The sequence below is a fragment of the Flavobacterium sp. C3NV genome, from assembly GCF_046825355.2.
Taxonomy (GTDB): domain Bacteria; phylum Bacteroidota; class Bacteroidia; order Flavobacteriales; family Flavobacteriaceae; genus Flavobacterium.
In genome coordinates, this window is the sequence record NZ_JBKQBJ020000011.1 from 173,014 (window position 1) to 218,829 (window position 45,816).

At 33.9% G+C, this 45,816-nt stretch carries 48 protein-coding genes and 1 pseudogene (1 of these 49 only partly in view); 17 read left to right on the top strand and 32 right to left on the bottom strand.

Going from position 1 to position 45,816, the window contains the following annotated elements; all coding sequences use genetic code 11:
• The 9 genes from ACIDC4_RS16650 to ACIDC4_RS16690 all read left to right on the top strand — a co-directional run.
• Positions 1-1,121, top strand: the 3' portion of a protein-coding gene (locus ACIDC4_RS16650) for a TonB-dependent receptor (protein WP_412044584.1). Its footprint begins 1,045 nt before the window's first position; 1,121 of the gene's 2,166 nt are visible here — the last part of the coding sequence; the start codon falls outside the window, past its left edge; it ends in the stop codon at positions 1,119-1,121.
• A 380-nt stretch (positions 1,122-1,501) separates the two neighbouring features.
• Positions 1,502-1,909, top strand: coding sequence for a DUF2141 domain-containing protein (locus tag ACIDC4_RS16655; RefSeq protein WP_412044583.1), 408 nt, complete (start codon positions 1,502-1,504; stop codon positions 1,907-1,909).
• 50 nt (positions 1,910-1,959) lie between these two features.
• Positions 1,960-2,583, top strand: a complete 624-nt coding sequence (locus ACIDC4_RS16660; protein ID WP_412044582.1) for a hypothetical protein — start codon at positions 1,960-1,962, stop codon at positions 2,581-2,583.
• Positions 2,584-2,606: 23 nt separating this feature from the next.
• Positions 2,607-3,965, top strand: coding sequence for a histidine kinase (locus tag ACIDC4_RS16665; protein WP_230040581.1), 1,359 nt, complete (start codon positions 2,607-2,609; stop codon positions 3,963-3,965).
• 2 nt (positions 3,966-3,967) lie between these two features.
• Positions 3,968-4,270 (top strand): 2TM domain-containing protein, encoded by a 303-nt coding sequence (locus ACIDC4_RS16670; protein WP_412044581.1) that lies wholly within the window; start codon positions 3,968-3,970, stop codon positions 4,268-4,270.
• 2 nt (positions 4,271-4,272) lie between these two features.
• Positions 4,273-4,602: a 2TM domain-containing protein gene (locus ACIDC4_RS16675; protein ID WP_412044580.1), complete on the top strand. Its 330-nt coding sequence runs from the start codon at positions 4,273-4,275 to the stop codon at positions 4,600-4,602.
• Positions 4,603-4,604: 2 nt separating this feature from the next.
• On the top strand, positions 4,605-4,910 hold the full coding sequence (locus ACIDC4_RS16680) for a 2TM domain-containing protein (protein ID WP_412044579.1): 306 nt from the start codon (positions 4,605-4,607) through the stop codon (positions 4,908-4,910).
• Between the two features lie 16 nt (positions 4,911-4,926).
• A complete protein-coding gene (locus ACIDC4_RS16685) occupies positions 4,927-5,313 on the top strand; it encodes a 2TM domain-containing protein (protein WP_412044578.1) in 387 nt (128 codons plus the stop codon).
• Positions 5,314-5,349: 36 nt separating this feature from the next.
• Positions 5,350-6,117, top strand: a complete 768-nt coding sequence (locus tag ACIDC4_RS16690; protein WP_412044577.1) for a LytR/AlgR family response regulator transcription factor — start codon at positions 5,350-5,352, stop codon at positions 6,115-6,117.
• Between the two features lie 9 nt (positions 6,118-6,126).
• Here ACIDC4_RS16690 and ACIDC4_RS16695 read toward each other — a convergent pair whose 3' ends face one another.
• From ACIDC4_RS16695 to ACIDC4_RS16710, 4 genes are all read right to left on the bottom strand, one after another.
• The gene (locus ACIDC4_RS16695) at positions 6,127-6,849 is read right to left on the bottom strand and encodes a hypothetical protein (RefSeq protein WP_412044576.1); all 723 of its coding nucleotides are present in this window, start codon (positions 6,847-6,849) and stop codon (positions 6,127-6,129) included.
• 12 nt (positions 6,850-6,861) lie between these two features.
• A complete protein-coding gene (locus ACIDC4_RS16700; RefSeq protein ID WP_412044575.1) occupies positions 6,862-7,662 on the bottom strand; it encodes a hypothetical protein in 801 nt (266 codons plus the stop codon).
• A gap of 29 nt (positions 7,663-7,691) precedes the next feature.
• On the bottom strand, positions 7,692-8,717 hold the full coding sequence (locus ACIDC4_RS16705; RefSeq protein WP_412044574.1) for a COX15/CtaA family protein: 1,026 nt from the start codon (positions 8,715-8,717) through the stop codon (positions 7,692-7,694).
• A 358-nt stretch (positions 8,718-9,075) separates the two neighbouring features.
• On the bottom strand, positions 9,076-10,506 hold the full coding sequence (locus ACIDC4_RS16710; RefSeq protein WP_412044573.1) for a CCA tRNA nucleotidyltransferase: 1,431 nt from the start codon (positions 10,504-10,506) through the stop codon (positions 9,076-9,078).
• A gap of 327 nt (positions 10,507-10,833) precedes the next feature.
• Between ACIDC4_RS16710 and yaaA the strand changes: the two genes are divergently transcribed.
• Positions 10,834-11,592: a peroxide stress protein YaaA gene (gene yaaA, locus ACIDC4_RS16715; RefSeq protein ID WP_412044572.1), complete on the top strand. Its 759-nt coding sequence runs from the start codon at positions 10,834-10,836 to the stop codon at positions 11,590-11,592.
• Between the two features lie 198 nt (positions 11,593-11,790).
• On the opposite strand, the gene ACIDC4_RS16720 is transcribed toward yaaA, so the two are convergent.
• The 16 genes from ACIDC4_RS16720 to ACIDC4_RS16795 form a co-directional block, all read right to left on the bottom strand.
• Positions 11,791-13,377 carry an MDR family MFS transporter gene (locus ACIDC4_RS16720; protein WP_230040558.1) on the bottom strand — a complete coding sequence of 529 codons (1,587 nt, stop codon included), beginning with the start codon at positions 13,375-13,377 and terminating at the stop codon, positions 11,791-11,793.
• 4 nt (positions 13,378-13,381) lie between these two features.
• Complete coding sequence (locus ACIDC4_RS16725) at positions 13,382-14,461, bottom strand: HlyD family secretion protein (RefSeq protein ID WP_194618393.1); 1,080 nt, start codon at positions 14,459-14,461, stop codon at positions 13,382-13,384.
• A 12-nt stretch (positions 14,462-14,473) separates the two neighbouring features.
• Positions 14,474-15,793 carry a TolC family protein gene (locus tag ACIDC4_RS16730; RefSeq protein WP_412044571.1) on the bottom strand — a complete coding sequence of 440 codons (1,320 nt, stop codon included), beginning with the start codon at positions 15,791-15,793 and terminating at the stop codon, positions 14,474-14,476.
• Entirely contained in the window at positions 15,783-16,412 is a 630-nt protein-coding gene (locus tag ACIDC4_RS16735) for a TetR/AcrR family transcriptional regulator (protein WP_412044570.1), read from the bottom strand. Before ACIDC4_RS16735 ends, ACIDC4_RS16730 begins: the two co-directional genes overlap by 11 nt.
• 334 nt (positions 16,413-16,746) lie before the next feature.
• Positions 16,747-17,508 carry a tryptophan synthase subunit alpha gene (gene trpA / locus ACIDC4_RS16740; protein ID WP_412044569.1) on the bottom strand — a complete coding sequence of 254 codons (762 nt, stop codon included), beginning with the start codon at positions 17,506-17,508 and terminating at the stop codon, positions 16,747-16,749.
• A gap of 246 nt (positions 17,509-17,754) precedes the next feature.
• Positions 17,755-18,492, bottom strand: coding sequence for a carbon-nitrogen hydrolase family protein (locus ACIDC4_RS16745; protein WP_412044568.1), 738 nt, complete (start codon positions 18,490-18,492; stop codon positions 17,755-17,757).
• An 8-nt stretch (positions 18,493-18,500) separates the two neighbouring features.
• Positions 18,501-18,821: a gamma-glutamylcyclotransferase family protein gene (locus ACIDC4_RS16750; protein WP_065451408.1), complete on the bottom strand. Its 321-nt coding sequence runs from the start codon at positions 18,819-18,821 to the stop codon at positions 18,501-18,503.
• 151 nt (positions 18,822-18,972) lie between these two features.
• Positions 18,973-20,154, bottom strand: coding sequence for a tryptophan synthase subunit beta (trpB, locus tag ACIDC4_RS16755; RefSeq protein ID WP_412044567.1), 1,182 nt, complete (start codon positions 20,152-20,154; stop codon positions 18,973-18,975).
• Between the two features lie 12 nt (positions 20,155-20,166).
• On the bottom strand, positions 20,167-20,799 hold the full coding sequence (locus ACIDC4_RS16760; protein ID WP_412044566.1) for a phosphoribosylanthranilate isomerase: 633 nt from the start codon (positions 20,797-20,799) through the stop codon (positions 20,167-20,169).
• A 198-nt stretch (positions 20,800-20,997) separates the two neighbouring features.
• Complete coding sequence (trpC, locus tag ACIDC4_RS16765; protein WP_412044565.1) at positions 20,998-21,780, bottom strand: indole-3-glycerol phosphate synthase TrpC; 783 nt, start codon at positions 21,778-21,780, stop codon at positions 20,998-21,000.
• Between the two features lie 74 nt (positions 21,781-21,854).
• Positions 21,855-22,847: an anthranilate phosphoribosyltransferase gene (gene trpD / locus ACIDC4_RS16770; RefSeq protein ID WP_412044564.1), complete on the bottom strand. Its 993-nt coding sequence runs from the start codon at positions 22,845-22,847 to the stop codon at positions 21,855-21,857.
• Between the two features lie 81 nt (positions 22,848-22,928).
• Positions 22,929-23,336, bottom strand: a complete 408-nt coding sequence (locus ACIDC4_RS16775; RefSeq protein WP_412044563.1) for a GNAT family N-acetyltransferase — start codon at positions 23,334-23,336, stop codon at positions 22,929-22,931.
• A gap of 76 nt (positions 23,337-23,412) precedes the next feature.
• A complete protein-coding gene (locus tag ACIDC4_RS16780) occupies positions 23,413-23,979 on the bottom strand; it encodes an anthranilate synthase component II (protein WP_412044562.1) in 567 nt (188 codons plus the stop codon).
• 83 nt (positions 23,980-24,062) lie between these two features.
• A complete protein-coding gene (locus tag ACIDC4_RS16785) occupies positions 24,063-24,506 on the bottom strand; it encodes a hypothetical protein (protein ID WP_412044561.1) in 444 nt (147 codons plus the stop codon).
• A 210-nt stretch (positions 24,507-24,716) separates the two neighbouring features.
• Complete coding sequence (locus tag ACIDC4_RS16790) at positions 24,717-26,117, bottom strand: anthranilate synthase component I family protein (protein ID WP_412044560.1); 1,401 nt, start codon at positions 26,115-26,117, stop codon at positions 24,717-24,719.
• 298 nt (positions 26,118-26,415) lie between these two features.
• Positions 26,416-27,696, bottom strand: coding sequence for a hypothetical protein (locus tag ACIDC4_RS16795; protein ID WP_412044559.1), 1,281 nt, complete (start codon positions 27,694-27,696; stop codon positions 26,416-26,418).
• A 228-nt stretch (positions 27,697-27,924) separates the two neighbouring features.
• On the opposite strand from ACIDC4_RS16795, the gene ACIDC4_RS16800 reads away from it, so the two are divergent.
• On the top strand, positions 27,925-28,161 hold the full coding sequence (locus ACIDC4_RS16800) for a hypothetical protein (protein WP_412044558.1): 237 nt from the start codon (positions 27,925-27,927) through the stop codon (positions 28,159-28,161).
• A 19-nt stretch (positions 28,162-28,180) separates the two neighbouring features.
• Positions 28,181-28,468 (top strand): annotated as a pseudogene (locus tag ACIDC4_RS16805) (type II toxin-antitoxin system RelE/ParE family toxin); the annotation flags it as partial.
• A gap of 87 nt (positions 28,469-28,555) precedes the next feature.
• Here the strand turns inward: ACIDC4_RS16805 and ACIDC4_RS16810 are convergent.
• The 7 genes from ACIDC4_RS16810 to ACIDC4_RS16840 all read right to left on the bottom strand — a co-directional run bounded on the left by ACIDC4_RS16810 (position 28,556) and on the right by ACIDC4_RS16840 (position 35,398).
• Positions 28,556-29,122 (bottom strand): YceI family protein, encoded by a 567-nt coding sequence (locus tag ACIDC4_RS16810; protein ID WP_194618422.1) that lies wholly within the window; start codon positions 29,120-29,122, stop codon positions 28,556-28,558.
• Between the two features lie 32 nt (positions 29,123-29,154).
• Positions 29,155-29,787, bottom strand: a complete 633-nt coding sequence (locus ACIDC4_RS16815) for an NAD(P)H-dependent oxidoreductase (RefSeq protein WP_412044557.1) — start codon at positions 29,785-29,787, stop codon at positions 29,155-29,157.
• Between the two features lie 4 nt (positions 29,788-29,791).
• Complete coding sequence (locus ACIDC4_RS16820; RefSeq protein ID WP_230040957.1) at positions 29,792-30,253, bottom strand: MarR family winged helix-turn-helix transcriptional regulator; 462 nt, start codon at positions 30,251-30,253, stop codon at positions 29,792-29,794.
• Positions 30,254-30,731: 478 nt separating this feature from the next.
• Positions 30,732-31,499 carry a hypothetical protein gene (locus tag ACIDC4_RS16825; protein ID WP_412044556.1) on the bottom strand — a complete coding sequence of 256 codons (768 nt, stop codon included), beginning with the start codon at positions 31,497-31,499 and terminating at the stop codon, positions 30,732-30,734.
• A gap of 28 nt (positions 31,500-31,527) precedes the next feature.
• Positions 31,528-32,256, bottom strand: a complete 729-nt coding sequence (locus tag ACIDC4_RS16830; RefSeq protein WP_412044555.1) for an MIP/aquaporin family protein — start codon at positions 32,254-32,256, stop codon at positions 31,528-31,530.
• Between the two features lie 15 nt (positions 32,257-32,271).
• Positions 32,272-33,768, bottom strand: a complete 1,497-nt coding sequence (gene glpK, locus ACIDC4_RS16835; RefSeq protein WP_412044554.1) for a glycerol kinase GlpK — start codon at positions 33,766-33,768, stop codon at positions 32,272-32,274.
• Positions 33,769-33,820: 52 nt separating this feature from the next.
• Positions 33,821-35,398: a glycerol-3-phosphate dehydrogenase/oxidase gene (locus ACIDC4_RS16840; RefSeq protein ID WP_412044553.1), complete on the bottom strand. Its 1,578-nt coding sequence runs from the start codon at positions 35,396-35,398 to the stop codon at positions 33,821-33,823.
• Between the two features lie 156 nt (positions 35,399-35,554).
• Between ACIDC4_RS16840 and ACIDC4_RS16845 the strand changes: the two genes are divergently transcribed.
• A complete protein-coding gene (locus ACIDC4_RS16845) occupies positions 35,555-36,325 on the top strand; it encodes a DeoR/GlpR family DNA-binding transcription regulator (RefSeq protein ID WP_230040516.1) in 771 nt (256 codons plus the stop codon).
• Between the two features lie 135 nt (positions 36,326-36,460).
• Here the strand turns inward: ACIDC4_RS16845 and ACIDC4_RS16850 are convergent, their stop codons facing one another.
• The 5 genes from ACIDC4_RS16850 to ACIDC4_RS16870 all read right to left on the bottom strand — a co-directional run bounded on the left by ACIDC4_RS16850 (position 36,461) and on the right by ACIDC4_RS16870 (position 40,470).
• Complete coding sequence (locus ACIDC4_RS16850; protein ID WP_412044552.1) at positions 36,461-37,234, bottom strand: alpha/beta hydrolase family protein; 774 nt, start codon at positions 37,232-37,234, stop codon at positions 36,461-36,463.
• Positions 37,235-37,277: 43 nt separating this feature from the next.
• Positions 37,278-37,799 carry a GNAT family N-acetyltransferase gene (locus tag ACIDC4_RS16855; protein ID WP_412044551.1) on the bottom strand — a complete coding sequence of 174 codons (522 nt, stop codon included), beginning with the start codon at positions 37,797-37,799 and terminating at the stop codon, positions 37,278-37,280.
• Positions 37,800-37,816: 17 nt separating this feature from the next.
• The gene (locus tag ACIDC4_RS16860; RefSeq protein WP_412044550.1) at positions 37,817-38,296 is read right to left on the bottom strand and encodes a DUF6691 family protein; all 480 of its coding nucleotides are present in this window, start codon (positions 38,294-38,296) and stop codon (positions 37,817-37,819) included.
• Positions 38,297-38,306: 10 nt separating this feature from the next.
• Positions 38,307-38,876, bottom strand: a complete 570-nt coding sequence (locus ACIDC4_RS16865) for a YeeE/YedE family protein (RefSeq protein WP_412044549.1) — start codon at positions 38,874-38,876, stop codon at positions 38,307-38,309.
• A gap of 175 nt (positions 38,877-39,051) precedes the next feature.
• Positions 39,052-40,470: an MBL fold metallo-hydrolase gene (locus ACIDC4_RS16870; protein ID WP_412044548.1), complete on the bottom strand. Its 1,419-nt coding sequence runs from the start codon at positions 40,468-40,470 to the stop codon at positions 39,052-39,054.
• Between the two features lie 235 nt (positions 40,471-40,705).
• Here ACIDC4_RS16870 and ACIDC4_RS16875 point away from each other — a divergent pair, with 235 nt between their 5' ends.
• From ACIDC4_RS16875 to ACIDC4_RS16890, 4 genes are all read left to right on the top strand, one after another.
• Positions 40,706-41,299 carry an HD domain-containing protein gene (locus ACIDC4_RS16875; protein ID WP_412044547.1) on the top strand — a complete coding sequence of 198 codons (594 nt, stop codon included), beginning with the start codon at positions 40,706-40,708 and terminating at the stop codon, positions 41,297-41,299.
• Between the two features lie 565 nt (positions 41,300-41,864).
• Complete coding sequence (locus ACIDC4_RS16880) at positions 41,865-43,211, top strand: cytochrome ubiquinol oxidase subunit I (protein WP_412044546.1); 1,347 nt, start codon at positions 41,865-41,867, stop codon at positions 43,209-43,211.
• Positions 43,212-43,213: 2 nt separating this feature from the next.
• Entirely contained in the window at positions 43,214-44,290 is a 1,077-nt protein-coding gene (cydB, locus tag ACIDC4_RS16885) for a cytochrome d ubiquinol oxidase subunit II (protein ID WP_412044545.1), read from the top strand.
• Positions 44,291-44,502: 212 nt separating this feature from the next.
• Positions 44,503-45,288: a DUF1444 family protein gene (locus ACIDC4_RS16890; protein WP_412044544.1), complete on the top strand. Its 786-nt coding sequence runs from the start codon at positions 44,503-44,505 to the stop codon at positions 45,286-45,288.
• The last annotated feature ends 528 nt before the right edge of the window (positions 45,289-45,816 follow it).

Genomic DNA, 45,816 nt, shown 5'->3' on the forward strand with positions numbered 1-45,816 from the left:
TTACTTCGGGAATTAGTTACGGGTATAGCAAAAACAAAGTCAAATACGATAGTAATGATGTCGACAGCAACGAAAATGCAGCACAGTTAAAATTAAAATTAAGAAAAAACATCTCTAACTATTTTAAATTGTCTTTTGGAGCCGATTATTTTATGACGAGATACAATGAAAATTTTGACGATAATATTGCGATAAAAACAGCAAATGGCTACGACTCGAATATCGCTGCTTTTTATACCGAAGGAGATATATTATTCTCGAAAAACCTGGCAATGAAAGTAGGTTTGAGACTTTCGAATAATAGTTTGCTTGACGAAACGAATATCGCACCAAGAGCTTCAATTGCTTACAAAGTTTCTAAAAACAGTCAGTTTTCGTTTGCTTACGGAGATTTTAGTCAAACTCCTGTTGTTGATTATATTAAATATTCAAAATACCATCAGTTCGAAAGTGAAAAAGCAAGACATTATATTTTGAATTATCAGTTTACAAAACCAGGACAAACCTTTAGAGCCGAAGCGTATTATAAAGATTACAGCAATTTGGTTCAGTATAATACAAGAGATATTCAGTACAATTCGGTTTTCAATAACAACGGTTCAGGTTATGCAAAAGGATTGGATTTGTTTTGGAGAGACAGTAATTTATTAAAAAACTTAGAATATTGGATTTCATATTCTTATATCGATTCAGAAAGACAATACAAGAATTTTCCAACTATGGCAACTCCAAATTTTGTAGCGAATCATAGTTTGTCCATTGTTACCAAATATTTTATCACCGATTGGAAATCGCAAATAGGTTTCACCAACAGTTATAGTTCAGGCCGACCTTATAATGATCCGAATCAAACGCAATTTATGAACGGAAAAACAAAGTCATATAATAGTTTGAGTTTTAACTGGGCGTATTTACTAACGACACAAAAAATTCTGTATTTCTCAGTTTCGAATGTATTAGGAACTCAAAATGTTTTTGGTTATGATTACGCAAAATTACCAGACCCAAACGGAGTATATAACAGACAGCCAGTTGTACCAACCGCAGACAGATTCTTTTTCGTAGGTTTCTTCTGGACGATTAGTGATAATAAAAATGAGAATCAGTTGAAGAATTTATAGTCTCTAAGTTGCTAAGGTTCTGAGTTGCTAAGATAAAAACTTAGATCCTTAGCAACTCAGAATCTCAGAAACTTTAAAAAAAACAATTCAGTCATCAAAATCAACAACTCAGTATTATTTAATTTTAGGAGAAGAAAAACCAAAGTATTTTTGAAGTATAAAATTAGTAGGGACTAAGTTGCTAAGCTTCTAAGATACTAAGAAAAAAACTTAGAGACTTAATTACTCAGTAACTCAGAATCTTAAAAAAAAAACAATAACAATTAGAGTTTTAATCATCAATAAATTAAAAGCGGCTAAGTTGCTAAGATTTTAAGAAACTAAGAAAAAAACTTAGAATCTTAGCAACTCAGAACCTTAGAACCTTAAAAAGAAAAGCCATGATCAAAATTATTACAATAATCACATTATTTATCTGCAGTTTAATGTCTGCTCAAAATGTAAAACTAACTGTTTCTGTTTCGGGTTTAAAGAATAATGAAGGAACTGTTAAAGTAGGTTTGTACAACTCAGATGGTACATTTCTTAAAACAACATATAAAAGCGTAGCTTCTAAAATTACAGATAACAAAGCAGTGGTAACATTCGACAATCTTCCGGCAGGAGAATATGCAATTTCTACGTATCACGATGAAAACAATAACGGAAAACTGGATAAAAATATGATGGGAATTCCTTCTGAAGATTATGCAGCTTCAAACAATGCAAAAGGATTTATGGGACCGCCGGCCTATAAAGATGCTAAATTTGTCATTGCTAAAGATTCAAAAATTGAAATTACCTTATAAAATAGTAACTAACAAAACAATTTAAAACAACCATTTTAATTACTTGTAAAATGAAAAAAATCATCACTTTAGTCGCATTATTCGTAGTAGCAATAAGTTCTGCACAAACCCAGTTTGAACAAGGAATGGGAAAAGCGTTAGGGCTTTGGAAAGAAGGAAAAAACACAGAAGCTTCAGCTTTATTCGAAAGAATTGCTGCGGCAGAAAAAACAAGTTATCTGCCTAATTATTATATAGGTTTAATCAACACTATAGCTGCGTTTTCTGAAAAAGATAAAACAAAAATAGATTTGTTATTGACAAAAGCGCAAGATGCATTGGATGTTGAATTGATAAAAGATCAAAACAATGCCGAGTTATATGCCCTGCAAGCTTTGATTTATACAGCCTGGGTAGTGGCAGACCCAATGACAAACGGAATGAAATATTCGGCTAAAGTGATGGAAGCTTACGCAAAAGGAAAAGCGATAGATCCAAACAACCCAAGAATTGTTTTTGGTGAAGCTGATTATCAGTTAGGTGGTGCAAAATGGACAGGTGTTGATACAAAACCACTTTGTGCACAAGTTGATAAAGCTGTTGAACTTTTTGCTACTTTTAAACCAGAAACTTCTTTTTCGCCAAAATGGGGATTAGATAGAGCTTTAGAAGTTCAAAAAAATTGCAAAAAATAAAATAAATTTAAGTTGATATTATAATGAAAGACTATAGAAGTTCATTTGCTGATTTAAAAAGTGGAACAATCATTTGTTTCAAGATTTCTATGGTCTTTACAGTAATATTCTCTGCTTTTTTAGGCGCTGATCTCACCATTCAAAACGTATTGCTAACATTTCTTTTAAGCTCTCTTTATTCTTTCGGATTGGGTTTTGGAAATGGTTTTTTAAGTGTTCTCCTGGATAGAAAATGGGATTGGCTGGAACAGACTAATTTAAGAGTGTATTACGGAATTTTGGTTACGGTTTTATACACTGTTCCAGCCGTTTTAGGAATTAATTATATTATTTATGTATTAGTTCAAAATCTTCCTGTAGAGAAGTTTTTTAGCGACAGAATGATTTGGAACCACTTTTTTTATATCGTTTTATCTCTTGGAGTTTCTATTTTCATGCAGGCGAGAAGTTTTATGGTAAAATGGAAACAGGCATCAAAATTCGAGATAACGCAGCAAAAAATTATCGCAGGAACGGCAAATGCTAAATTCGAAAGTTTAAAAAATCAAATCGATCCGCATTTTCTTTTTAATAGTTTGAATGTTTTAAGTTCTTTAATCGAAGAAAATCCGGATAATGCGCAACGTTTTACCACTTCATTATCTAAAATTTACCGTTATGTTTTAGAGCAAAAAGATAAAGAACTGGTTTCGGTCGAGGATGAATTGTCATTCGCAAAAACCTATATGAATTTGCTGAAGATGCGTTTCGAAAATAGTTTGTTTTACGAATTGCCTACAACTAACATAAATCCGGATGCAAAAGTGGTTCCTTTATCATTGCAGCTTTTGCTGGAAAATACAGTAAAACACAATGTGGTGAGTGAGCAGAAACCATTGCATATCAGAATTTTTATTGATGGAGATTATTTAGCGATTCAAAATGATTTTCAAAAGAAAGAAGTTTTGCAGGACAGGCAGGGAGTAGGTTTGCAAAATATTGTAAATCGATACGGGATTGTAACGAACAGAAAGGTATTGATTGAACAAAATGAGAAAAATTTCACAGTCAAAATTCCAATTTTGACCAAACAAATTACAGTCATGGAAACAAGTGCAGAATATAATGATGAAAATAAGGCTTATTTCAGAGCTAAAAAAAGAGTAGAAGAATTGAAAGGATTTTACGGGAATGTTATTTCATATGTATGTGTAATTCCATTTTTGATTTTTATAAATTTAAGATTTTCTCCTGGATTTCAGTGGTTTTGGTTTTCGGCTTTAGGCTGGGGATTTGGAGTGGTAATGCATGCTTTTAAAGTTTTTGGTTATAGCTCAGATTGGGAAGAACGAAAAATCAGACAGATCTTAGAGAAAGAAAATAACAAACAAACCTGGAAATAATTATGGAAACAAATTACGCCGAAGCTGATCGTTATTATGAAGCTCAAAAAAAAGTAGCAGAAATTAAAAAGTTTTACCAGCATTTGACGGTTTATCTTCTCTGCAACCCAATTGTAATTGTGGTAAACCTTATGACTTCACCAGGTTATTTGTGGTTTATATGGTCCTTGATGGGTTGGGGAATAGCAATAGTTTTACACGGATTGAAAGCTTTTGAATTCTCACCGTTTTATAATAAAGAATGGGAAGAACGAAAAATCAGAGAGATTTTAGAAAAAGAAAATAAACATCAAATCTGGAAATAGTCATGAGAGAAAAAAATAATAAAGACACGGAAGCATTCGAACTTGAAAAAATGGCAACCAAAAAAGTGGTTAAATTGAAAGCTTTTTATTCGCACATGTTTGTCTACGTTATAGGAGTGATCTTTTTTATTTTGAAGGAATATTTCGGAGTTCCGTTTAATTTTTTTCCTTTAAAACATATCAATCTTTTTGTAATGGCAGTCTGGACGGTTTTCTTCTTAGTTTCTGCAATTGACATATTCGCTTCTTTTAAAATTTTTGGAGAAGAATGGGAAGAACGCAAAGTAAAAAGCATCTTAGAAAAAAGAATAAAAAAACAAAAATGGGAGTAATCATGGAAGTAAATTTAAATGAAGAAGACAGATATTATCTGGCAAAAAAGAGGGTTGAGGAAATTAAAGGCTTTTACGGAAATTTAACCGCATTTATAGCTGTCAACGTTGTCCTTATTTTTATCAATTTATACACATCACCCAATCATTTATGGTTTTATTGGCCTCTAATGTGGTGGGGAGTTGGAGTTGTTTTTCATGGAATGAAAGTTTTTAAAATATTCCCGGTTCTTGGAAAAGGATGGGAAGAAAGAAAAATCAAAGAATTGATGGAAAAAGAAAAAGAGAATAAAGCTAAATGGCAATAATTTAATTTTAAATAAAATGGGACGATTTAGACAACGCATGTATGAGGAATACAGACATGAATTTAGTACAGATGAAAGTTATAATATTGCATATAAAAAAGTGAAGAAAATTAAAGGGTTTTATTCGCATTTGAAGGTTTATATTATAGTAAATGCTATTATCATTCTTACCAGTTTAAATAGAAATTTTACTGGATTTGACTTTAAAAATGGAAATCATTTTGAAATAAGAGGTTTTAATAATTGGGAGATGTATTCTACAGCAATATTTTGGGGAATAGCCTTATTGATTCACGCTTTTACAGTTTTTGGACCGGATATTTTTTTCGGTAGAGACTGGGAACAAAAGAAAATTCAAAAATATATGGAGAGAGAAGCTCAGAATAAAAATAAATGGGAGTAATTTTAAACTAAAATTTCAATTTTTGCATTGTACTAAATGACCACATTAATTATAGAAGACGAAAAACCGGCAGCAAGATTATTGCAGCGTAAGCTCGAAAAGTTGGATATTGCCGTAGAAACCATGCTGCACTCTGTTGAAGAATCTCTTCATTGGTTTAGCAATAATGAACACCCTGATTTAATTTTTCTAGATATTCAGTTATCAGATGGTTTGTCGTTTGAAATCTTCGAAAAGATAAACATTCAAAGCGCTATTATTTTTACTACGGCTTATGATGAATATGCTTTGAAGGCATTCAAATTAAACAGTATCGATTATCTTTTAAAACCTATTGATGAGGATGACTTAGAAATTGCTGTCACAAAATTTAAAAACCGAATTCCGAAAACAGATGCAGGAAGTCAAAATCTGCAGCTTGATTTTGAGCAAATACGTCAGATGTTGTCTAATCCTTTCGAGAAGAGTTACAAAAAACGGTTTACCGTAAAAATTGGACAGCATTTAAAAGTTATTACGACCGATGAAATCGAATGTTTCTTTAGTGAAAACAAAGGAACTTACATTCATACTTTTGAAAATAGAAACTATCTGATCGATTCTACTTTAGAAGTTTTAGAGCAGGAATTAGACATGAAAGATTTCTTTCGCGTAAGCAGAAAATTTATTGTTCCGCTTACAGCAATAAAAGAAATTCAGGTATATACCAATTCACGTCTCAAAGTAATTTTACCTTCTTATAAAGAAGATGAAGTGATTGTAAGCCGTGAAAAAGTGCAGGATTTTAAAGCATGGCTGGGGTAGGAAGTTATTTTATTTCCACCAATCTTTACGAAAGTCAGTATTCCAGCCGTTGTTTTGGTATTTTTTGTTTGCAATAAAATCTCCAATAGCTTGTGCTACGTTGAGATCATTGCTCATCGGAACAAAATCTGATCCCCAATGTGATAACTTGCTTTTTTTAGTCTTGTAATCGGTCCAGGTACCTACAAAACCATTGTTGTAATTAGAATCAGGTTCGTCGCCGTCATCTGGATATTCCATCGAATTGTCTTTGTTAACTCCATAATAAGTTCGTAAAACACCTTTGAAATATCCGGAATTGTTTTGCAGAGAGTTTTCGTAAAAAATGCAATTAGCAATAATAAATCCAGAGGTTTTATATCTCGGATTTATTTCTTTTGGAATATAATTTTGAATAATTTCGATTTTTCCCTGAAATTCACAAATGTTATTCTTTACGATCGATTTGCCATAAACCAGATAAGTATTTGGATTTTCAGGATCCTTGATAATAGAAATATATTTTACACCCAGTTTTTGATAATTTTCTCCAATAATACCTAAAACATTATAATTGGGATCTTGCCATATTTTCGAAAAATCAAGGTTTTTAATAGTGCTAATACCCTCAGATTTATATTCGGAATTATCTACATTAGACCATTCTTTACTTTTCCCGGCATCATATACTTGTGCAAAAGTAACTTTAGTAAAAAGAAAGAAAAAAAGGAGAATGATAAAGGTATTTTTCATTTTAAAATAAATTTACTTCAGTTGCTTATAAACACTTTCTTCTTCAAATCGTTTTCTGTCTGTGATCTTAGATTTATTAAAATTATCCTTAAAACTTGTTCTTAAAAAGTACGAGCCATAACCTTCCTGATAGCTAATTTTAATTCCTAAAATTAGAGAATCGTTTACAGCTTTTATATTATAAATATTTTCCAGCGAACCATCATCATGCGCAAGAGCTGCAAATTTTTGACTAGGATAATAGTCTTCGGCTTCCGGATTTTTAATGGTCGAATATGTATTGTCTTTTTGGTTTAAAACTATCAATAAGCTAAAATCATCACAAGTGGTTAATCCTTCATCATCAGATGCACCCATTTCGAAGTTTGTAACCGGAAAAACAGAAAAACTTTCATTGTTACTGTTCTTAAAGTCAAAATTTTCGTTGTGATTTATTTCATAAACATCTCTTCCAAAAACAATATAATTTTTGCCTTTATATTCAATTTTTATGAAGTTTGATTTTAGACAATAATCTTTGCTTTTATCGATATTGTAAATAGAAGTACTTTTTTCTAAAATCTTAATTTTCGAAATTTCCTTAATCTCTAGTTCTTCTATTTTATTGAGTTTTTCATCAAATACCTGCAATTGTCCGTTCAAGACAATTCCATCTTTAGAATATTTTTCGAATGTTAATTTCTCTTCCTGATTTTTGTTTGCTGAATTGGTTGCTTCAGTTTTGGTTTCAGGAGTTTTAATTTTTTCAGATTCTTTTTTGTTGCTGCAACTTATTATTAAAAATACTAGAAAAAGAACTGAAAGATGTTTCATGGTTTTGGTTAGGTTTAATGAATGGTTTTTTATTTACTCAATCGATGCAAGGTAAAAGTCATCGCGCTCAAAAGGAAGAATGCCATAATTTGGTGAATTAATCCTAAAGCCAATGGAACACTGTATAATAGTGTAAATACACCCAATGCAAATTGAATAAATACAAAAACAACTAAAGTTTTAATTCCGTTTACTTGTGTTCTTGAAAGCGAAAATTTGGTGCTTTTGTAATATAAAAACAAGATGAAAGCCACCACAACATAAGCAAAAGTTCTGTGTACAAACTGAACACCGCTTTTCCCTTCGATTAAGTTTTTGACCAAAGTTGGTTGTTCAATAAAAACAGAATCATGTATAAATTCTCCATCGCTCATTAATGGCCAGTGATTGTGAATTAATCCTGCATTTAATCCTGCAACAAAACCACCGTAAATAATTTGAATTAATAGCGCAACCAAAGCAAATCGTGCAATATTGCGAAGCGGAATTACTTTTGTAATCGTTCTTTCAGGATAAATTAAATCTAATGCTACCCATAAAGTGTAAGCAAAAGTGATAAACGCAAAAGTAAGGTGTAATGAAAGTCTAAAATGACTTACATCAGGATTGTCGATTAATCCGCTGCGAACCATAAACCATCCAAGGAAACCCTGAAAACCTCCCATTGCCAAAAGAACGATACATTTTTTTATAGTAGGACGATCCAGTTTCTTTTTCATTAAAAAATAAACAAAAGGAACAAAGAAAACTAGCCCAATGATTCGACCAATAAAACGGTGAAACCATTCCCAGAAGTAAATAAATTTATAATCGGATAATTGAAAATCGTTGTGAATATTGATTTTTTGATACTCAGGAAATTTCTTGTATTGCTCGAAAGCTTCATTCCATTTTGCATCCGTAAGAGGCGGGAAAGTATCGGTTACCAAATGCCAGTCGGTCATGGATAAACCTGAATTTGTTAATCGCGTGATTCCGCCAACAACAACCATTAAAAACAATAAAACACATCCTGATAGTAACCAAATGATTACTGATTTATTCTCTTTTTTCATTCTTTTCCAATTAATTCGATTTCACTTTTTGTTTTGGAAATTCTTTTTAAATAGAATTTCGCGAAATATATATTTGTTATAATGCTTGAAGGAAATATAATTGCCCCAACAACAAACCTGTAAGTATAACCTGCGGTGTCAATATCAAGATTTAAAAATTCAATTAAGACTGGACTTGTTATTATGGCAGCAATAATAAAGATTATAGAGCAGGGAAGAATAAGAGACATTATAAAATAAAACAACGTATGTTTGAAATGATATTTTCCAGTATTCTTTAGTCCTTTAAAAAAATAAAAATTAGGATATACTACTATTGCTACCAGTAAAATTCTAAAAATTATTTTTAAAGCATCCATTATTTCTTAGGCGTTAAATTTAATTTTGCCGCTCTTTTAATTATAAAATCATATGCAGCCTGATATTCGTTCGGGATATCACCTTCTAAAATAGCTTCTTTTACGGCTTCTTTCAAAACTCCAATTTCGCGCGAAGGTTTCAAATCGAATATTTCCATAATTTCTTCACCAGAAATGGGCGGTTGAAAATTACGTACATGATCGCGTTCTTCAACTTCAACAATTTTCTTGCGAACGATTTCAAAGTTCTTATGATATTTCTTAAACTTCGACGGATTCTTGGTTGTAATATCAGCCTCGCACAAAGTCATTAAATCCTCTACATCTTCACCAGCATCAAAAACCAAACGACGAACTGCGCTGTCGGTTACAATATCCTGCGCCAAAACAATCGGACGCGAACTCATAATAACCATTTTTTGCACAAATTTCATTTTGTGATTCAAAGGCATGTGCAAACGTTCGAATATTTTTTTCGCCATTTTACCGCCTAAAAACTCATGTCCGTGAAAAGTCCAGCCTAGTTTTTTATTAAAACGTTTTGTTGGCGCTTTACCAATGTCATGCAACAAAGCCGACCAACGTAACCAGACATCATCTGTATTGGGGCAAATATTATCGACTACTTCTAGTGTGTGGTAAAAGTTGTTTTTATGCGTATGACCTTCAATTTCTTCGACCTGATTCAAAGCTGTTAACTCAGGAAGAATAATATCTAAAAGTCCGGTTTTATATAAAAGTAAAAATCCTGTTGAAGGTTTTGGTGTAGATAAAATTTTGTTTAATTCGTCTACGATTCTTTCGCCAGAAATAATTTTAATACGATCTGCATTTTTGGTAATCGCATTCAATGAGTTTTCTTCGATTTCGAAATTCAATTGCGTTGCAAAACGAATCGCACGCAACATTCTCAACGGATCGTCAGAATAGGTTATGTCTGGGTTTAAAGGCGTTTTTATTGTTTTGTTCTCTAAATCAGCCAAACCATTAAAAGGATCAGAAAGATCTCCAAAAGTTTTTTCGTTTAGCGATAAAGCCAATGCATTTATGGTAAAATCACGACGGTTTTGATCGTCTTCAAGCGTTCCGTTTTCGACAATGGGATTTCTGCTGTCAAAATTATAGGATTCTTTTCGCGCACCAACAAATTCGATATCAGTATCTTCAAAACGCAACATTGCAGTTCCGTAAGTTTTAAAAACCTGTACTTTGGGTTTTTTAGGAAGTAATTCAGAAACTTTCAAAGCCAATTCGATACCACTGCCAACAGCAACCACATCTATGTCTTTTTTTGAACCCCGATTTAAAAGTAAATCCCGAACAAAGCCGCCAATTACATAACTGTCGACATTAAGTTCCTGAGATGCTTTCGAAATTATCTCGAAGATTTTATTTTGTAAAGCTGTTTTATAGTTTGTTTGTATAGCCACGAATTCACTAATTTTAAAAATTACATTTCTTTTCTTGAAGAGAATGAAACGTCCGCAAATTTACAACATAGAAAATGCCTATTATAATGTAAAGGTCACTTTTTTATAGAAATTGAAAATTTTCAGTATGGAATTTTGTCAAAATAGAAAGAGCAACCACAAATTGCACAAATTTTCACAAATTATATTGAGATTTAAAAATAGAAATTTGCGCTAATTTGTGAAATTTGTGGTTAAAAAACATTATATGCCTATCAAACAAATCAATTGCAATAACATATTTTTAAAATTTCAATTTGTATTTTTGAATCATATAAAAACGCACACATGAAAATTGTTATATCGCCAGCGAAGTCATTAAATTTCGAAAAAGAATTACCAACTCCTCAATATACAGAACCTGCTTTTTTGAAAGAAGCACGCGTCGTTCATAAAGTTTTAAAAGAAAAAAAGCCAGCTGAATTATCCCAATTAATGTCGATTTCAGATAAATTATCAGATTTAAACTGGAAAAGAAATCAGGATTGGAAAACACCTTTTACTCCGGAAAATGCACGTCCGGCAATTTATACTTTTGATGGAGATGTTTATACAGGTTTAGATGCTTATACAATTCCGCTAGAGAAATTAGACGTTTTACAAAACAAGCTTAGAATTTTATCCGGTCTTTACGGCGTTTTAAAACCACTTGATTTAATGCAGGCGTACCGTTTAGAAATGGGAACGAAATTACCAATTGGTGAATATAAAAATCTGCACGAATTCTGGAAACCAACAGTTACAAAAGCTTTAAACAAAGAACTTGAAAAAGGAGAATTGTTTGTGAATTTAGCGAGTAACGAATATTTCTCGGCAGTAGACGTTAAGGCTTTAAAAGTGCCTGTAATTACTCCGGATTTTAAAGATTACAAAGACGGAAAATTAAAAATCATCAGTTTCTTTGCTAAAAAGGCGAGAGGAATGATGGTACGTTATATTATCGATACGAATGCCGAAACTATTGATGATCTTAAAGGTTTCGATTATGATGGATATGGTTTTGATGCCAATCTTTCTGAAGGGAATCATTTGGTGTTTACGAGATAGGTTTTTTTGAGGTTCTAAGGTTCTAAGATGCTGAGGTTCTAAGTTTTTTGCCAGAGAGTCGTAGACTCGGTACATTTTGTAGGCAGGGATTTCAATCCCTGTATAAATAAATCGTCAATAAAATATTTTCAAATCACAAATAAAAAAAGCCGGGCTAAATAAATAGCCCGGCTTTTTCGTATTATAAATCAATTATTATTAATGCATTGCATCAGCAGGATTAATCTTGTTTTTTCCTTTTTTAATGAAAAGAATAATTGGTATACAACATAAGAACATGATTCCTAAATACATAAAAATATCTATGTATGACATCACTGTACTTTGTTTCATTACTGAATATTCTATAGCCTGATAGGCTTTTTTAAGAGCAACATCGGCACTATAACCTTTCGCTTCAAAAGCTCTTTGCATTCCTAGTATACGTTGTTGAACCTGATAATCTGCAGGATCTAAATTCGTTAATAAATTAACTCTGTGTTCCTGACTGAAACGCGTGATAAAAGTGGTAATGATCGCAATACCAAATGAACCACCTAATTGTCTCATCATACCTGTAAACGCAGCTCCTTCACCAATATGTTTTCCTTTTAAGGTAGAAAGCGAAAGTGTGGTAATAGGTACAAAAAGTAATCCCAAACCAATTCCTCTTAAAATTAAAGGCCAATACATATGTTCTACACCAGTATCTGGCGTCATACGGGTCTGCATCATGAAGGTAAAGAAGAAGAAAACTAAAAATCCAACTCCAACCATATATCCCTGAGGAACTCCTTTCTGAATCATATTACCCACAAATGGCATCATGATTGCTGTGGTAATCGAACCCGGAATTAATAATAATCCGGCATCAGTTGCTGTCCATCCTAAAACAGATTGCGTATAAATTGGGATAATCAAAGTCGATCCGTATAAACCGAAACCAAGAATAAAACACATTACGGTTCCAATTCTTAAATTTCCATCTTTTAAAACACTAAGGTTTACAATAGGATATTTATACGTTAGCTCTCTCCAGATAAATAATATCAAACCAAGAACTGTAACAACACTTAAGGTTACGATTGTCGAATCGTTAAACCAGTCGTCTTGTTGCCCATGTTCCAGTACGAATTGTAATGATCCAATAAAAGCCGCTAATAATATAATTCCCCACCAGTCAACCTGATTTGCTTTTAATTTCTCTCCGTATTTCGGACTTCTTACGAAAGTAAGAGCCAGAATAGTAGCGATAATTCCTAAAGGAATATTAATGTAAAATATATAAGGCCAAGAGTAATTGTCTACTAAATATCCTCCCAATGGCGGACCTAAGGTTGGACCAACAATTACACCCATTCCGTAAATAGCTTGTGCCATACCACGTTTTGCCACAGGATAACTTTCGGTTATAATAGTCTGGGCTGTTACAAGTAATGCACCACCGCCCATACCTTGTACAAACCTAAAAGCTACTAATTCCCAAATATTACTGGCGTTACCGCATAAAAAGGAACAGACTGTAAATAATATGATAGAGGCCACAAAATAATTACGTCTCCCAAATTGTTGCGAAAGCCAACTCGTCATCGGTATTACAATAACATTCGCAATTGCGTATGCTGTAATTACCCAAGCCACATCAGTCAAAGTAGCACCAAGGCTACCTCGCATGTCTGTTAGTGCTACGTTTACAATCGTGGTATCTACAATTTCCAACAGTGCACAAAGTACTGCAGTAATCGTAATAATGACACGTCTGTAACCGTATTCTACTAAATCGTCGTCTCCTTGTACTGCTGTCATTATATTATTTTAAATGTACGTCAACGTCAACATTCATACCCGGTCTTAGTAATTTTACTTTTTCAGGATCGTTTGATTCGTCTAAACTAATTTTTACCGGCAATCTCTGAATTGTTTTTACGAAGTTACCTGTTGCGTTATCAGGAGGTAATAATGAAAAACGTGATCCTGTTGCAGGAGAAAATGAAGTTAAGGTACCTTTGAATTCGTAGTTAGGATAAGCATCTACTTTTAAGCTTACTTTTTGTCCCACAACCATTTTGTTCAATTGTGTTTCTTTAAAGTTTGCTACAACCCAAGCTTCATTATTATTGATGATATAAAATAAAGATTGTCCTGGCTGAACCAATTGTCCTGGCTGAATATCTACTTTAGAAACCTGACCGTCAATTGCTGCAGTTACAACAGTATAAGTTAAGTTTAAATGAGCAACATCCAACATAGTTTTGGCTCTTTTGATATTTGCAGCAGCAACTTCAGTTTGTTTATCAGAAACTTTAGATTTTGACTGAATTACTGATTTTTGGTAAGAACTTGCTCTTTGTTGTTGCTCTAAAACACGAACTTGATTTTCAGCTTCATCTTTTGCAGATAACGCTTGCTCATATTGTTGTTTTGTAATCGTGTGCGTTTTGTATAAATTATTGTAACGGTTATAATCGTTAGTAATTTGTCTCAATCTAATTTTAGCACTTTCGATAGAACCAGTTGCAGATCTCATCTGAGCATCAGAAACTGAGATGTTTGCATTAGCACTTCCAATATCTGCTTTTGCAGCTTCGTATTGACCTTCAGCACCTAACAATGCAGCATTTGCTTCATCGATTTTTAATTGGTAATCTCTTTTATCAATAGTAAATAAAGTATCTCCTTTTTTTACAAAGTCATTATCTTTTACATACACCTTACTAATATATCCAGATACTCTAGGAATAATTGGATTCATTTTTTTCTCGATCTGAGCATCATCAGTTTCTTCGTGGGCTAAGGAGTGCATGTATTTTGTTATTCCGTAAGTTCCGCCCACTAAAACCAACACGGTTAGTATAATGATGAATTTAGTATTTGTTTTTTTCTTTTCCATGAGAGCTATCGATTATATTTTAGAAAGATTGAATGATTGTGATAATTGTCCTGATACTGAAAGTAATTCGTAATATTTTTGAATAATTGTTGCTTTAGATACAGCTGTATTGATCTTAGCGCTTAATTGTTCAACATCTGCTTCAACCAAATCATTGGTATCAGCTAAACCATTGTCGAACTTATCTTTTACAAGTCTGTAATTTTCAGATGCCTGTTGAAGCGCTTCGTCGTAAACCACACTTTGATTAATGGCCAGGTCATAATCTTCAATAGATTTTTGAACTTCAACTTTAATACGGTCTGTCATTACAGCCTCTGTATTTTTAACCTCCAAAGCTCTGCTTTCAGCTTCTCTTACGTGAGCGCTGTTTTTGTAAATTCCAGAGATATCATAAGTTAAACCTACACCAAAATTCATAGCATATTTTACGGTAATAATATCTTTAAGATCCAAAGCAGTATAACCACCAAGTAATGCTAGTGTAGGGTAGTAAGCTGCTTTTGCCACTTTAATATTGGCTTCAGAAGCTTTTTGTTGAAAACGAATAGCTTCTAAATCTTTTCTGTTTTCCAATGCTAAAACATCAGATGTTGGTGCGTTGCTTGTTTTTAAATTAAAGAAATCAGCTTCATTAACCTGAAGTTTTGTACCTGGATCCAGCTTCAATAAAGTAGTCAGATAAAAGTTGATGTTATTAAGGTTGTTAGTAGCTTCATCAATAGATAATTGCGTTTTTGAAACTAATAATTGCGACTTCAATAAATCATTTCTCGGGATGATTCCGTTTTTCTCTAATTCTATAAAATCAGTCACACGCTGTTTGGCGCTTTTTTGATTTTCATTTAAAACATCCAAAGTTTTTTGCGCTTTGTAAAGAGCTGTATAATAAGTAATAACTCTTAAAGCAACATCTTCTTTTGTTTTGGCAGCATTTGCATTTTCAGCTTCATATAAATTATCATATGCATTAATGCTATTTTGAATTTTAAATCCTGCAAAAAGAGGTAAGCTTAAATTTGCCATTCCAATCATTGCTCTGTCAGGCGATGCTAAAGAGGCACTTTCGCCCTGATTTGGCATATCAATCGACGCTTTTGTAAGGCGTTGGTATTGTCCCGAAACTTTAATATCCGGATACTGATTGTTTTTAACTTCTTGTAATTCGTACTTTTTTGTGTTTACCTTAGTGCTGGCAAGAGTAACTTCGTTACTTTTTTCCCAAGCCAACTTCACGGCTTCGTCTAAGGTTAAACTTGTTTTTTCTTGTGCTTCTATTGATGAAATTCCGATAAAGAAAATACCAAAGAGCATTAATTGATTAATTTTCATAAACAAGTAGAGCTTTTATAGTTTGTTGAATGTGCTTTGTAAGACTGGTTTTAATGTAATCATTATACATTGCTTCTGTTTTTAAATTCAGTAAATCTTCGAAGAAAGGTTTGTTCATGTGAAAGTGAAAAAAGGTTCCAATAATGGTAGGCGTAATAAGCGGAATGATAACATCTTTCCTGAAAACTCCCTTGGCCTGACCCTGAGCAATAATACTCTCAACTGATTTTAGATTTCCTTTTTTTAATTCTGTAAAAGCAATAAAACTGTTCTCTCTTTTTTTTGCGTTGATTTCAAAATGCAACACTCTGAAAATCCCCTTGTTACAACTTATTCTGTTAATGTAAATTTCGATTAATTTATTGACTTTTTCAATAGGTTCGAGATTTTCCTGTAATAAATTTTCGAGTTGTAATTTTAAATCAGAAGTTTTGTAGATAATTAACGCTTCAAGCAGTCTTTCTTTAGAACCAAAATAATACGAAACCATGGCAATATTTATTTTTGCATGTTTTGAGATGTCTCGTATAGAAGTTCCTTCGAATCCTTTTTCAGAGAATAGCTTTTCAGCGACCTCAAGAATTTGAATTTTTTTATCGTTTAATTCGAAGTTTGACATGGTATTGTTTCTAATCGGGTACAAAATTAAACAAGCGTTTAAATTAAACAGTCGTTTAATTTTATTTTAACATAATATTAACAGAAAACCTTGTAGTGGTTTTAGGCTAATATTATGCTTTAAAGCTAGTGTTTCCTAACAAAAAAGCTGAAATAATATTATAAAGGATATTATTTCAGCTACGTGTTTTACACAATCTTGTCATTCCGACGGAGGAGGAATCTTCGTAAGTAACTCCGTAAAGAGAGTCCAATCTTTGTCGAGTTTCTCGTGGAGATTTCTCCTCTGTCGAAATGACAAACTATGTCATGAATTGTTTTAAGAAAAGGGATTTTTATCGAATCTCCCCAACAAATTCCTCAATTTTACCAGAACCATTCTCACTCAAATGTTTTATAAAAGCACTACCAATAATAGCTCCTTTTGCAAATTTAGTTGCCTGTGTAAAAGTTTCTTTATTCGAAATTCCGAAACCAATAATTTGTGGGTTTTTAAGGTTCATGTTTGAAATTCTTTCGAAATAATCTTCCTGTACGTTTCCAAAACCAGATTGAGATCCTGTTACACTTGCAGAACTTACCATATAAATGAATCCGTTTGAAACGCTGTCGATAAAACGAATACGTTCGTCAGATGTTTGTGGTGTAATCAGGAATACATTGATTAAGCCGTATTTTTCGAAAATCGCTTTGTATTCATCGGCATAAACATCCACCGGTAAATCAGGAATAATTAATCCATCAATGCCTATTTCGGAACATTTTTTACAAAAAGCCTCAACTCCGTATTGTAACATCGGATTAAAATAACCCATAATAATCAACGGAATTTTTACGCTTTCGCGGATGTGCTGTAGCTGATCAAAAAGAATTTGAGTCGTCATCCCGTTATGAAGTGCGGTTGTAGAACTCGCCTGAATCGTTGGTCCATCAGCCAAGGGATCGCTAAAAGGCAAACCAATTTCGATTAAGTCAACGCCATTTTTTTCTAAATCCTGAATGATCTGAACCGTATCATTTAAGTTAGGATATCCGGCTGAAAAATAAATAGAAAGTATCTTTTTATCTTCTTGTAATTTTTGAGTTATTCTGTTCATTTTATTTATGTTTTTTTCTCCTAACAGGTTTCCAAAACCTGTTAGGTATTTTGATTAAGTTTTATTTTTTAGCCACTCCCGATAGCTATCGGGATAAAAGATTCTCACTGATAGCTGGAAATTTATTTCACGCAGATTTTAAATAGATTTAAGCTGATTTGCGCAGATCTTTTTTAAATCTGCTCTAATCTGCCAAATCTGCGGGAAATAAAATCTTTTTAATCTGTGCAATCTGTGGCATTATATCTAAATCGTCACAACTCGAGTTGTCCAATTATCATTATTATTCTCTGCTAATAAAATTCCTGAATCTGAATCATTTATTTGTCCAATCAATTCACCTTTATTATTCCAAAAAGCACTTTTTCCGCCAGAAGGATAACCCCAGGATTCTCCAGTAAAATTAGCCATCAAAACATTCATTTTATGTTTTTGAGCATAATGCTGTAAATCGCGATACGCATTCGGAATCCCGTTTGGTGTAAAGAAAATACTGGCGATATAAATATCAGTTGCTCTTTTACACGCATTTTCAGGATGCAGCGGATTATCAATATCAGCACAAATAGCAAACGAAATCTTTTGATTCTCAATTGTAATCATCGGATTATAATCGAAAGAAGGAGAGAAAAATTCCTCTTCACCTTCATGCAAAAACTGTTTCGTATAAACCGCAACCGAATTATCAGGAGAAATAACAAATTCTCCTATAAATAATTGAGATTTTACCTGAATTGGCGCACCTGCAACAATAATAATATTATTTTCAACAGACCGTTTTTTTAACTGATCCAATCGGGAATCGTCTTTTTTGAAAGCCAGTTTTTGAGCATGTTCTCTTTCATAACCTGTAATTGATAGTTCCGGAAATGCGATTAATTGTGCGCCGTTTTGCACAGCCAAATCGATAAGACGATAATGATCTAATAAATTAGCTTCAATATCTCCCCGGTTTGGTTTTGTTTGTGCTGCTGCTAAAATCATATCGAATTTTATTTATTTTCTATATAAACCCAGGCAGCTGTTCCGGACTTCAACGTGACCTGAACTCTTTTGTAAGCATTAGATTCGAATATATCTACTTTAGCTAAATCCGAAGCAGAAATATTAAAAGCCACGCCATGTATAGGATCTGAAGCATCTTCTGTTGGTACGGCCACGACATAATCTGCCATTCCAAATTCTTCTTCTATTTGAAGACTTTTTAGCTTGTGACCCAAAAGCTGATCTTTAGTGCCATTTAATACTTTATTAAAAAGCTGCATCTGAATTTGTTTCGATCTTAATGTTCCGTATGAGAATAACTTTGTCATAATTTCTATTTTTCTCGTTGATTGTTTTTTGCGTTAGGGATAGGAGCGGTACCTCCCGATTTAGAAAAACAAGGCTTTTTAGCCGTAGTTTTTGTTAATCGGGAATTTAGCGGATAGCCCGGCCGGAGGAAACGCCCAAATTAATTTTATATTACAACTTAAAATAATCGATATAATTGTCTAGATCTTTATCGCCACGGCCAGAAAGACTTATGACTACAATATCCGTAGGTTTAAATTTCTTTTGATCTAAAACGGCAAAAGCATGCGCACTCTCAATTGCCGGAATTATTCCTTCTAATTTTGTCAATTGTAAACCTGCATTCATAGCATCATCATCAGTAACAGAGAAAAATTCTCCGCGTCCGGTTTGTGCCAAATGCGCGTGCATTGGACCAACTCCCGGATAATCTAAACCTGCAGAAATAGAATACGGCTCCGTAATTTGTCCGTCTGGTGTTTGCATCAAAAGGGTTTTGCAACCATGAATAACCCCCACTTTTCCTAATTTACTGGTTGCTGCACTGTGACCGCTGTCAACACCTTTTCCGGCAGCTTCAACGGCAATAATGCCAACTTCTGGTTCGTGTAAAAAGTGATAATATGTTCCCGCTGCGTTACTTCCGCCACCGATACAAGCGACAACATAATCAGGATTTTCACGTCCTTCTTTTTCTTTTAATTGCCATTTTATTTCCTCAGAAATGACACTTTGAAAACGCGTCACCATATCCGGGTAAGGATGTGGTCCAATTGCAGAACCTATAATATAATGCGTGTCAACCGGATTGTTAATCCAGTCACGAATCGCTTCGTTTGTAGCATCTTTCAACGTTCGTGAACCCGAAAGTGCCGGACGAACTTCTGCGCCTAACATTTTCATACGGGCTACGTTTGGAGCCTGGCGCGCAATGTCGATTTCGCCCATATAAACGATACATTGCAATCCCATTAATGCGCAAACTGTGGCTGTGGCAACTCCGTGTTGACCCGCTCCGGTTTCGGCAATGATTCTTTTTTTACCCAAACGTTTGGCTACTAAAATTTGCCCAATAGTATTGTTGACTTTATGCGCTCCGGTATGATTTAAATCTTCTCTTTTTAGATAAACTTTGGTATTGTATTTATCCGATAAACGCTTGGCAAAGTAAAGCGGACTCGGGCGCCCTACGTAATCTTTTAGCAATTGATCAAATTCTGCTTTAAAATCTGGTTCGCTGGTAATTTTTAAATAATTCTGGCGTAATTCTTCTACATTAGGATACAGCATTTCAGGAATATAAGCTCCTCCAAATTCTCCGTAATATCCTTTTTCGTTGACGTTAAAATTCATTTTATTCCAATTTTAAAAGTTGGCAACATCAAATTTTCGTTTGAAATTGCTAAATAGATTTTTGTTTTTAAGCCCCGGTTCGATTTCAAATTTACTATTTAAATCGACTGCATAAATAGGAAGATTTGTTTTTGAAATTTCTTCGATGGCTTTTAATTCATTTATTCCGATGCCGCCGCTCAAAAAGAAGGGCTTTTTCGAAGTGTATTTTTTTAATATTGTCCAGTCAAAAGTGGTTCCGTTCCCGCCCGGTAATCTTCCTTTTGTGTCAAACATAAAGTAATCACAAACGGCTTCGAAAGGTTTTATAATTTCGAAATCAAAATTTTCATCAGCCGAAAATACTTTGATGATTTCGATTTTCTTTGGTAATTGTTTTTTTAATTCTGATAAAAATTCAACCGATTCATTTCCGTGTAACTGAACGGCTTGTAAATTGTATTTGGCAACTTTCTCCAGAATTTCGTCCTGACTTTGATTGACAAAAACACCTACTTTTTTTATTGTTTTGATTAGTTCCGGAATTTCTCCGTTAAAATATCGTGCGGACTTTTCCCAGAAAATAAATCCCATATAATCGGGTAGGAGTGCACCTACTTCGAGGATATTATCTGGATATTTCATACCGCATATTTTGAGTTTCATTGTATTGTGTGTTTTTTAGCTTGTGTGTTTTTAACCGCAAAGGGCGCTAAGTTTTTTTATTTTGATTACGCTTATAAACGCTAAGTTCGCAAAGCTTTGTGTTTGTTGTTTTTGCCACGACCCGAGCGATAGCGAACAGGCGAAGCAATTTCACAAATTTTCACGAATTGAATTTGTGTTAATTAGTGTAATTCGTGTTTATTTAAGCTTTCTAATAAATTCTGTTGCTGCTTCGCCGGCATTGTCGGTTTTCATGAAGTTTTCTCCAATTAAGAATCCGTTGTAACCGTAAGGTCTAAGTTCAGAAATGGCTTCAATTGATGAAATGCCGCTTTCGGAAACTTTTACAAAATCATCCGGGATTTGCGATGCCAGTTGTTTGCTGAAATCTAAGCTTACTTCAAACGTTTTTAAGTTTCGGTTATTTACACCAATCATGTCTAAACTTGGCATAATCGACTTTTCTAATTCTTCCTGATTGTGAACTTCAAGTAAAACTTCTAAACCTAATTTCTTGGCAAATTCTGATAATGATTTTATTTCTTCGCGTGTTAAAACTGCTGCGATCAATAAAATTAAATCAGCACCAAAAGCTTTGGCTTCCAGAATTTGGTATTCATCAACAATAAATTCTTTTCGCAAAAGCGGAATATTAACGCTCGCTCTTGCCAAAAGTAAATCGTCAAGAGAACCGCCGAAATATTTTCCATCCGTTAAAACTGAAATTCCGCAAGCGCCTGCATTTTCATATCCTTTTACCACTTCTTCAACCGTAAAACTATGATTGATTACCGATTTTGAAGGTGAACGACGTTTGTGTTCTGCAATAATTCCCGTAGAACTTGTTCTTAGTTTTTGACTTAAAGAAATTGTTTCTCTTCCAAAAAACACAGAACTTTCCAATTGCGAAACCGGAATGATCGATTTTTTTAGGACGACTTCTCTTTGTTTATCAAATATTATTTTATCTAAAATATTCATGGCTGTTGTTTTGCCACAAAGTCACAAAGAAGCAAAGTTAATTAGTGCAAATTCGTGAAATTTGTGTTTATTTTTTATTTACTTAATTCTTGTAATGTTTTCAATGCCTGAAGCCCTTTTCCGGAGAATAAGCTTTCTTTGGCTAATTCAAAACCTTCTAATGGCGAACATTTTGTAACGGTTGCAATCGCCATTGCAGCATTGGCTAAAACCACGTTGTTTTGTGCTTCAGTTCCTTTTCCTGAAATGATATTGGTAAACATATCTGCCGATTCTTCGATGGTTTTTCCTCCTTCGATTTCACTTTGTAATAAAAGTCTAACGCCAAAATCTTCAGGTTTTAGCATGCCTTCCATATGTGATGTTATTGTTTTGGTTGGACCGGTTAAAGAGATTTCGTCATATCCGTCAAGCGAATGTAAAATCGTGAAATTGATATCGGTATTTTGATATAAATAAGCATACATTCTGGCTAATTCAAGATTGAAAACTCCAACCAATTGATTTTGTGGGAATGATGGATTTACCATTGGTCCCAACATATTAAAGAACGTTTTTACTGCTAATTCTTTACGAATTGGTCCAACATTTTTCATTGCCGGGTGAAATAGGGGAGCGTGTAAAACACAGATTCCGGCTTTGTCAATACATTTTTCTAAAAACGAAGCGTCATTACTGAATTTAATTCCCATTTTTTCCATCACGTTGCTTGATCCTGAAATAGAAGAAACTCCGTAATTTCCGTGTTTGGCTACTTTTATTCCGGCTCCGGCTGATATAAATGAAGCTAAAGTCGAGATGTTGAAAGTATCTTTTCCGTCACCACCCGTTCCGCATAAATCGATGGTATTATAAGCTGATAAATCAACGCGAACGCACAATTCTAACAATGCTTCACGAAAACCCGAAAGCTCATCAATCGTAATGCTTCGCATCATAAATACGGTCAAAAATGCCGAAATCTGGCTCGGATTATATTGACCGCTTGAGATATTAATCAAGACGTTTTTTGCCTCTTCTTTTGAAAGGACTTCGTGATTGATTAATTTATTTAATATATTTTTCATTCTTTTTTAAGGTTCTAAGTTGCTAAGGTACTGAGGTGCTAAGTTTTTTTTACTGAAACTGTAAACTGTGACTGATAACTGTTAATGTTCATTTCCCTGATAAATCCACATGGGTTCTGTTTTTCCGGCTCTTTCAAATCCGTTTTTCTTGTAGAAATCAACTGATCTTCCGTCGGCGGTTAACATTTGCATATGAAAGTGACTGTATTTCTCCTGCATTTTATCCATAATCAATTTTCCAATTCCTTTTCCCTGATATTCCGGAAGTACTAATAAATGCGGATAATAAACCGTTAAAAATCCATCAGAAATCGCATTCCCAAGTCCGACTAATTTTTGATCTTCCCAGGCCGTAATTAAAGTTTCTGAATTGGTAAGAGCATTGTATAATTCGTTTGGTTTATTAGCCGAACTCCATTCGTTTGCTTTGTATAAAATCAGTATGTCTTCAATATTGATTTCTTTGGTTGCTGAAATAGTTATTTCCATTTTTTAAGGTTCTAAGTTGCTAAGGGACTAAGGTTCTAAGTTTTTTGAAACTGTAAACTGTGACTGAGACTGAAAACTAACTATTTATCCAGTTTTCTAAAATCAATTTTCCTTTTGGAGTTAAAACACTTTCCGGGTGAAACTGAACACCTCTTACATCATAATTTTTGTGTCTTAATGACATAATTTGTCCGTTTTCGTCTATTGAAGTAGCTTCAAGAACGTCCGGTAAATTAGCGTCTACAACCCAAGAGTGATAACGTCCAACTTCGAATTCGTTGCCTAAACCTTCGAACAAAATTTCATCGGAAACTACTGTTTTTACATTTGTAGCAACACCGTGATACACTTTATCAAGATTTGAAAGTGTTCCGCCGAAAACTTCTCCAATAGCTTGTTGTCCTAAACAAACACCCAAAATACTTTTTGTTGGCGCATATTTTGCAATTACCGCTTTTAATAATCCCGCTTCATCCGGGATTCCTGGACCAGGAGAAAGTAATATTTTATCGAAAGAAGCGATTTCGTCTATTTCAAACTCGTCGTTTCTGTATACGGTAACTTCGCAGTTTAAATCCTCTAAATAGTGCACTAAATTATAAGTGAAACTATCGTAATTGTCTATAACTAATATTTTTTTCATTTTTTTTGAGTTGCTAAGTTGCTAAGAATCTGAGTTACTAAGTCCTAAAACTGAGACTGTAAACTGAGACTGAAAACTAATTTTTATTTTTCTCGAACGTATTTTTCTGTAATGATTCGATCGATTCCTAATTTTTCTACTTTTTCGATTCCTTTTTGAGTTAAGGTGTCATTTTTGATTTTCACTACAAACTCAAATTTTCCGTTTTCCCATTGGCGGTTGTTGAAAAATTCCAGATTTTCGGTATAAATACTATCTTTCAAAGTATATTTTCCGCCTCCGCCAAAGAATACTGCATTTGTCGAATCTTTACCATTATTTAAATCATGATTGAAAAAAGCAAAATGGGTATCATTTATAATTTTAATCATTTTTGTTTTTGAATTGAAAGTCGAGAAAGTCGAATCTTTTTCTGTCGTTTCAGCTGATATCAGACGCCAGGTTCCTTCAATTGGATTCTCTTTTTTTTCAGAATTACAAGCTGTTACGCCAATGATTAAAAATAAAATTGAAATTGCTTTTTTCATGATTATTTGTGGTTTTATGGTTTGTTTGTTAATTGTTTCAGGTTACCAATTCTTGTCCCAACGGTTGAAATCGTTGGCTATGTTTATATAGCTTTCCTTTTACATTTTGTTTTTCAAACATAGCCCGAGGTCTCTACCTTGGGAGACATATCGTAAATGATTTTGTGTCAATTCTCTGCGACTGAATACTAAAAAGCTGAACACTGATTACTATATTTTCTCCGCCATTTCCAGCGCTGTATTCAATGCTCTTAATTTATTATAAACCTCCTGCATTTCGCTTTCTTCGTCAGAACTTGCTACGATTCCGGCTCCGGCCTGGCAGTGTAACTGATGGTTTTTACTCAGAAAAGTTCGAATCATAATTGCGTGATTAAAGTTGCCTTCAAAATCCATGAAGCCAATTGCCCCTCCGTAAAAATTACGATTCGTTTTTTCGTAATCTTCAATCAATTGCATGGCTCTGTGTTTTGGTGCGCCGCTCAAAGTTCCGGCTGGGAAAGTATCTGCAACTACTTGCATCGTTGTAGCTTTTTCATGTAAATGACCAGTAACTTTAGAAACCAGGTGAATAACGTGCGAGAAAAACTGAACTTCTCTATACTTTTCTACGTTTACATCATGACCATTTCGGCTTAAATCGTTTCTGGCTAAATCGACTAACATGACGTGTTCACTATTCTCTTTTTTATCCTCAGAAAGTTGTTTGGCTAAAACCGCATCGCGTTCGTCATTTCCGGTTCTTTTAAAAGTTCCGGCGATGGGATGAATTTCGGCTTTTCTGTTTTTAACGATAATTTGTGCTTCGGGCGAAGACCCAAATATTTTGAAATCTCCATAATCAAAAAAGAATAAATAAGGAGATGGGTTGATGCTTCTTAAAGCTCTGTAAACATTAAATTCGTCACCTTTAAAACCTTGTGTAAAACGGCGAGAAAGTACTAATTGAAAAACGTCTCCACGGAAACAGTGCTTTTTGGCTAAAGCCACATTGTGTTTAAATTCCTCATCGGTTAAGTTAGAGAAACCTTCACCTTCTTTAGAGAATTTGTATGATGCAATATTTCTCGATTGTAATAATTGTTCGATTTCGGCAATATTATTTTTTCCGTCTACGCTGTGGCAGAAAATATACGCTTCGTTTTTGAAGTGATTGATTGCGATAATGTTTTGGTAAACCGCATAAAAGACATCCGGAATTAAAGTTGCAGTATCTTTTTTGGCAATTGAAACTTTCTCGAAATAACGAACAGCATCATAAGAAATGTATCCGAATAAACCATTATTGATGAATTTAAAATCGTTTTTTTCTGATTTAAACTGACTTGAAAATTCCTGAATTACCTGAGGGATATTGGTAGAAGTATCGATTGCAATTTGCTCTGTTGTTCCGTCAGGAAAAGTTTTTGAGATGATTTCATTTTCGATTTTAATCGTTGCAATCGGGTTGCAGCATATGTACGAGAAACTGTTGTCATTTCCGTGATAATCACTACTTTCCAGTAATAAACTATTTGGGAATTTATCTCTTATTTTAAAATAAATACTTACCGGCGTAATCGTATCTGCCAGGATTTGTTTGTAGTGTGTATTGAGTATAAAAGGTTTCAAAGTATGTTGTTTTTGATTTTTAATATTTTCTTGCTTTAATTTCGACCAAAAAAAAAGGGCTTGTCGTGATGACAAGCCCTTTATATTTATAGTTTTACAGTACCATAGGAAGCTTCGTTCACGACGTTTGACGTAAATTCTTCCACCACCAAGTATTGTTCATTAATGTTTTCATTTCTTTATTTTGATGTGACAAAGATATAAATGTAATTTGGATTAGAATACATAAAATTTCAAAAAAATCTTTTCTAAATTTTAAAATTTGTTAAATTCTACTGTTTTAAATTACTTTAAAGAACTAATTTCCAATCGCAATTGTATTGTTTTGGTTCATTCTAAAATCCGGATTTCCTTTGATATTAGGCGTTGTAAACAATTCGCTGTTTTTGAGTTTTGTATAATTTATTTCGAAATCAGGATTGCTGTAGAATTTTTGAATTGAAGGATTTGCACCACCTGCTTCGCTTACAATTCCGCCATTACAATTGTTAACGATTAAGTTTTTGAATGTAATTTTAGCTAAATTAACATCGCCATTTCCAATATTTCCTTCCAATAAAGCGAACGGAGAAAAACCCGAAACGATACTGTTCGATAAATTAAATAAAGTATTTTCTCTAACGTAAACAGACTCACGTACAAGCCCCTGATTGTTTTCTTCCAGGTTTACAAGAGTAATATTGCTGGCTGTTATTTTAGTCAGTTTTTTGCTCATATCTGTGTTTCCAATTTTGTCATAAGAATCTACTTCAAAACATCTTGAACCTGAAATATCTGATGAAAATGGATGACGAATTGCAATACTGTTGCTAATGTTGATTTGTGCTCCTTGTGTAAAATCAAAATCGTCATCTGTAGTTCTGTACGAAACCAGATTATTCATATTCAAATCTCCGCCATAACATTCGAAAGAATCATCGTTTGAAAAACTAATCTGAATATTGCTTAAAACTGTTTTCCTTCCCACTCCGGCTAACGAAAGACCGTTAAGTTCTTTTGCAGCACTTAGTTTTCTTCCGGAATATTCAATTCTCACATATTTTAAAATTCCTGAATTGTCTTCAGCATCCTGACCTCCGTAATGATTTAGCATTGGTTCTAAATCAAAGGGTAGGGTGTGTACGCCACCAATCGTATTTATAGGTGCTTTTCCAAGTATAATAATTCCGCCCCAATCTCCGGGTTTTCTATCTGCAATTTCTTTATTCGAAGTAAAAACAATAGGATCAGTTTCTAAACCTTCGGCCACAATTTTTGCGCCATTGGTTATTACAAGAGTTCCGCAAGTTTTGTCATCTCCGCGAATAACGGTTCCAGGTTCTATCGTTAAAACAGCATTTTTGGTCACGTAAACAACACCAACTAACTGATACGTATTTCGTTTTGATAATTTGGTGTCTTTGTCTATAGTACCTGCGATAATGTTTGTTGCTTCATTATATTCAGTATTGGCTGGCTTAAAATTGGTCCAGTTACCCATCCAGTTCGAGTTGCCAATAATTCCTTTAGGTTGCTGCTGGGCTTGTAAAAATAATGTACTTAGAAGAGTAATAATTGCAATATGTATTTTTGCTTTCATAACTATAATTTTGATTTCCAGGTTTGTTTTTTTAGTTAGCCCAAAAGTAGAAGCCCAATGTTAATCAAAGTATTAGATGTTATTACGAAAGTGTTATGCGAATATTAAGGATGTTATCTTTTTGAAAGGAAATAAGATTACGGACTTGATAGAATAGCGATTTTAAAATTGTTTCTAATTAAATTTTCATTTAAAGATAACTTGTAACTTTGATAAAAATAAAATAAGATGGATTTAGATACTCGAAAAGTGATTTTTATTAGAGACTTTCTGAAACTTGAAAGCGAGAAAGCTATTTCTCAGTTTGAAAAATTATTGAAGAAAGAAACTAAAATTGATTCTGAATTAAAGCCAATATCAATTTCTGATTTTAATAAAAGGATTTCTGATTCTTTAGAAGATTCCAAAAATGGACGTGTAACAGGATCTGATCAATTAATTTCTGAAATAGAGAAATGGAGCTGAAAATGATTGGACTGATTTTGCTAAAAAAGAGCTGAAAAGTATTTTTAATTATTATAATAAAGAAGCAAATGTAGATGTCGCAAGAAAACTTGTTCTGAGGATTACAAAAGAGACATTAAAATTAAAACACCAGCCTCTAATTGGACAAAAAGAAGATCTTCTAATTAATAATCCAAAAGAAATTTGTTATTTAATTTTTAAAAATTATAAAATTATTTATTGGATAAATTTAGAGAAAAACTCAGTTGAAATTCTGGATGTATTTGATACTCGTCAGGATCCAATAAACATAAAAAGAACGAAGTAAAAATAGTAAATAATAAAAAGAAACCCCAATAGTTATGAACCATTGGGGTTTTTCTTATAATAAGAATTATGTGTGAATTTTAAAATGTTAGAATTTTAAAGCTACAGTTAATTCGAAATCATCATTGATAGTTTTGTCTCCTAAGTTTTCGAAGAAGTTACCAGAGTTGTATTTGATACCGTATTTAGTTCTGTCAACTTTGAAAGCTGTTGTTGCAGTGTTTCCAGCTACAGTAATATCAAAAGTTACAGGTTTAGTGATTCCTTTGATAGTCAAATCAGCAGTTACTGTGTAAACATCAGTAGATTTAGCTCCAATAGTTTTGAAAACTAATTTTGCAGTTGGGAATTTGTCAGTTCCAAAGAAATCGTCAGCTTTCAAGTGACCATTCAATTTTCCTTGGTATTCTCCAGTTAAATCTGTAGAAGTTAATGAAGTCATATCAACAGTGAAAGAACCACCAGTTAATTTTTTTCCTTTAAATACTACAGCTCCGTCTTTAAAGTTTACAGTTCCAGAGTGCTCTCCAGTTACTTTTTTACCTACCCATTTGATAGTAGATGCTTTTACGTCGATTTTTTTAGTTTGAGCATTTACTGAAATACTAGCCGCTGCTACGAATAATGCTATTGCAATTGTTTTTAAATTTTTCATGTTGTTTAAAATTGATTTTGGATTAATAATAATTATATAGTGATAAATAATTCTTCGTGAGATTTTCTAACTTTTTTGTAATGTTGCGTGTCATCTTCAGTATGTCTGTAACCAACAGTAGCAATAACTGATGCGTTTAAACCTAACTTGTCGAAACCTAAGATTTCGTTGAATGCAGCTGCATTAAAACCTTCCATTGGAGTTGCGTCGATTTTCAACTCAGCAGCAGCAGCCAATAAAGTTCCTAAAGCAATATAAGTTTGTTTTGCTGTCCAGATATTTTTAGCATCTTGTGATAAGTTCGAAATCACACCATTCATCATATCTGCAAATCCGCCTAAAGCTTCAGTAGGAATTCCTCTTGTTTCGCTAATGTTTTGAATATAAGCAGCTACAGATTCTGGTCCGGCATTTAAGTCGTTAGCAAAAATAAATAACTGAGATGAATCTGTAATTTGAGTCTGACCGTAAGCAGCAGCTTTCAATTGTTCTCTAATTTCAGGATTTTCTACGATCACAACTTTATAAGGTTGTAATCCGTATGAAGAAGCAGCCAGTCTAACAGCTTCTTTTAAAGAATTTAAATCTTCTGAAGATATTTTTTTTGTTGCATCAAATTTTTTTGTTGCATATCTCCAATTTAGATTATCTAATAATGTGCTCATAAAATTAATTTTGTTGGGTTCGGTATTTTTCTAATAATTTATTCAGTAATTCTAATTCTTCAGGACTTATATTCTCAGCAAATGTACGCTCGTGTTCATCTACCTTCGGGTCTAATTCTTTCAATACATCTAATCCCTTTTGGGTGATCAAAACTTCAATCTTACGTCTATTGCCAGGGCAAACATTTCTGGTAACAAAATCCTTCAGTAATAATTTATCTACTAGTCGGGTTGTATTACTTGTTTTAGCCAGCATACGTTCCTGTATTACACACATATTAGCAGGATTTCCTTTTTGTCCTCTTAATATACGTAACACATTATATTGTTCTCCGGATAAATCATACGGTTTTATCAACTCGTTGAAATGATCCTGAATCACATTTTGCGTGTACATGATATTCAGAATAACTTTTTTCGCATTATCCATCTTAACTGTACTTTTTATAACTTCTTCAATTGTCATAGTCGTAAGTGTATAATTTGTATATACAAATGTATATCTTTTAATAGTTGTATATACAAATGTCATGTTAAATTTTTGTTAATTGAAAGAACATGGAAATACTGGTAGATAAACTCTATATAATTAGTATAAAAATACAGTATTTTATTAATCTAAAACTCTGTTTGTTTGATATTTAACTAAAATATAAAGTTGCCAAATTCAACTTTGAAAAAATTTTTATCCATCCTGATGTTAGGTAAATTCAGAAATCTAAAATCTAAACTCAAAAATCTAAAATTAAACATCAGGGCATGCCACCATCCAGATAAGAGGGCTAATTTACTTTGCGCGTATACGCCCTCTTATCGGGATGCTGTCGGGCTATCCGCACTGCTTCGGCAGATTGCTTCTATCCCTCATGCGAATCCAGTATACAAGAAACCCGACAGGTCATAAAGACTTGTCGGGTTTTATAAAGAAATAATTATTCCGGTTTTTAGAATAACGAAACACCTAATTGCATGCGAGTATATTTTTCAGCCGGATTCCACATAATGCCTGCAAAAACAGGAAGCTTATATTGAAATATCGAAATATCCTTAGAAGCTTTAAAACCTGCATTGACTATGTTGAAGTTATGATCTGTATTCGATGAATATAAATTTGATTTTCCGTCAAGCGAAAATCCTGCACCTATATATGTATCTAATGTGATCTGATCATTTTTTATTAACGGATAGCCTAACTCTACATAAGTTGAGTATCTGTTTTTATAATCAAGATCAGGTTGTAATTCCTTATCATTTCCATAAAGAATAATATCAGCTTCAATTCGTAAAGGAAATGCCTCAGGAAAACGATACGAAGTTCTCAAGTCAATAAGGTGCGTTGTGGTGTTTTTATCATAATTAAAAACTTCCGGATGTTCAACATTTGTAGTATTGAACAAATCCCACAGGCCAATTGTGAGTCCTTTATTTTTGTATTGAACATAATAATCGACCTCAGTATATTTACCATCAAAACTGTTACCGCCCCAAACCCCAACCGAAAAGTTTCGGTTTTTGTCGAAAGTATAGTGAATATCTCCCATAGCAGTCATGCTTGGGCTAATGATTAATCCTCTCCAGAGATGACTGGTTGCAAGAGTAACATTAAAATTTAATCGGCTTGGCTCTTTACTTACAGTGCTTTCAGGCGTTGTTTCCTGAGCATAGCCAGCTAGTCCTATGATTATTACCATAGAAAGAAAAAGATTTTTCATAAAATTCTTAGATTAAAAGAAGATGTTGTTAATTAAGCGTGAGGTATAATGCAGCCGCCAACGAAGCTCCTATTATTGGACCTACAATAGGTATCCAGGCGTATCCCCAGTTACTACTTCCTTTTATAGGTAAAATAGCATGCATGATTCTTGGTCCTAAATCCCTTGCAGGGTTTATGGCATATCCGGTCGTACCTCCTAATGACAGACCAATTGCCCATACTACTATAGCAACAGGAAGTGCGCCTATAGTTCCTAAACCAATTGTTGCATTACTGTCTGCAATTTGTAAACTAGGTCCTGCAATGTAGAATATTGAAAAAATCAAAACAAAAGTTGCAATTGCTTCACTTAACAAATTCGAAAAATTGTTTTTGATCGCCGGTCCTGTAGAAAAACAAGAGAGTTTTGCGCCTTCATCTTCTGTTGCGGCAAAATGGTCTTTATGTGATAACCACACTAAAAAAGCACCTAACATTGCGCCAATCATTTCAGCCAGGATGTAAGTAGGAACTAAATCCCAGCTAAACTTTCCTATAAGTGCCAATCCAAGAGTAACTACGGGGTTTAAATGTGCCCCGCTAACAGGTCCTGCAATAGTTACACCTACAAAAACGGCAAATGCCCACGCGCTGGTAATTACAATCCAACCTGAACTGTTTCCGTTGGTACCTTTTAGGTTGACGTTTGCTACAACGCCATTTCCTAATAAAATCATTACCATTGTACCTAAAATTTCTGCTATAAAGGGAGTCATATCGTTAGTTTTTAGTTAGTCTTCAATCCAATGAGATGCGCGTCCTACTGCTTTGTTCCAGTTCTTTACAAGACTGTCTACTTTTGTTTTTTCCATTTCTGGAGAAAATACCTTGTCTATAGACCATTGCTCTTTCAGTTCATCCAGGTTTTTCCAGTAGCCTACAGCAAGTCCTGCAAGATAAGCAGCTCCTAAAGCAGTTGTTTCAAGTGTTTTTGGACGTGTAACTGTTTTTTCAAAAATATCCGATTGAAATTGCATCAATAAATTATTTGTTGCAGCTCCTCCGTCAACTCTTAGTTCTTTTCCTTCGTCTCCAAAATCTGCTTCCATCGCTTTCACTAAGTCATTTACCTGATAGGCAATTCCCTCTAAAGTTGCTCTGGCAATATGTGCATTGGTAGTTCCTCTGGTGATGCCAAACATTGCACCTCTGGCATATTGATCCCAGTACGGAGCTCCTAAACCAGTCAAGGCAGGAACGAAATAAACTCCGCCGTTGTCCGGTACGCTTGCTGCCAAAGATTCGATTTCTTCTGATGAGTTGATCATTTTTGCTCCGTCTCGTAACCATTGTACAGCTGCGCCTCCAACAAAAACACTTCCTTCTAAAGCATAAGTTGTTTTTCCGTTGATTTTCCAGGCTACCGTAGTCAATAAATTATTGGTAGATTGAATAGGTTTTTCGCCCGTATTCATTAGCATAAAACAACCTGTTCCGTAAGTGTTTTTTACCATTCCTGAACTAGTGCACAACTGACCAAAAAGTGCTGCTTGCTGATCTCCGGCAACTCCTGCAATAGGAATTTTGGTTGCAAATAGGGTAGTGCAGGTTTCTCCGTAAATTTCACTGCTTTGTTTTACTTCCGGAAGCATTGCTCTCGGGATATTGAATAATTCCAGTAATTCATTGTCCCATTCTAAAGTATGAATGTTGAATAATAAAGTTCTGCTGGCATTAGAAACATCCGTCATGAACAATTTGCTGCGGGTTAATTTCCAGATTAACCACGTGTCAACAGTTCCAAAACAAAGTTTTCCTTCTTCTGCTTTTTTACGCGCTCCGGGAACATTATCCAAAATCCATTTTACTTTTGTTCCTGAGAAATAAGCATCCAGAATTAAGCCTGTTTTTTTCTGAATCATATCGGCATGACCTTGTGCTTTTAGTTCGTCACAAAATTTTGCTGTTCTGCGATCTTGCCAAACGATGGCATTATAAATAGGTTCACTCGTTTCTCTGTCCCATACAATAGTAGTTTCACGCTGATTGGTGATTCCAATTGCTGCAACTTCTCTACCAGAGATTCCTACTTTTGCAATTACTTCAGCAGCTGTGCTTATTTGCGAAGACCAGATTTCGTTAGGGTCATGTTCTACCCATCCTGGTTTTGGGAAAATTTGTTCAAATGGTTTTTGAGAAAGACTTACGATTTCTCCGCCATGATTAAAGAGAATCGCTCTGGAGGAAGTTGTCCCCTGGTCAAGAGCTAAAATTAATTTGTTCTCCATGATTGATAGTATATAATTAAGTTAATAAAGTTTTATTGAGATTGAGATCGTTCTATCGAAATTCTGATAGAAAAAATCCTTTTGAAATTTCTTTGAAATTTTCAATTTCCTGAGTTATCCAGGCTTCGTCATGTCCTAATTCTTTAGCTAATAATCGTGCTACTTTTTCAGAAGACTCAACTGCAGCTCTGGCATCTAAGAATAATAAACGAACACGTCTTGCCAGAATATCATCTACAGTTCTTGCCATTTCGTATCGAATCGCCCACGCTACTTCTGCCATTGTAAACTCGTGATCCGGATGTACTTTTTCTTTTAATTCTGGCTCACTTTGTTGCAATTGACGTATTTTAGGAATATCAGAACCATAAATATATAAGTGGTTTTCTCTGTCTAAAGTTGTCGTAGGCTGATTCCCATGAATAGCAAGGTGTTCTGTATTACATCCTTTTGCCGGTATTTTTCTTGTTTTAATTGCCTTGTCAATAATGTCTTCTGCAATTTTTCTGTAAGTGGTCCATTTTCCACCTGTAATGGTGATTAACCCAGTTTCAGAAACTATGATTTTATGACTTCTTGAAACTTCTTTGGTGCTTTTTCCTTCTTCTTCGGGAGCAGCTAAAGGACGCAAACCTGCAAAAACAGATAAAACGTCGGCTCTCGTTGGTTTTTTGGCTAAAAAGCGTTGTGCTGTTTCCAGTACAAATTCAATTTCGCTTTCTAAGGCAATAGGTTCTAAGCTTTGTTTTTTGATTAATGTATCTGTTGTTCCTACTACGATTCGGTTATGCCATGGCACAGCAAACAAAACTCTGCCGTCGCTTGTTTTAGGAATCATTAGTGCATGATCACCAGGTAAAAATGATCTATCAAAAACCAGGTGAATTCCCTGACTCGGAACGATATATTTTTTATAAACTGTATCGTTTAGTTTCATTATCGCATTGGTAAAAACTCCTGTTGCATTTATAATAGCAGATCCTTTTAAATCATATTTTTCTCCACTTTCCTGATCCAGCACCTGAACACCAGTAACTTGATTGTTATCGTCTTTTAATAAATTGACAACTTTGCAATAATTTATAATACAAGCGCCTTTTTCGGCTGCAGTCTGAGCAATATTTATGGCAAGTCGCGAATCATCAAATTGTCCGTCATGATAAATAACACCGCTTGATAAACCTTTTTCCTGTACGTTAGGAAGCATTTCGATTGTTTTTCTTTTCGAAATATATTTTGAACGGCCCAAACTCAAACGTCCGGCCAATAAATCATAAATGGTTAAACCAATAGTGTAAAAATAACCGCCCCACCAATTGTAATTAGGAATTACAAAGGATTGGTTTTTTACTAAGTGCCCGGCATTTTGTGCCATTAAACCTCTTTCTTTAAGAGCTTCTCTTACTAAGTGCACGTCTCCTTGTTCTAAGTAGCGTACACCACCATGAACTAATTTTGTGCTTCGGCTTGAAGTTCCTTTGGCAAAATCTACTGCTTCGACCAAAATTGTTTTGTAGCCTCTGCTTGCTGCATCAAGAGCAGTTCCTAAACCGCTTGCTCCGCCTCCTATTACAATTACATCCCACTTTTCAGTGTCTTTTAGTTTCGATAACTGTTCTGAACGTTTCATATAGTGTTTGTTTTTGTTTCTTTTTCTGTTCTTTTGTTTCTGTAAAGCAAAATTAATGAAACTAAACGAAACTAAAGTAATAGAATAAGGTTTTTTTTGAATTATTTTTTTGTCGTACATTTATACCTTCAAGAATCTTAATATTATCAGGCTATTATGGTTATTATAAATAAAAGACAAGAAGAAATACTTAAGGAACTGGATAAAAACGGACATGTAAATGTGGCGGATTTATGCGAAATACTAAATGTTTCAACCGTAACGATACGAAAGGATCTGAACTTTTTAGAAAATGAAAAATTGCTGCACCGTACACATGGCGGTGCAAGTAAGCAGCCTATTTATGCTTTCGAAAGAGATTTAAGCGATAAAGAAGGACTTCAGGTAGAACAGAAAAAACAGATAGCAAGAGAGGCTTTAAAGTATATTAATAATTTTGATTACATCATATTAGGCTCGGGATCTAATGTTCATTATCTGGCGCAGATTATTTCTGGTTTTCAAAAGTTAACAGTGATTACACCTTCTTTAAAGGTTTCTTTAGAATTGAGTAAGGAAGCAAATGTAGATACAATTCAATTGGGCGGTGATGTTCGTAAGAGCTCAAACTCGGCGGTTGGTCCTATATCGGAAGCGATTTTGAGTCAGTTTTCTTGTAATAAATTGTTTTTAGGTGCAGACGGACTTCATTTAGATTTTGGATTAAGTACTTCAAATGCATTAGAAGCGCATCTTAATCAAGCCATGATTTCGGTTGCGGAAAAGGTAATTATTTTGGTAGATTCTACAAAAATGAATGTGAGAGGTTTTGGTAAGATTTGTAATTTAGATAAAATTGATGTTTTGATTACAGATGATGGTATCGATATCGAAACCAAAACGAAACTAGAAGAAATAGGAGTAGAGGTTATTATTGCTTCGAAGTAATTTTTTAATATTTATAACTAATGAACCCAACAGGTTTTTAAAACCTGTCGGGTTTAATTTTCGATTATGGATTAAAAGAGAAACCCGACACGTCTTGAAACCTGTCGGGTTTTATTTTTCATTTTTTAAAAAAAATTACTCATTTAAGTACTTTTCGATGTTTGTCATTATTATTTTTCGTTCTTCAGGAGTTGCGTCATTATCCATATCGCTGTGGTTGATAGGAGTGAACTGAACTGTCATGCCGTATTTTTTCTGTTCTTGTTCGGTTGGTAATACACCTTCGTCTGCAGCATAGTTTTTGGAACGTAAAATATATACTTTAGGGTGATTAACTCTCGGAAGTGGCATTCTTCGATTGTCCATCGTTATTATTTTATCAACCAATTTGGGATATTTTGTAGCAAATAAAGCGGTCATATCTCCGCCATTCGAGTGGCCAATTAATGTTAGGTGCTTAAAATCTAATTCTGGATTTGTAGTTTTAAATTGATTTAGAACATACAGAATATTTTCGGTACCTCTTTCCCAATTAGGTTTTCTTGTGACTTTAAAATCGCCGTCCATTGCCAAAAGATCATCCGTAGGTAATTCGTGCTGAATGCTAATGACAAAATATCCTTTTGAAGCTAAAGTTTCTGTTAAGTACGAATAAATCATATTGTCACCGCCTTTATTCTCTCCGTATCCATGACTAAAAATTATTACTCGTTGATTATTAATTTTTGTATCAGATTTAGGTTGAAAAATTGCAACAGGAATTTTACGGTTTCTCGATTTGTCAAATAATTCCAAACTATCAAGTTTAACAGGATAGCTGTTGTTTGATGTTTGAGAATTTGATTTCTTGTTATTTGAGCAACTTATTAAGAATACAGATAAGAAGATTTGAAAATATATTTTCTTCATTTTTTTGACACGCCTTTAGATTCCTGATCGTGGGATTATATTTTTAAACTAGCTTTTTTTCGAATGCTTTTCGTGCTGATCCTCTAAAAAATACTTCGCCACAATAGGTGTAGTTTAATTTATCCAGGATTTTTAGCATCGGGATATTGTCAAAATTCGTATCTACTTTTATACTATGAATATTGTTGGTAAGGCAGACATCTTCTATGTTTTTGAAAAGTTTTGTAGCAATACCTTTTCCTTTTGCCAGTTTTGATGCGGCTACACGATGTACAACAGCATAATCGCCATTGGTAAGCCATTTGCCTTGTATTTCTTCGTAAGCAGGTTCTTTGTCGAATATGATGGCGGCGTAACACAAAATCGATTCGTTCTCTGTGAGTACGTAAGCGTAACCGTTTTTTATGTCATTCTCGATCGTAAGTTCATTAGGATATCCGTCTTGCCATTGCGTGCTTCCGTCTTGTCGTCTTTGTTCTATTGCGTCCTGAAGGATATTCCAGATTTGAGGAATTTCAGAAAGTGCTGCTTTTCTTAAAATGAATTGTTCTGTTGTGTTGCTCATTTTTTATATGTTAAATCTTAATGAGGTAATTTATCTTTAATAAAACCATAAAACCAGGTTCCTGCAATAGCACTTAATAAAGTGACCACAATTACAGTAACTCCAGTCCCAATTTGAGCGAAAAGTGGTCCGGGGCAAGCTCCGGTAATTGCCCACCCGAAACCGAACAATAATCCGCCGTAGATTTGTCCTTTGTTGAAAGTTTTAGGCTGAATTTCGATTTTTTCTCCCTGAATAGTTTTGATGTTGAATCTTTTAATGATCTGAACAGATATAACGCCAACGACAACTGCGCTGCCAATTACGCCATACATAAAGAACGATTGCAATTGAAACATTTCCTGAATACGGTACCAGCTGATGATTTCGGCTTTTACGAATACGATTCCAAAAACGATTCCGACCAACATATATTTAAGGTTTGACAATCCTGAATCTTTTATCTGGCTTCCGTTGATTCCTTCTGTGTCTGTATTTTTATTTTCTAAATGATTCATTTTTGAAATTTTAAAGTGAAAGAATATAAGGCAAAATCAAATTGGCCATAATAAAACCGCCAATCATAAAACAGATTGTGGCTATTAATGAAGGCCATTGTAAGTTTGAAATTCCCATAATCGCATGTCCGCTTGTACAACCGCCGGCATAACGCGTCCCAAAACCCACTAAAAATCCTCCAACAACGATCATTATAAAACCACGAAGCGTAAATAAACTTTCCCACGAGAAAAGTTCTTTTGGTAGTAATCCCGAATGATCGGTGATTCCGTAAGTAGCTAATTGTTCAGAAAGTTGTGGCGTAATTTCAACCGGATTTGGATTTGCCAGGAAATAAGCAGCGATCACTCCGCCCAGGAAAATTCCGAAAACAAAGAATAAATTCCAGCTTTCTTTTTTCCAGTCGTATTTAAAAAATGAAATATTTGCCGGAATACAAGCCGCACAAATATGACGAAGTGAAGAACTAATCCCGAAAGATTTGTTTCCGATAATCAATAAAATAGGAACTGTTAACCCAATCAACGGACCTGAAACGTACCAAGGCCAAGGTTCTCTCAAAATTTCTAGTAGATTCATTTTTTTTAAAATTAGATTTTTTTTTCACCATATAAGTGATATAAGTAATTATAAGATGGAGTTTTAAATCGCGTTGAACTTATATGAGCTCATGTAAGTTTAACCAGTTTAGTTAAAACGTACCGTAATTAAATGAACTTATATCACTTATATGGTGAAAATTTATATTCAACGTTTATGCTTTTAGCACTTTACTTTGACAAACAAAATCTGATTTTGGAATATTTGTTTTTGCAATGGCTCCAAAACCACCTTCGATTTCGGTAAAGTTTCTAAAACCGCGGGCTTGCAAAATCGAAGCTGCGATCATACTGCGATATCCTCCGGCGCAATGCAAATAAAAATGCTCGTTCGGGTCAATGTCTTTTACCCAGTCATTAATATAAGCTAAAGGTTTGCTATAAGCATCGTCGATATGTTCAGCTTCGTATTCTGTTTCTTTACGAATGTCGATTACTTTATCTTCTTCAATTTTAAATTCACTCGCGAATTGTTCTGCTGAAATTCTATGAACCGTATCAGTTTCAAAACCGGCTTTTTCCCAGGCTTCAAAACCACCGTCCAAATGTCCTATGATCGAATCGAAACCAACACGGCTTAAACGCGTTACGGTTTCTTCTTCAAGACCAACCTCTGTAACCAATATAATAGGCTGTTTTACATCGGCAACCAACGTTCCAACCCACGGTGCAAAATCACCGTTGATTCCGATATTGATCGATTGCGGAATAAATCCTTTATAGAAATCGGCACTTTTTCTGGTATCTAAAATTAAAGCTCCGGTTTCTTCGGCTACAGCCTCAAATTCTTTTACATCAATCGCTTTCATTCCGTTATGCAAAACCGATTCGAAACTTTCGTAACCTTGTTTATTCATGGCCACATTCATACTAAAATAGGCTGGAGGAGGTAATAAACCATCGGTAACTTCTGTAATAAATTCAGCTTCAGTCATGTTGGCGCGCAAAGCATAATTCGTCGCTTTTTGATTTCCAATGGTCGAAACCGTTTCCTTGCTCATGTTTTTTCCGCAAGCACTTCCCGCACCATGCGCAGGATAAACGATAACTTCATCAGCCAGCGTCATGATTTTATCTCTTAACGAATGAAATAAAATTCCCGCCAATTGATCTTGTGTCATTCCGGCTGCTTTTTGAGCCAGATCCGGACGGCCAACATCGCCAATAAATAAAGTATCTCCAGAGAAAATAGCGTGATCTTTTCCGTTTTCGTCAATCAATAAATAAGTGGTGCTTTCCATGGTGTGCCCCGGAGTATGCAAAGCTTTTATTGTAATTTTTCCAATTTTGAATTCTTGCCCGTCTTTGGCAGAAATGCAATCAAATTCGCAAGCCGCATTTGGTCCGTAAACAATTGGCGCCTGAGTTTCTTTGCTTAAATCGATGTGTCCAGAAACAAAATCAGCGTGAAAATGCGTTTCGAAAATGTATTTCAGTTTCACCTCATCGCGTTCTAAACGATCCAGATAAGGCTGAATTTCACGAAGCGGATCAATAATCGCAGCTTCGCCATTTGAAGTTATATAGTAAGCACCTTGTGCTAAACATCCGGTGTAAATTTGTTCTATTTTCATGATATGTATTCTAAAAAGAAGGGAATACAAAGGTAACCTACTTTTTGCTTAAAATAGGTGACTAATGTTACACAAATTTGATTTTTGTGTAAAAAAAGACAGGGTTGTTTTACCATATAAAGCCCATAGGAAATTTAAAAATACGTGTAATCGACGTTATGCTAAAATGAACTTATATCACTTATATGGTGAAAAAAATAATCTACGTAATTTTACATCTACAAAAATCATTAACATGAACACAGAAGATTTATTGAGTCAAATCGCTTTTATAAAAGAGATTGATAAGCTAAAATATATTCAGCGCAAAACGAAATTGTTTAATAGCGACCGAAATGAAAATGATGCAGAACACAGTTGGCATCTGGCTTTGATGGCGATTGTTTTGGCAGAACATTCAAATGAACCAATTGATGTTCTAAAAGTGGTGAAAATGGTTTTGATACACGATATTGTCGAAATAGATGCCGGTGATGTTTTTATATACGATACACTAAAAAGTCATGATAATACTGATGAGGAAAGATTGGCCGCGAATCGCATCTTCGGATTATTGCCTAAAAAACAGGCAGATGATATGATTGCGATTTGGGAAGAATTTGAAGCAGGTGAAACTAATGAAGCCAAGTTTGCAAAATCAATGGACAGACTAGAGCCTTTATTGCAGAATACGTCTAATAACGGAGGAACCTGGAAAGAGTTTGATGTACCTTATAAAAAAGTCTATGAAAAAAAGAGCGTTATAAAAGAAGGTTCAAAAACGATATGGAATTACGCTGAAGGATTAATAAATGAAAGTGTAGAAAAAGGAATTTTGAAAAAGGAGTAAAATGCCAATTCTTTTAACACATAGAAACATAGTTTAATTTGTCTTCAAAAGGCGTTTCACTTGGCATCAATTCACATAGCTATGTGTGAAGAAATGTATTTCTTTTTTGCATTCTTTTTTTAAAGGATTAAAAATCTATGTTTCTATGTGTTTAATATTTTTAAGGATTTACAATGTTAGTAATTCTCGTGTTTTTATTATTAAGTGTTTTTAAGAAGATTCAAAAACGATATGGAATTACGCTGAAAGTTTAATAAATGAAAGTGTAGAAAAAGGGGTTTTGAAAAAAGACTAAATTTTTAAACCTATAGATTTGTAAAATCAAATATCAATATTTTACCAGAAAGTAATACAGGTATATTTTAGGTTTTGCGAATTTTGTATTTATATTAAATGTATTAAATGAAATTTTTTATTGCAATATGTTTAACCTTTTCTGATTAAGCTAAGGTTATATTTTCTTATCTAACTTATATGGTTTAAAAAAGAAAAAACTTCTTTTAAAGGCAGGGAATTCAGGTTTTAATGGGTAAATTTGAGGAGACTTCATAAATAAAATACCGCCATGGAAGAAATGCTTTTTTATGACCGAATGCAATTCGCCTTCACAATTACTTTTCACTACCTTTTTCCGCAACTTACAATGGGTCTTTCGCTGATCATTGTTTATTTTAAATGGAAATATCTTAAAACTAAAGACGATCAATACAATCACGCCACGCATTTCTGGATGAAAATCTTCGCTCTGAATTTTGCGATGGGAGTTGTAACGGGAATTCCAATGGAGTTTCAGTTTGGAACCAATTGGGCTAAATTCTCTGAGTTAACTGGTGGAATCATCGGACAAACTCTGGCGATGGAAGGGATGTTCTCTTTTTTCTTAGAATCCTCATTTCTGGGCATCTTTTTGTTTGGAGAAAAAATAATTGGACATAAATGGCATTTTGTAACCGGATTATTAATTATGATTGGTTCCTGGGCCAGTGGATACCTTATTATTGCCACACATTCGTGGATGCAAAATCCGGTTGGTTACGAAATTCTTGAAAATGGAAAATTTGTTCTGACGAATTTTAAAGCGTTGTTCCTGAATCCGTGGTTATGGCCATCCTATCTACACAATCAGGCAGCTTCTCTGGTTACAAGTTCATTTGTAGTAGCCGGAATTGGAGCTTTTTATATTTTAAGTAAAAAGAATGTTACTTTCGGAAGAATGTTTGTAAAAACAGGCGTAATTTTCGGATTGATTTCTAGTGTTATTGTGGCAGTTCCAACGGGAGATTTACTGGCTAAAAATGTCGTAAAATACCAACCCGTAACTTTTGCAGCAATGGAAGGAATTTTTCATACCGAAAAGAAAGGTTCTGAAATTGTTTTAATTGGGCAGCCCGATGTAAAAGATAAAAAACTGGATAATAAAATTGCTGTGCCTAATATCTTAAGTTTCCTGACTTACGGAAGCTGGCATCAGGAAATAAAAGGTCTGGATCAGTTTGAAGAAGATCTTCATCCAACCAATATTTCTGGTTTATATTATGCGTATCATATTATGGTAGGACTCGGAACCATATTTATAGGCTTGATGGCTTTTGCACTTTTTCAGTTAATTAGAAAGAAATTATTCGAAACCAAATGGGTTTTGTGGTCGTTGATGTTTATGATGCCATTTCCGTATATCGCCAATACTACAGGTTGGTACACGGCCGAATTAGGAAGACAACCCTGGTTGGTTTATAATTTGTTACGAACTTCTGCGGGAGCGTCACCAACGGTTTCATCCGGAAATACCTTGTTTACTTTATTAGGTTTTATAGGATTGTATCTTTTACTTGGAATGTTGTTTTTGCTTTTGATTGGAAAAATCATCAATAAAGGACCTCATAATGTTGAACTGAATTCAGAAAAAATATAGTTATGGAATTTTTTTGGTACGTTGTTTTAATGGGAATTCTGGCCGTTTATATTGTATTAGACGGTTACGATTTTGGAGCAGGAATTATTCATTTATTTTTTGCGAAAGAAGAGAAAGATAAAAAAGCAATTACAAGCGCTATTGGTCCGTTTTGGGATGCCAATGAAGTTTGGATTATTGCTGCGGGAGGTGTTTTGTTTTTTGCTTTCCCTACTTTATACGCTTCATCTTTTAGCGGATTTTATTTGCCGTTGATCATGATTTTATGGTTGTTGATTTTCCGTGCGATAGGTCTTGAAATGCGCGGGCAAGTGCATCACCCCATGTGGGAAGCCATTTGGGATAAAGCTTTCGGGATCGCCAGTTTGCTTTTGGCTTTATTCTTCGGGATTGCTTTGGGGAATATTGTTCGTGGTGTAAACTTAGGAATGGTAACCAATGGAGTTTCGACTCAGGAAGCGCATTATTTCTTTTTGCCTTTATGGAATCCTACTTTTAGCCCGCAGGCAAATGAGTTGGGAATTATAGACTGGTTTACGCTATTTTTAGGAATTGTAAGTGTTGTTGCGCTGACAATTCATGGTGCGAACTGGATTATTTATAAAACGAATTCGGCGTTGAATCCAAAACTTAAGAATGTAGTTTTTAAACTAAATATTGTGTTATTGGTTTTAGTTTGTATTTCGCTGCAAATCTGGCATTTTATTGAGCCAAAACCGTTTCATAATTTCGTAGAAAATCCAATTCTTTGGTTCTTTCCTTTAATGACTTTTGTTGGTATCTTGGGATTATTCAAAGTTCGTTCCTGGCAAAAAGACGGAATGGGATTTTTGTTTTCGACTTTGTTTCTGGTCGGAGGATTTGCCTCAACAGCCGTTTCGATTTTTCCGAATGTTTTGCCTTCTACAAATAATGTAAATCCATCATTGACGATTTATAATACTGCCGCAGGAGAATATGGATTGAATGCCGGAATGAGTTGGTTTTTTATTGCTTTGTTTTTAGTGATTGTTTATTTTATTATTCAGTACAGAGTTTTTAGCGGGAAGATGGATGATGTTGGGTATGGGGAACATTAAGTTTTTTTTTTTGCCACTAATTACACAAATTTTCACGAATTAATTATATGAATAGCCGTTGGTTTTAACCAACGGTTTTTTTGTTTTAATCATCGGGGCTTTAGTTAAAAATGTTATTATATTTGACTAATAACGAATTTATTATTTGATAATTACATGATTGAAATCAAAGGTTATCCAAGTAATTATTAAATTTAAAGTATTTTTAAATTATGTTTTTCAAAAAGAAACCACTAAAAGAAACTGAGTTTGCTGAAAAATTTGCTAAGCAATTACTAAAAAAAATAAAAGGATTAAAAATTACTTTAATAAATGAACTTGAGGTTAGGAGTGAATTTAATGGAGGGGCGCATAAACATTTTTTAGATAATTGTTATTCTGAATATATAGCTGATACAAAATCTATTAAAAAGACAATTGAAAAATACATTGTTAGCATTGCTGAAATTTACTTACCTAAAGAATTTGTAAAAGTTGAAAGAATTCTTCCAATTATTAAAGACAAAAGATTTGTAAAAAGTTTAGAAGAGATAAATGTAGATTTTCGAAAAAGTCATATTTATGAACCTTATAATGATGAATTGTTTGTTTTTTATGCAGAGGACCGGGAAAATTCAATTCATTATATTTCAAAGAATGATCTTGAAGAAATCAATTTTCCAATTGAAGATTTAAAGGAAAAATCAATTGAAAATCTTTTAAATAGTTTCGAAATGAAACGCCATGGTGAAAATGGATATTATATGATAACTATTGGAGGAAATTACGAATCAAGTTTAATTTTATTAGATATTTGGCATCGGGAAAACTTTTCAGTAAATGGTGATTTTGTGATTGGTATTCCTGCACGGGATATATTGTTTATTACCGGAAGTAAAGATTCAGAGAATTTGCATCGTCTTTATGATTCGATAAAAAAGATAAATGAAACGGGTGATCATCTGGTTTCTGATAAAATTTTCGAATTTAAAAATGGAAAGTTTGAGGTTTTACAATAGTTAAAACAAATTTTTACTAATTAAATTCTATGAATAACCGTTGGTTTTAACCAACGGTTTTTTTATGCAGTAGTGTTGGCGTTAGCCAAATTGTTGAGTATATTTGGCTAAGCCGAAAACGTTTATTTCATATTCCTTGACAAAACCTAAGGTAGCAAATGTTAATAATGATTAATTTTTCTATTGCCGTTGCTTTGTTTATCGCAATAAGCTAGCGTATGTCCTTGCGAGGAACGAAGCAATCTCAATATAGTAATTATGTATTTTTAAATTATTTCCTGCCTTTGCGTAGTAAGTTTTTTATTTGGAAGATAAATCTTGTTTTTGAATGCTTAAAAGCGGTTTTGAAATTTTAAATGATAATAGATGAAAGTTAAAATTGCAATAAGTGTTGTAGTATTTTTTTTAATTGTATTTTATTCTTTAATGCAAATAAATTTTTTAGATTACGAAAGTCCAAAAAAATATGATGAAATAGATGAAATTACGTTTAATGATTTTAAGGGTTTAGAGTTTTTTCAAAATTCA

Excerpts from the sequence above, each read along its gene's own strand:
- ACIDC4_RS16655 (WP_412044583.1), top strand. The coding sequence starts at position 1,502 with ATGATCAAAATTATTACAATAATCACATTATTTATCTGCAGTTTAATG.
- ACIDC4_RS16660 (WP_412044582.1), top strand. The coding sequence starts at position 1,960 with ATGAAAAAAATCATCACTTTAGTCGCATTATTCGTAGTAGCAATAAGT.
- ACIDC4_RS16665 (WP_230040581.1), top strand. The coding sequence starts at position 2,607 with ATGAAAGACTATAGAAGTTCATTTGCTGATTTAAAAAGTGGAACAATC.
- ACIDC4_RS16670 (WP_412044581.1), top strand. The coding sequence starts at position 3,968 with ATGGAAACAAATTACGCCGAAGCTGATCGTTATTATGAAGCTCAAAAA.
- ACIDC4_RS16675 (WP_412044580.1), top strand. The coding sequence starts at position 4,273 with ATGAGAGAAAAAAATAATAAAGACACGGAAGCATTCGAACTTGAAAAA.
- ACIDC4_RS16680 (WP_412044579.1), top strand. The coding sequence starts at position 4,605 with ATGGAAGTAAATTTAAATGAAGAAGACAGATATTATCTGGCAAAAAAG.
- ACIDC4_RS16685 (WP_412044578.1), top strand. The coding sequence starts at position 4,927 with ATGGGACGATTTAGACAACGCATGTATGAGGAATACAGACATGAATTT.
- ACIDC4_RS16690 (WP_412044577.1), top strand. The coding sequence starts at position 5,350 with ATGACCACATTAATTATAGAAGACGAAAAACCGGCAGCAAGATTATTG.
- ACIDC4_RS16695 (WP_412044576.1), bottom strand. The coding sequence starts at position 6,849 with ATGAAAAATACCTTTATCATTCTCCTTTTTTTCTTTCTTTTTACTAAA.
- ACIDC4_RS16700 (WP_412044575.1), bottom strand. The coding sequence starts at position 7,662 with ATGAAACATCTTTCAGTTCTTTTTCTAGTATTTTTAATAATAAGTTGC.
- ACIDC4_RS16705 (WP_412044574.1), bottom strand. The coding sequence starts at position 8,717 with ATGAAAAAAGAGAATAAATCAGTAATCATTTGGTTACTATCAGGATGT.
- yaaA (WP_412044572.1), top strand. The coding sequence starts at position 10,834 with ATGAAAATTGTTATATCGCCAGCGAAGTCATTAAATTTCGAAAAAGAA.
- ACIDC4_RS16720 (WP_230040558.1), bottom strand. The coding sequence starts at position 13,377 with ATGACAGCAGTACAAGGAGACGACGATTTAGTAGAATACGGTTACAGA.
- ACIDC4_RS16725 (WP_194618393.1), bottom strand. The coding sequence starts at position 14,461 with ATGGAAAAGAAAAAAACAAATACTAAATTCATCATTATACTAACCGTG.
- ACIDC4_RS16730 (WP_412044571.1), bottom strand. The coding sequence starts at position 15,793 with ATGAAAATTAATCAATTAATGCTCTTTGGTATTTTCTTTATCGGAATT.
- ACIDC4_RS16735 (WP_412044570.1), bottom strand. The coding sequence starts at position 16,412 with ATGTCAAACTTCGAATTAAACGATAAAAAAATTCAAATTCTTGAGGTC.
- trpA (WP_412044569.1), bottom strand. The coding sequence starts at position 17,508 with ATGAACAGAATAACTCAAAAATTACAAGAAGATAAAAAGATACTTTCT.
- ACIDC4_RS16745 (WP_412044568.1), bottom strand. The coding sequence starts at position 18,492 with ATGATTTTAGCAGCAGCACAAACAAAACCAAACCGGGGAGATATTGAA.
- ACIDC4_RS16750 (WP_065451408.1), bottom strand. The coding sequence starts at position 18,821 with ATGACAAAGTTATTCTCATACGGAACATTAAGATCGAAACAAATTCAG.
- trpB (WP_412044567.1), bottom strand. The coding sequence starts at position 20,154 with ATGAATTTTAACGTCAACGAAAAAGGATATTACGGAGAATTTGGAGGA.
- ACIDC4_RS16760 (WP_412044566.1), bottom strand. The coding sequence starts at position 20,799 with ATGAAACTCAAAATATGCGGTATGAAATATCCAGATAATATCCTCGAA.
- trpC (WP_412044565.1), bottom strand. The coding sequence starts at position 21,780 with ATGAATATTTTAGATAAAATAATATTTGATAAACAAAGAGAAGTCGTC.
- trpD (WP_412044564.1), bottom strand. The coding sequence starts at position 22,847 with ATGAAAAATATATTAAATAAATTAATCAATCACGAAGTCCTTTCAAAA.
- ACIDC4_RS16775 (WP_412044563.1), bottom strand. The coding sequence starts at position 23,336 with ATGGAAATAACTATTTCAGCAACCAAAGAAATCAATATTGAAGACATA.
- ACIDC4_RS16780 (WP_412044562.1), bottom strand. The coding sequence starts at position 23,979 with ATGAAAAAAATATTAGTTATAGACAATTACGATAGTTTCACTTATAAT.
- ACIDC4_RS16785 (WP_412044561.1), bottom strand. The coding sequence starts at position 24,506 with ATGAAAAAAGCAATTTCAATTTTATTTTTAATCATTGGCGTAACAGCT.
- ACIDC4_RS16795 (WP_412044559.1), bottom strand. The coding sequence starts at position 27,696 with ATGAAAGCAAAAATACATATTGCAATTATTACTCTTCTAAGTACATTA.
- ACIDC4_RS16800 (WP_412044558.1), top strand. The coding sequence starts at position 27,925 with ATGGATTTAGATACTCGAAAAGTGATTTTTATTAGAGACTTTCTGAAA.
- ACIDC4_RS16810 (WP_194618422.1), bottom strand. The coding sequence starts at position 29,122 with ATGAAAAATTTAAAAACAATTGCAATAGCATTATTCGTAGCAGCGGCT.
- ACIDC4_RS16815 (WP_412044557.1), bottom strand. The coding sequence starts at position 29,787 with ATGAGCACATTATTAGATAATCTAAATTGGAGATATGCAACAAAAAAA.
- ACIDC4_RS16820 (WP_230040957.1), bottom strand. The coding sequence starts at position 30,253 with ATGACAATTGAAGAAGTTATAAAAAGTACAGTTAAGATGGATAATGCG.
- ACIDC4_RS16825 (WP_412044556.1), bottom strand. The coding sequence starts at position 31,499 with ATGAAAAATCTTTTTCTTTCTATGGTAATAATCATAGGACTAGCTGGC.
- ACIDC4_RS16830 (WP_412044555.1), bottom strand. The coding sequence starts at position 32,256 with ATGACTCCCTTTATAGCAGAAATTTTAGGTACAATGGTAATGATTTTA.
- glpK (WP_412044554.1), bottom strand. The coding sequence starts at position 33,768 with ATGGAGAACAAATTAATTTTAGCTCTTGACCAGGGGACAACTTCCTCC.
- ACIDC4_RS16840 (WP_412044553.1), bottom strand. The coding sequence starts at position 35,398 with ATGAAACGTTCAGAACAGTTATCGAAACTAAAAGACACTGAAAAGTGG.
- ACIDC4_RS16845 (WP_230040516.1), top strand. The coding sequence starts at position 35,555 with ATGGTTATTATAAATAAAAGACAAGAAGAAATACTTAAGGAACTGGAT.
- ACIDC4_RS16850 (WP_412044552.1), bottom strand. The coding sequence starts at position 37,234 with ATGAAGAAAATATATTTTCAAATCTTCTTATCTGTATTCTTAATAAGT.
- ACIDC4_RS16855 (WP_412044551.1), bottom strand. The coding sequence starts at position 37,799 with ATGAGCAACACAACAGAACAATTCATTTTAAGAAAAGCAGCACTTTCT.
- ACIDC4_RS16860 (WP_412044550.1), bottom strand. The coding sequence starts at position 38,296 with ATGAATCATTTAGAAAATAAAAATACAGACACAGAAGGAATCAACGGA.
- ACIDC4_RS16865 (WP_412044549.1), bottom strand. The coding sequence starts at position 38,876 with ATGAATCTACTAGAAATTTTGAGAGAACCTTGGCCTTGGTACGTTTCA.
- ACIDC4_RS16870 (WP_412044548.1), bottom strand. The coding sequence starts at position 40,470 with ATGAAAATAGAACAAATTTACACCGGATGTTTAGCACAAGGTGCTTAC.
- ACIDC4_RS16875 (WP_412044547.1), top strand. The coding sequence starts at position 40,706 with ATGAACACAGAAGATTTATTGAGTCAAATCGCTTTTATAAAAGAGATT.
- ACIDC4_RS16880 (WP_412044546.1), top strand. The coding sequence starts at position 41,865 with ATGGAAGAAATGCTTTTTTATGACCGAATGCAATTCGCCTTCACAATT.
- cydB (WP_412044545.1), top strand. The coding sequence starts at position 43,214 with ATGGAATTTTTTTGGTACGTTGTTTTAATGGGAATTCTGGCCGTTTAT.
- ACIDC4_RS16890 (WP_412044544.1), top strand. The coding sequence starts at position 44,503 with ATGTTTTTCAAAAAGAAACCACTAAAAGAAACTGAGTTTGCTGAAAAA.